55 protein-coding genes and 1 pseudogene (2 of these 56 running past the window's edge) are annotated in these 56015 nt (G+C 64.4%); 21 read left to right on the top strand and 35 right to left on the bottom strand.

The features are described from left to right. The 11 genes and pseudogenes from der to ACFFUC_RS18285 form a co-directional block, all read right to left on the bottom strand. Positions 1-532, bottom strand: the beginning of a protein-coding gene (der, locus tag ACFFUC_RS18335) for a ribosome biogenesis GTPase Der (protein ID WP_377688367.1). Its footprint begins 944 nt before the window's first position; 532 of the gene's 1476 nt are visible here — the first part of the coding sequence; the start codon lies at positions 530-532; the stop codon falls past the left edge of the window. Continuing rightward, positions 532-1854, bottom strand: coding sequence for an outer membrane protein assembly factor BamB family protein (locus tag ACFFUC_RS18330; RefSeq protein ID WP_377688366.1), 1323 nt, complete (start codon positions 1852-1854; stop codon positions 532-534). Before ACFFUC_RS18330 ends, der begins: the two co-directional genes overlap by 1 nt. A 108-nt stretch (positions 1855-1962) precedes the next feature. Then, entirely contained in the window at positions 1963-2748 is a 786-nt protein-coding gene (locus ACFFUC_RS18325) for a tetratricopeptide repeat protein (protein WP_377688365.1), read from the bottom strand. Positions 2749-2891: 143 nt separating this feature from the next. Continuing rightward, positions 2892-3815 (bottom strand): hypothetical protein, encoded by a 924-nt coding sequence (locus ACFFUC_RS18320; protein ID WP_377688364.1) that lies wholly within the window; start codon positions 3813-3815, stop codon positions 2892-2894. Between the two features lie 193 nt (positions 3816-4008). Continuing rightward, complete coding sequence (locus ACFFUC_RS18315; RefSeq protein ID WP_377688363.1) at positions 4009-4608, bottom strand: superoxide dismutase; 600 nt, start codon at positions 4606-4608, stop codon at positions 4009-4011. 274 nt (positions 4609-4882) lie between these two features. Continuing rightward, on the bottom strand, positions 4883-5398 hold the full coding sequence (locus ACFFUC_RS18310; protein ID WP_377688362.1) for a hypothetical protein: 516 nt from the start codon (positions 5396-5398) through the stop codon (positions 4883-4885). A gap of 130 nt (positions 5399-5528) precedes the next feature. Next, the gene (locus ACFFUC_RS18305; RefSeq protein ID WP_377688361.1) at positions 5529-6047 is read right to left on the bottom strand and encodes a sarcosine oxidase subunit gamma; all 519 of its coding nucleotides are present in this window, start codon (positions 6045-6047) and stop codon (positions 5529-5531) included. Continuing rightward, positions 6040-8970, bottom strand: coding sequence for a sarcosine oxidase subunit alpha family protein (locus ACFFUC_RS18300; protein ID WP_377688360.1), 2931 nt, complete (start codon positions 8968-8970; stop codon positions 6040-6042). The genes ACFFUC_RS18305 and ACFFUC_RS18300 overlap by 8 nt, the downstream gene beginning before the upstream one ends. Before the next feature lie 74 nt (positions 8971-9044). Then, positions 9045-9356 (bottom strand): annotated as a pseudogene (locus ACFFUC_RS18295) (sarcosine oxidase subunit delta); the annotation flags it as partial. 357 nt (positions 9357-9713) lie between these two features. Then, on the bottom strand, positions 9714-10004 hold the full coding sequence (locus tag ACFFUC_RS18290) for a hypothetical protein (RefSeq protein WP_377688359.1): 291 nt from the start codon (positions 10002-10004) through the stop codon (positions 9714-9716). Positions 10005-10206: 202 nt separating this feature from the next. After that, on the bottom strand, positions 10207-11475 hold the full coding sequence (locus ACFFUC_RS18285) for a sarcosine oxidase subunit beta family protein (protein ID WP_377688358.1): 1269 nt from the start codon (positions 11473-11475) through the stop codon (positions 10207-10209). Between the two features lie 229 nt (positions 11476-11704). On the opposite strand from ACFFUC_RS18285, the gene ccmI reads away from it, so the two are divergent. The 3 genes from ccmI to ACFFUC_RS18270 are packed head-to-tail and all read left to right on the top strand — an operon-like array spanning position 11705 to position 13586. Further along, positions 11705-12928, top strand: coding sequence for a c-type cytochrome biogenesis protein CcmI (gene ccmI, locus ACFFUC_RS18280; protein ID WP_377688357.1), 1224 nt, complete (start codon positions 11705-11707; stop codon positions 12926-12928). Further along, positions 12928-13401: a Holliday junction resolvase RuvX gene (gene ruvX, locus ACFFUC_RS18275; RefSeq protein ID WP_377688356.1), complete on the top strand. Its 474-nt coding sequence runs from the start codon at positions 12928-12930 to the stop codon at positions 13399-13401. Before ccmI ends, ruvX begins: the two co-directional genes overlap by 1 nt. An 11-nt stretch (positions 13402-13412) precedes the next feature. Next, positions 13413-13586, top strand: coding sequence for a DUF1289 domain-containing protein (locus ACFFUC_RS18270; RefSeq protein WP_377688355.1), 174 nt, complete (start codon positions 13413-13415; stop codon positions 13584-13586). A gap of 99 nt (positions 13587-13685) precedes the next feature. On the opposite strand, the gene ACFFUC_RS18265 is transcribed toward ACFFUC_RS18270, so the two are convergent. From ACFFUC_RS18265 to ACFFUC_RS18255, 3 genes are all read right to left on the bottom strand, one after another. Further along, the gene (locus ACFFUC_RS18265; protein WP_377688354.1) at positions 13686-15878 is read right to left on the bottom strand and encodes an esterase-like activity of phytase family protein; all 2193 of its coding nucleotides are present in this window, start codon (positions 15876-15878) and stop codon (positions 13686-13688) included. A 128-nt stretch (positions 15879-16006) separates the two neighbouring features. Beyond that, positions 16007-16354: a hypothetical protein gene (locus tag ACFFUC_RS18260; RefSeq protein WP_377688353.1), complete on the bottom strand. Its 348-nt coding sequence runs from the start codon at positions 16352-16354 to the stop codon at positions 16007-16009. Then, positions 16354-17259 (bottom strand): DnaJ C-terminal domain-containing protein, encoded by a 906-nt coding sequence (locus ACFFUC_RS18255; RefSeq protein ID WP_377688352.1) that lies wholly within the window; start codon positions 17257-17259, stop codon positions 16354-16356. The genes ACFFUC_RS18260 and ACFFUC_RS18255 overlap by 1 nt, the downstream gene beginning before the upstream one ends. A gap of 195 nt (positions 17260-17454) precedes the next feature. Here ACFFUC_RS18255 and ACFFUC_RS18250 point away from each other — a divergent pair, with 195 nt between their 5' ends. After that, on the top strand, positions 17455-18066 hold the full coding sequence (locus tag ACFFUC_RS18250; protein WP_377688351.1) for a nucleoside/nucleotide kinase family protein: 612 nt from the start codon (positions 17455-17457) through the stop codon (positions 18064-18066). Here the strand turns inward: ACFFUC_RS18250 and mog are convergent. The 6 genes from mog to ACFFUC_RS18220 all read right to left on the bottom strand — a co-directional run bounded on the left by mog (position 18041) and on the right by ACFFUC_RS18220 (position 23073). Continuing rightward, a complete protein-coding gene (mog, locus tag ACFFUC_RS18245) occupies positions 18041-18592 on the bottom strand; it encodes a molybdopterin adenylyltransferase (protein WP_377688350.1) in 552 nt (183 codons plus the stop codon). The two genes, ACFFUC_RS18250 and mog, sit on opposite strands and share 26 nt — an antisense overlap. 112 nt (positions 18593-18704) lie before the next feature. After that, positions 18705-19931: an argininosuccinate synthase gene (locus tag ACFFUC_RS18240; RefSeq protein WP_377688349.1), complete on the bottom strand. Its 1227-nt coding sequence runs from the start codon at positions 19929-19931 to the stop codon at positions 18705-18707. 218 nt (positions 19932-20149) lie between these two features. Beyond that, positions 20150-20641 carry a hypothetical protein gene (locus tag ACFFUC_RS18235; protein WP_377688348.1) on the bottom strand — a complete coding sequence of 164 codons (492 nt, stop codon included), beginning with the start codon at positions 20639-20641 and terminating at the stop codon, positions 20150-20152. Positions 20642-20721: 80 nt separating this feature from the next. Further along, complete coding sequence (locus ACFFUC_RS18230) at positions 20722-21600, bottom strand: hypothetical protein (protein WP_377688347.1); 879 nt, start codon at positions 21598-21600, stop codon at positions 20722-20724. Next, positions 21593-22249: a hypothetical protein gene (locus ACFFUC_RS18225; protein ID WP_377688346.1), complete on the bottom strand. Its 657-nt coding sequence runs from the start codon at positions 22247-22249 to the stop codon at positions 21593-21595. The genes ACFFUC_RS18230 and ACFFUC_RS18225 overlap by 8 nt, the downstream gene beginning before the upstream one ends. A 74-nt stretch (positions 22250-22323) precedes the next feature. Beyond that, positions 22324-23073 (bottom strand): DUF4123 domain-containing protein, encoded by a 750-nt coding sequence (locus ACFFUC_RS18220; protein ID WP_377688345.1) that lies wholly within the window; start codon positions 23071-23073, stop codon positions 22324-22326. 167 nt (positions 23074-23240) lie between these two features. Between ACFFUC_RS18220 and ilvA the strand changes: the two genes are divergently transcribed. After that, the gene (gene ilvA, locus ACFFUC_RS18215) at positions 23241-24476 is read left to right on the top strand and encodes a threonine ammonia-lyase IlvA (RefSeq protein WP_377688344.1); all 1236 of its coding nucleotides are present in this window, start codon (positions 23241-23243) and stop codon (positions 24474-24476) included. Here the strand turns inward: ilvA and ACFFUC_RS18210 are convergent. Then, entirely contained in the window at positions 24439-24828 is a 390-nt protein-coding gene (locus ACFFUC_RS18210; RefSeq protein ID WP_377688343.1) for an Hpt domain-containing protein, read from the bottom strand. The genes ilvA and ACFFUC_RS18210 overlap by 38 nt on opposite strands. A gap of 124 nt (positions 24829-24952) precedes the next feature. Here ACFFUC_RS18210 and ACFFUC_RS18205 point away from each other — a divergent pair, with 124 nt between their 5' ends. Together ACFFUC_RS18205 and ACFFUC_RS18200 are read left to right on the top strand one after the other, a co-directional pair. After that, positions 24953-25306 (top strand): response regulator, encoded by a 354-nt coding sequence (locus tag ACFFUC_RS18205; RefSeq protein WP_377688342.1) that lies wholly within the window; start codon positions 24953-24955, stop codon positions 25304-25306. A 62-nt stretch (positions 25307-25368) separates the two neighbouring features. Further along, complete coding sequence (locus ACFFUC_RS18200) at positions 25369-26223, top strand: PP2C family protein-serine/threonine phosphatase (protein WP_377688341.1); 855 nt, start codon at positions 25369-25371, stop codon at positions 26221-26223. A 32-nt stretch (positions 26224-26255) separates the two neighbouring features. Here the strand turns inward: ACFFUC_RS18200 and ACFFUC_RS18195 are convergent, their stop codons facing one another. From ACFFUC_RS18195 to ACFFUC_RS18180, 4 genes are all read right to left on the bottom strand, one after another. Beyond that, positions 26256-26690 (bottom strand): NUDIX domain-containing protein, encoded by a 435-nt coding sequence (locus tag ACFFUC_RS18195; RefSeq protein WP_377688340.1) that lies wholly within the window; start codon positions 26688-26690, stop codon positions 26256-26258. After that, on the bottom strand, positions 26687-27754 hold the full coding sequence (locus ACFFUC_RS18190; protein ID WP_377688339.1) for an AbrB family protein: 1068 nt from the start codon (positions 27752-27754) through the stop codon (positions 26687-26689). Before ACFFUC_RS18190 ends, ACFFUC_RS18195 begins: the two co-directional genes overlap by 4 nt. Before the next feature lie 171 nt (positions 27755-27925). Then, positions 27926-28693 carry an SDR family oxidoreductase gene (locus tag ACFFUC_RS18185; RefSeq protein WP_377688338.1) on the bottom strand — a complete coding sequence of 256 codons (768 nt, stop codon included), beginning with the start codon at positions 28691-28693 and terminating at the stop codon, positions 27926-27928. 48 nt (positions 28694-28741) lie between these two features. Continuing rightward, the gene (locus ACFFUC_RS18180) at positions 28742-29431 is read right to left on the bottom strand and encodes a GntR family transcriptional regulator (RefSeq protein WP_377688337.1); all 690 of its coding nucleotides are present in this window, start codon (positions 29429-29431) and stop codon (positions 28742-28744) included. Positions 29432-29614: 183 nt separating this feature from the next. Between ACFFUC_RS18180 and ACFFUC_RS18175 the strand changes: the two genes are divergently transcribed. The 5 genes from ACFFUC_RS18175 to kce all read left to right on the top strand — a co-directional run bounded on the left by ACFFUC_RS18175 (position 29615) and on the right by kce (position 36230). Then, a complete protein-coding gene (locus ACFFUC_RS18175; protein ID WP_377688336.1) occupies positions 29615-30883 on the top strand; it encodes an ABC transporter substrate-binding protein in 1269 nt (422 codons plus the stop codon). A gap of 77 nt (positions 30884-30960) precedes the next feature. Continuing rightward, complete coding sequence (locus ACFFUC_RS18170; RefSeq protein WP_377688335.1) at positions 30961-31839, top strand: branched-chain amino acid ABC transporter permease; 879 nt, start codon at positions 30961-30963, stop codon at positions 31837-31839. Positions 31840-31843: 4 nt separating this feature from the next. Continuing rightward, positions 31844-34375, top strand: coding sequence for a branched-chain amino acid ABC transporter ATP-binding protein/permease (locus tag ACFFUC_RS18165; protein WP_377688334.1), 2532 nt, complete (start codon positions 31844-31846; stop codon positions 34373-34375). A gap of 12 nt (positions 34376-34387) precedes the next feature. After that, positions 34388-35305 (top strand): 3-hydroxyacyl-CoA dehydrogenase, encoded by a 918-nt coding sequence (locus ACFFUC_RS18160; RefSeq protein WP_377688333.1) that lies wholly within the window; start codon positions 34388-34390, stop codon positions 35303-35305. Continuing rightward, entirely contained in the window at positions 35298-36230 is a 933-nt protein-coding gene (kce, locus tag ACFFUC_RS18155) for a 3,5-dioxohexanoate:acetyl-CoA acetone transferase (RefSeq protein WP_377688332.1), read from the top strand. The genes ACFFUC_RS18160 and kce overlap by 8 nt, the downstream gene beginning before the upstream one ends. Positions 36231-36313: 83 nt before the next feature. Here kce and ACFFUC_RS18150 read toward each other — a convergent pair whose 3' ends face one another. Further along, positions 36314-37534 (bottom strand): acyl-CoA dehydrogenase, encoded by a 1221-nt coding sequence (locus ACFFUC_RS18150; protein WP_377688331.1) that lies wholly within the window; start codon positions 37532-37534, stop codon positions 36314-36316. A 109-nt stretch (positions 37535-37643) separates the two neighbouring features. Here ACFFUC_RS18150 and ACFFUC_RS18145 point away from each other — a divergent pair, with 109 nt between their 5' ends. Then, positions 37644-38570, top strand: coding sequence for a LysR family transcriptional regulator (locus tag ACFFUC_RS18145; RefSeq protein ID WP_377688330.1), 927 nt, complete (start codon positions 37644-37646; stop codon positions 38568-38570). Positions 38571-38577: 7 nt separating this feature from the next. Here the strand turns inward: ACFFUC_RS18145 and ACFFUC_RS18140 are convergent, their stop codons facing one another. The 7 genes from ACFFUC_RS18140 to ACFFUC_RS18110 form a co-directional block, all read right to left on the bottom strand. Continuing rightward, the gene (locus ACFFUC_RS18140) at positions 38578-39744 is read right to left on the bottom strand and encodes an HPP family protein (RefSeq protein WP_377688329.1); all 1167 of its coding nucleotides are present in this window, start codon (positions 39742-39744) and stop codon (positions 38578-38580) included. A 34-nt stretch (positions 39745-39778) separates the two neighbouring features. After that, positions 39779-40888, bottom strand: coding sequence for a THUMP domain-containing class I SAM-dependent RNA methyltransferase (locus ACFFUC_RS18135; protein WP_377688328.1), 1110 nt, complete (start codon positions 40886-40888; stop codon positions 39779-39781). 49 nt (positions 40889-40937) lie between these two features. Continuing rightward, positions 40938-42116 (bottom strand): M20 aminoacylase family protein, encoded by a 1179-nt coding sequence (locus tag ACFFUC_RS18130; protein ID WP_377688327.1) that lies wholly within the window; start codon positions 42114-42116, stop codon positions 40938-40940. 1 nt (position 42117) lies between these two features. After that, positions 42118-42855: an ABC transporter permease subunit gene (locus ACFFUC_RS18125; RefSeq protein WP_377688687.1), complete on the bottom strand. Its 738-nt coding sequence runs from the start codon at positions 42853-42855 to the stop codon at positions 42118-42120. A gap of 80 nt (positions 42856-42935) precedes the next feature. Continuing rightward, positions 42936-43655: an ABC transporter permease gene (locus ACFFUC_RS18120; protein WP_377688326.1), complete on the bottom strand. Its 720-nt coding sequence runs from the start codon at positions 43653-43655 to the stop codon at positions 42936-42938. Positions 43656-43746: 91 nt separating this feature from the next. Further along, a complete protein-coding gene (locus ACFFUC_RS18115; protein WP_377688325.1) occupies positions 43747-44529 on the bottom strand; it encodes a transporter substrate-binding domain-containing protein in 783 nt (260 codons plus the stop codon). 51 nt (positions 44530-44580) lie between these two features. Further along, positions 44581-45360: an ABC transporter ATP-binding protein gene (locus ACFFUC_RS18110; RefSeq protein WP_377688324.1), complete on the bottom strand. Its 780-nt coding sequence runs from the start codon at positions 45358-45360 to the stop codon at positions 44581-44583. A gap of 316 nt (positions 45361-45676) precedes the next feature. Here ACFFUC_RS18110 and ACFFUC_RS18105 point away from each other — a divergent pair, with 316 nt between their 5' ends. The 7 genes from ACFFUC_RS18105 to ACFFUC_RS18075 all read left to right on the top strand — a co-directional run bounded on the left by ACFFUC_RS18105 (position 45677) and on the right by ACFFUC_RS18075 (position 53919). After that, on the top strand, positions 45677-46345 hold the full coding sequence (locus ACFFUC_RS18105; protein ID WP_377688323.1) for a TetR family transcriptional regulator C-terminal domain-containing protein: 669 nt from the start codon (positions 45677-45679) through the stop codon (positions 46343-46345). Positions 46346-46347: 2 nt separating this feature from the next. Continuing rightward, on the top strand, positions 46348-47556 hold the full coding sequence (locus ACFFUC_RS18100) for a pyridoxal phosphate-dependent aminotransferase (protein ID WP_377688322.1): 1209 nt from the start codon (positions 46348-46350) through the stop codon (positions 47554-47556). 108 nt (positions 47557-47664) lie between these two features. After that, positions 47665-48828 (top strand): acyl-CoA dehydrogenase family protein, encoded by a 1164-nt coding sequence (locus ACFFUC_RS18095; RefSeq protein WP_377688321.1) that lies wholly within the window; start codon positions 47665-47667, stop codon positions 48826-48828. 1 nt (position 48829) lies between these two features. After that, entirely contained in the window at positions 48830-50893 is a 2064-nt protein-coding gene (locus ACFFUC_RS18090) for an acetate--CoA ligase family protein (protein ID WP_377688320.1), read from the top strand. Then, positions 50886-51674, top strand: a complete 789-nt coding sequence (locus tag ACFFUC_RS18085) for an enoyl-CoA hydratase-related protein (RefSeq protein ID WP_377688319.1) — start codon at positions 50886-50888, stop codon at positions 51672-51674. The genes ACFFUC_RS18090 and ACFFUC_RS18085 overlap by 8 nt, the downstream gene beginning before the upstream one ends. Before the next feature lie 104 nt (positions 51675-51778). Then, a complete protein-coding gene (locus tag ACFFUC_RS18080; RefSeq protein WP_377688318.1) occupies positions 51779-53401 on the top strand; it encodes a 5-guanidino-2-oxopentanoate decarboxylase in 1623 nt (540 codons plus the stop codon). Positions 53402-53481: 80 nt separating this feature from the next. Beyond that, complete coding sequence (locus ACFFUC_RS18075) at positions 53482-53919, top strand: c-type cytochrome (protein WP_377688317.1); 438 nt, start codon at positions 53482-53484, stop codon at positions 53917-53919. On the opposite strand, the gene ACFFUC_RS18070 is transcribed toward ACFFUC_RS18075, so the two are convergent. Both ACFFUC_RS18070 and ACFFUC_RS18065 read right to left on the bottom strand, forming a co-directional pair. Next, positions 53912-54340 (bottom strand): c-type cytochrome, encoded by a 429-nt coding sequence (locus ACFFUC_RS18070; protein WP_377688316.1) that lies wholly within the window; start codon positions 54338-54340, stop codon positions 53912-53914. The two genes, ACFFUC_RS18075 and ACFFUC_RS18070, sit on opposite strands and share 8 nt — an antisense overlap. Positions 54341-54445: 105 nt before the next feature. Next, complete coding sequence (locus tag ACFFUC_RS18065; RefSeq protein ID WP_377688315.1) at positions 54446-54823, bottom strand: hypothetical protein; 378 nt, start codon at positions 54821-54823, stop codon at positions 54446-54448. A gap of 195 nt (positions 54824-55018) precedes the next feature. On the opposite strand from ACFFUC_RS18065, the gene ACFFUC_RS18060 reads away from it, so the two are divergent. Further along, on the top strand, positions 55019-56015 hold the 5' portion of the coding sequence (locus ACFFUC_RS18060) for a MurR/RpiR family transcriptional regulator (RefSeq protein ID WP_377688314.1). 107 nt of this gene lie beyond the right edge of the window; only the first 997 of its 1104 coding nucleotides appear in the window; the start codon lies at positions 55019-55021; its stop codon lies beyond the right edge, outside the window.

Below are 56015 nucleotides of genomic sequence, written 5' to 3'. Positions count from 1 at the left end.
CCGTGACCGGAGCCTGCTGGATGTTTTGCGCCTCGAACTGGTCGGCCAAGGGCACGAGGGTGCGGTAAAGATCGTCCATCCCCTCGCCATGTTCGGCCGAGATGCGCAACGGCTCTCCCAGACCGAGGCCGTAAGCTTCGAGCACGCCGGATTCACCGGCGCGCCCCTCGGCCTTGTTGGCGGCAAGGATGACATGTTTGGCGCGGCGACGCAGGATTTCCGCGAAATATTCGTCGGCTGCGGTAATGCCCGCACGGGCGTCGACCACGAAAAGGCAGACATCCGCCTCGTCGACGGCGCGTTCGGTCAGGCGGCGCATGCGGCCCTGAAGGCTGTCGTCCTCGACCATCTCGAGACCGGCGCTATCGACCACGATGAAACGCAGATCGCCAAGACGGCCCTGCCCCTCGCGCAGGTCCCGCGTTACGCCGGGCTGGTCATCGACCAGCGCCAGACGCTTGCCCACGAGGCGGTTGAACAGGGTGGACTTGCCGACATTGGGCCGTCCGACGATGGCGAGAGTGAAGCTCATTAGCGATATGCAACCAATTGACCCGAGCGGGTCACGATATAAAGGGTCTGTCCGGCGACAACCGGCGCAGTGGCCGCCCCGCCGGGGATATTGCCCTGACCGATCAATGCCCCCGATGCCGGGTCAAATATCCTCAGAACACCGTCGCTGGATGCGACGTAAAGCTTGTTGCCGGCCAAGGTCGGTCCGAAATGCGCATAGACCTGCGCCTGTTTCTTGACCTTGGCGGTCGTGAACTCGGGGAGATCCACGCTCCAGACCGTGCCGCCATTCGCGGCATCGAGCCGGACGAGTTGCGATTGGTCATTGATCGCGAAGACCGAGTTACCGGCCGGAACCGGCGGATTTGCGGCTCCGCTACGGGCATTCCACGCTTCTTCGCCGGTCGTCAAGTCGAAAGCGGCCAAGCGTCCGGCAGAGGTTCCCGCGAAAATACGGTTGCCGACGATCACGGGATCGCCCGTCATGTCGCGCAAAAGGCCGATCGCGCGCCCCTTGCGGGTGCCTGCGACCTGCGCCGACCAAAGCTGTGTGCCGGTGCCCGCATCAACGCCGATGAGCTGGCCCGAGGCGAAGGGGAAGACCACCGTGCCGCCCGAAACCGCCGGTGCGGCAGCCCCCATCACGCCCGCCATCGCGGCATTGCCGCCGACCTGCCACAGCACTTTGCCGTCGCTGGCACGCACCGCCCAGCCGGTCGCGTTGCGCGCCACGACATAGACCGCGCCGTTGGCAACCGTCGGGGCGCCGCTGATCACCGCGTCGACGCGCTGGCGCCAGATCACGCCGCCGCTGCGCGCATCGACCGCGATCAGCTCGCCATAGCCGGTGGTGACATAGACCCGCCCGCTCTCGTAGGCGATGCCGCCGCCCGAGACGCTGTCGCCGATCTCGCCGACCGCACGCAGATCCACGCTCCAGACCGGCTGGCCCGAAGTCGTGGTCGCGCTGACGCGGGCGCGGCTGTCGAGCGTATAGACAAGACCGCCGCCGACGATCGGCTCGGCAGTGATGCGGTGACGCTTGCCTGCGGCCTCGCCGATATTGACGGCGAAGACCGGCGACTGGCCCGCGCCGATCGCGACATTGCCCGCCGTATGGGCCGCGCTTCCGCCGAGCTGGGGCCAATCGGCATTGCCGCGCACCGGCGGCAGCGAAAGCGCCGTCGTGGTCGGCCCGCTCGTGCCCTCGACCGCCGGACCATCGGCAGAGATCAGCGCGCGCGGATCAAGCCTTTCGCCGGGCAAGATCAATTCGCGCTTGGCGCAGCCCGCCAGAGCAACGGTCCCCGCCAGAAGGGCAATCAGGGTGATCTTCGTCATCACGGTCTCCTCTCGAGCCTTTGACCGTCTCTCGCGGCCATCAGAGCGTCGGCGTCAGATAATTCGGCGTCAGGTAGTCTGTTGCGACAGCGGGGCGGTTGGCCGCGATCAATTCGCGGCGGGGGCGGTTTGCGGCGCGGGTTCGGACGGGGTTTCGGAAGATTCGGCGACGGGGGCCGCCGCAGGATCGGCCAATGGCGCAGCCGCGGTATCGGCGGGAAGCTGGGCGTCAAGACCCGCGACCGGCTCGGGATCGGCATCAAGCGTCGTCATCATCTCGGCCAGACGGCGGCGCAGCGGTTCGGAGAGGCCGTCCTTTTTCTGGATCTGGCGGATCAGCGTCACCGCATCCTCGCGGCGGTTGGCGGCGATCAGGGCGACGACCTTCTGCTCGAGCGCGAGCAACTCGAAGGGCGCACCCGGTTTCGACAGATCGGTCAAAAGCGCGTCACGCTCGGCCGCGCCCATCGTCGGGCCGGCGGCAATCACGGCTTTGAGCAAGGCGAGATCGCGCAGGACCGGATCTCCGGCACCCGCAGCCTCGGCGGCGGCGCGCAGATCGGCTGCAGCCTTGGCGGGATCGCCCGCTTCGGCCGCAGCGCTGCCCGCCAGAAGGGCGCTCAGGGCCTGACGACCGGTCGAGCCGGCCGGATCGACCGCAGCCAAAGCCGCCGCCGCATCATCCGAGCCCTCTGCCGCGAGAATGGCATCGCCCCAGGCTTCGGCCCTGGCCGCATCCTGCGCGCGGGTATATTCGTACCAGGCGGAGCCGCCGACAATTCCGACGACGCCGAGGACCACGATCCAGCCATAACGCTTCAACCCGACGAACAGCCGGTCACGCCGAAGTTCCGCCGTGACTTCATCAATGAAACTGTCGTTCTGGTTGGCCATGTTGGTCCCTTCCTGCTTTAGCCGTTCTTCTATACGGGCTTGGGGTCTTTTGCCAATCCTGCTCGCATCATGGCTGGCTCAATGTGCAATTTGACTGCACGAAACCGGACGGAAACCGGCAGGACCGGCGCAAGAGGCCGCGCTCACCAGCCCCCCGGGTCCGAGATGTCGATCAGCGTCACCTCGGCCCGCGAACCGCGCGGTCGGGGCTCTCCGTCGAGCAGGCGCAGCGTTGCGGCGCGGATCAGGGTGCGTCCGGTCTCGTCATAGCGCGAGGGCGCGGCGAGATCGCAGAGGGCGGTGAGCGCGCCCTGACCGTTTGCGGAAAGCGCTCCGCGCGGTCCCGAGGCTGCAACCACCAGCGGGACTTGATGCCCGAGCCGAGCGGTTTGGGCGAAAACCTGCGGATCACGGGTAAAGGCCACCAGCGGCACGGCCGGCTGCGCCCCCTCGGGGCGATGATGGTCGGCCGCATGCAGAAAGGCCACAGCAAAGCCGCCCGCCGCAGCCGGGGCCGCATCCGGGGCCGGAGCCGTTTCGGAAACCGCACCGGAGGCCATATCGGGAAGCGGCCGCCCATGTCGCGACAGCGGAACGAACCCCGCATCCGCCATCAGCTCCGCTCCTGCGGCATCGGGGAGAAAGAAGCGCCCCTTGGGGCCGTGCAGCCGCGCCAAGGCCGCAACCGCCGCCTCGGCATGTGCTTCGTCTTCCGGCCCCCGATCATGGCCGAGATCGAGGTCGAGAATCACCACCACATCCGCCCCCAACCGCTCGATCCGGCGCAGCAGCGCCGCGAAATGGCGCAGCTCGACAGGCGTGCGCGCCGCGCAACGCACCGAGACCGCAGCGATGCGCAGGGGTGCATGGCCCACCCATTCCCGCGGCTGGACCCGCCACCGCACGAGCCAAGGCAGAGCCTCGCGCTTTTTCGCCAGCGCATAGGCACCATAGCCAAGCCCCGCGGCAGCCAGTCCGAGCACGATCCCGCGCCAGACAGGGCTGGTGCGCTTGTGGCCTGCGCGCGCGGCGCTCCGGCGCGGCAATCGTGGGTCGGCAGAGACCATTGCAAGCCCTTTGCGTCAGGATTCCGTCGGCGAGCGGGGCGGGACAATCCGCCGCGCATCGCTTTGGCGAACCGCCGGAGCGCGACTTTTGTTCCCCGCGCCGCGTCTTTCGTCCCCGCTCTCCCTACAGGCAAAACAAAAACCTGCCGGATCGCTCCGACAGGTTTCGCATTCATCGGGAAAGGCGCAGCGCTTAGAGGCGCGAGGCGACGTTGTCCCAGTTCACGAGGTTGTTGAGGAAGTTCTCGAGGTACTTCGGACGCGCGTTGCGGAAGTCGATGTAGTAGGAATGCTCCCACACGTCGCAGCCCAGCAGCGCGGTCTGGCCGAAGCACAGCGGGTTCACGCCGTTTTCGGTTTTGGTGATCGCGAGGCTGCCGTCGGCATTCTTCACGAGCCATGCCCAGCCTGCGCCGAACTGGCCGACGCCTGCTTCCGAGAATTTCTTTTTGAATTCGTCGACCGAGCCGAAAGCTTTGGTCAGCGCATCCGCCAGATTGGCCGGGATCTCGCGACCGGTCGGGCCCATCATTTCCCAGAACTGGGCGTGGTTCCAGTGCTGCGAGGCGTTGTTGAAGATGCCGTTCTGCGCGACAGCGGTCTTGTTATAGGTGCCGACGACGATGTCTTCGAGCGACTTGCCTTCCCATTCGGTCCCTGCAACCAGCTCGTTCAGCTTGTCGACATAGGCCTTGTGGTGCTTGTCGTGGTGAAATTCGAGGGTTTCCTTGGACATGCCGCCCGCGGCAAGCGCATCATGGGCATAGGGAAGATCGGGAAGCGTAAAAGCCATTTTAGAGACCCTTTCAATGGATTGGCAGCGCCATGTCTGGCACAGGTCCTGCGCAGGTTAAAGCCCTGGCGGTCGCCGTTCAACGTTGGTGGCAAAGCGAAGTTCCCCGCCTCTCGCGACTTGGCCGAAGACAATGCGGCAAAGGCGGATTCGCGCCGCCCGCAGATTAGCGCGGCACCGGCGCAATGGCTACAGCTGCGGGGAGGTGTGGGTCTTTTGTGGGGGGCAGTCGACAGATCGCGCGGGGTTGTCGCGGGATTGCGGCGGGTCGCCTTTAGCGCTGCGGCCCGCTCGAGGCCTGGCCGCAGACGCCCTCGCCCGTGATCACATTGTCATAGCCCGACGGCGTGACCGTCATCACGGCGGAACTGTCGGATTTGCGCAGGCTGAGGCGGAAATCGATGCGCTCGGCCCATTGGCCCGAGGCATTGCGCACCCCCGCCAGTGCCCAGCCGTAAACCCGCTCGTGCCGCGTATCCGAGACGACCACCGCCTTGATGGGCTTGCCGACGAGAGATTGCAGGATCGGATCGAAAGCCTCGATCCGGCCGTTCTCCTGACGGGTGACCATGACGATCTCGGGAACCCAGCCGCTATAGCCCTTGTCCTCGAAGGCGCAGAGCATCGCGATCGGCGGCGCGGCACGGCGGCGCGCCCCGCCTTGCGGCTCTTGGCCCGCCTGCGCCGCGCTCCCCCGCGATTGTGCGGAAACCGGCGCGGCTGTCGCGATGGCCAGCCCCAAAGAACAAGCCAGAGAGGCGGCAATCAGGGCGATCTGCTGACGTTTCATGCGTACCTCTGGGCTCGGGAAAAAAGTTCTTCTCCAAAGGATAGCCCCCGCACCGACCAAGGCAAAGCCCCCGTCGACCGCCGGTGCGGTTTCGCGCTTTTTTCTTGCGAAACTGCGGCCTTGCTGCCGCTTAGCGCGGATCGAGCTGCGAGCCGGGTTTCGCCGCCGCAGACAGAACGCCCGCGATATAATCGGCAACCGAGCGGAAGCCGATCACACGGTAGCCGCCCGCCACCGCCCAGATCCCGCAAGCCACCTGCCCCAGACGCGTGCGCCGCAAGGCATCCTCGGCAAGGCCCGCGAAATCGGTGGGCGAGAGCTTCGCGAGCACCTGCCCCGCACGCGCGCCGCTCACGTCGAAGACCGCGCGCATGTCCGAGACATCGACAACCAGCGCATGGTCGCCCGCAAGCGCGGCATCAAGCGCGGCCATCACGCCCGCGACCTCGGCGGCAGGCAGAACCAGCAGCAATTCGTCGGGCGACATCCAGCCCAAAGCGCGGGCAGCGTTTTGCGTGATGCGGGTCGGGAACGGCAGATCCACCCCCGCCGCGCCGGCAATCGCCGCGCCCGAAGCCGCCAGATCGGCGCGGATCTGGATCATGCCCAGCCCGCTCACCTCGGAGATGGTTGCAAGCGCCTCAGCCATTGGACCGCGTCCCTTCCTTGTCAAAGAAGACCGGATCGACGATCCGCGCCTTGACCGGCTCTCCGCCGGGGTTGGTGAATTCCAGCACATCGCCCATCCGGTCCGGTCCGCGATGGACCAGCCCCATGGCGATCGGTTTGGACAAAGTCGGCGAGATATAGGTCGAGGTCACGCGGCCCTGCGTGTTGCGCTGGCCGTTGCTGTTCACCCCGTCCGCCACCGCATAGGCCCCGTCGGGGATCATGCGCCCGTCAAGGCTCTCCAGTCCCACCAGCTTCCAGCGGTCGGGCGAGGTCATATGGCTGCGCTCTTGTGCGCGTTTGCCGATATAATCCTCTTTCTTCTTCGAGATCGCCCAGCCGAGGCCCAGATCCTGCGGGATCACGGTGCCGTCGGTCTCGTCGCCGATCATGATGAAGCCCTTTTCGGCGCGCATGACGTGCATCGCCTCGGTGCCATAGGGGGTCACCCCAAGATCGCGGCCAAGCTCGTGCAGTTTTTCCCACAGCTCCAGCCCGCGACCGGCAGGCGTGCCGATCTCGAAGGACAATTCGCCCGAGAAGCTGATGCGGTAGATGCGGACGGGAATGCCGCCCAGCTCGCCCTCGACCCAGCCCATGAAGGGCAGCGCCTCGGGGGACAGATCCATCCCGCCCAGACGTTCCAGCAGCGTGCGCGCTTTCGGGCCGACAACCGCGACCTGCGCCCATTGCTCGGTGACGTTGGCGGTATAGACCTTCCAGTCCCACCATTCGCATTGCAGCCAGTCTTCGAGATGGCCGTGGATGCGGTCCGCGCCGCCCGAGGTGGTGTGGAGAAGCCAGCTATCCTCGGACAGCCGCGCGACCACGCCGTCATCGGTCAGAAAACCGTTTTCGGTGCAGACAAGGCCATAGCGGCATTTGCCGACCGGCAGCGTCGACATCATGCCGGTATAGATCATGTCGAGGAATTTGCCCGCATCCGGCCCCTTCACGATGATCTTGCCAAGCGTCGAGGCGTCAAGCGTGCCCACGCCCCCCCGCACCGCGCGGATTTCGCGCGCCACCGCATCGGCATGGCTTTCGCCCTTGACCGGATAGCAATAGGGCCTGCGCCACAGACCGACCGGCTCCCAATGGACGCCGTGTTCCTCGTGCCAGTCGTGGATCGCGGTTTTGCGCAGCGGGATGAAGATCGCGTCGCGCGCCTCGGCCGCGATCGTGCCAAGGGTCAGCGGCGTATAGGGCGGGCGGAAGGTTGTGGTGCCTGTGCGCGGGATCGGTTGCGACAAAGCCCCCGACAGGATCGCGAGACCGTTGATGTTCGACAGCTTCCCCTGATCGGTCGCCATGCCGAGCGTGGTATAGCGCTTGGTATGTTCGACGCTTTCATAGCCTTCCTGAGCGGCAAGCTGGACGTCGGACACCTTCACGTCGTTCTGGAAATCGAGCCACATCTTGAAGCGCATCTGGCGCGTCGCATGTTCGGGCATCACCCAAACCGGCATGATCGCGGCCTCGTCCGGCGCAGCCGTCAGCCCCGCCACGCGCAGATCCCCTGCCGCCGCCCCCACAGCCGAGGCCATCGCTTTCCCGTCCGCGCCGGTCGGCGGGCGAGCCGGATCGGGCGAGAACATCGCCTGAGCCTCGTCCCAGTTCAGCTTGCCGCCGCAATGCGACCACAGATGCACGACCGGAGACCAGCCGCCCGACATGGCGACGCAATCGGCCTCGACCACCTCGCGAACCTCGCCCGAGCCCATCTGGTCGCAGATCTTGACGGCCTCGACGGCGCGGTAGCCCTTGATGCCCGCAATGGCCGCGCCGGTCAGGACGCGGATGCCGCGCTTGCGCGCTTGGGCCGCCAATGGACCATCGGCCGCGCGGCGCGCATCCAGCACCACCGGCACTTCAAGCCCCGCATCCAGCGCCATCAGCGCGGTGCGGTAGGCGTCGTCGTTATTGGTCACGACCACGATGCGCTTGCCCGGCGCGACGCCGTAAAGGTCGATGAAATCGCGCACCGCACCGGCCAGAATGACGCCCGGCACATCATTGCCGGCGAAGGACAAAGGCCGCTCCAATGCGCCGGTCGCGGTGATCACATGGCCCGCACGGATGCGCCACAGGCGCTGGCGCGGGATGCCCTGATTGGGATCGTGATCAGCCAAAGCCTCGCGGGCCAAAAGATAGCCGTGGTCATAAAGGCCGGTCGCCATCGTGTTGCGGCGAAGCTGGACATTCGGGAGGGCCTGAAGGCTCTCCACCAGTGCCGCGATCTTTTCCGCACCATCCGCGTGATCGGTGGGCGTGCGCCCGCCCCAATGGCCCGATTGTTCCAGAACCGCCACGCTCTTGCCGCTTTGCGCGGCCTCCAGCGCAGCATTCAAACCGGCAATGCCGCCACCCACAACCACCAGATCGACGAAAGCATAGGCCTGTTCGTAGCTGTCGGGATCCTTTTCCGTCGGCGCTTTGCCCAGACCCGCCGAGCGGCGGATGATCGGCTCGAACAGATGTTTCCACGCCGGACGCGGATGGATGAAAGTCTTGTAATAAAAGCCCGCCGGCAGGAAACGGTAGAGCTTGTTGTTGATCGCGCCGATGTCGAAATTCAGGCTCGGCCAGGCGTTCTGGCTGGTGGTGACCATGCCGCCGACCAAGGGCGTGGTGGTGGCGCGCTGGTTCGGCTCGAACCGGCCGCCCTGCCCCAGACCCAAAAGCGCGTTGGGCTCCTCGGCTCCGCTGGAAACGGGGCCGCGCGGGCGGTGATATTTGAAGCTGCGCCCCATCATCAGCTGGCCGTTCGCCAGCAGCGCCGAGGCGAGGCTGTCGCCCAGAACGCCGCGCAGATGGCGACCGTCAAAGCGGAACGGCAGTTGATAGGCACGGTCGATCAGGCGACCGCCCGAGGAAAGGCGGAAAGGTCCGGTAGCGCTCATGCTTGCTGGCTTTCGGCTGAGGTGGAGGTCTGGTCGGAGACGGTTTGGCCCGCGCGGTCAGGCTGCCAGTCAGGCTGCCAATCGGGGCGCGCGGCCTGAATGGCGGCGACGATCTCGGGGGTCGGATGCGGGGTCTGGGCGCGGTAGGTGCCGAAGACCTGCAATGTCGCGGTATCGCGGGCCGCGAGGAACCATTTGCCGCAGCCGTAAGCATGGCGCCAACGCTCGAAATGGACGCCTTTGGGGTTTTTGCGCGCGAACAGATAGGCCTCGAAATCCTGATCGCTCGATCCGGGGCCAAAGCGCTTGAGATGGGCCTCGCCACCGGGTTGCAGCTCGGTTTCCTCGGCGGCCACACCGCAATAGGGACAGGTCAGGGTCAGCATGGCATCACTCCTTTGGCGACGGACCGCGAGCGGACGTCGGCTGCCGGAACCGGTAGGTCGGCACGAAAATCTTGGGCTATGGCGGGGGGCACAAAGGCGGGGGCCGCAATGCGGTGCGGCACAGCGTTGCGCCGAGCGTCGGGCGCGGGCGCGCCGGAGCAGGCCGCAAAGGCGGAAAGAGAACGAAAAGCGCGACGGTTTACGGCAGGCGGAACCCTGTCCCGCCTTGCTCCAAATGACGCTTCGATGACCCGATGCCGAGCATCAAGGGCCGTGGCGAAATGGGTCGTGGTGGTCGGGGGCAGAGCCTGCCCCCGACGCGTCTTCGACGTCACGCAAAAGCGTGCGGCGCAAAGATCAGTTGGTTGCCGGAGCGGTCGAGCCTGCGGCCGGTTCGGTCGTTGCAGGCTCGGTCGTTGCAGGCGTGGTTGCCGGCTCGGTTGCAGCAGGCTCGGTCGTTGCGGGCGTGGTTGCAGCCGGTTCCGAGGAAGCTTCAGGCGCAGCCGGAGTGGTCGCCGCCGGAGTTTCGACAACCGTTTCCGTGGTGGCTTTGGAACCGCTGTACCAGTACCAGCCCAGAGCCAGGACGATGATGACAACAATCCCGATGATGAGACCGCTGTTCGATTTCTTTTGCGGGTCGGCCATGTGAATTCCTCCTTGGTGGAATGACGTTGCAAGAAGAATGTCAGAGTTTGGTAAATTGTTCCATAATCAATGAGATCTTCCTGTCGGCGGGCAGCTTCCTGCCGAGACATATCTGTCGTCAAGCGCGCAATCTTCGCGCTGCGGCAAAGCGCCGCAGGTGGCGAGAAAATGCCGTGTGCCAAAAGGGGATCGGCGGAAAACATCAATGCGCAACCCCGGCCGCGACGCTCTCGTCGATGAAGCGGCCTTCGACGAAACGGTTGAGCCCGAAATCGGCAGCGAGCGGCCCCGGTTGACCCTTGGCAACCAGCTCGGCCATAGCCCAGCCGGAACCCGGGATCGCCTTGAAACCGCCGGTGCCCCAGCCGCAGTTGACGAAGATATTGCCGACCGGCGTGGTCGACAGGATCGGCGAACGGTCGCCGGTCATGTCGACGATCCCGCCCCATTGGCGCAGCATCTTGAGGCGCGAGAGCATGGGGAAAGTCTCGATCAGGGCGCGGACGGTTTCCTCGACATGGTGCCACGAGCCGCGCTGCGTGTAGTTGTTGAACCCGTCGGTGCCGCCGCCGATCACCATCTCGCCCTTGTCCGATTGCGACAGATAGCCGTGGACGGTGTTGGCCATGATGACGACATCGCAGCAGGGCTTGATCGGTTCCGAAACCAAAGCCTGAAGCGCGATCGATTCGATCGGCAGCCGGAAGCCCGCCATTTCCGCCAGATGCGAGGAATGGCCCGCAACCACCATCGCGAGCTTTTCGCATTCGATGCGGCCCTTGCCGGTGTTGACGGCTTTGACCTGCCCGTTCTCGGTCTCGATACCGGTCACTTCGCAGTTCTGGATGATGTCCATGCCCATATCCGAGCACGCCCGCGCATAGCCCCAGGCCACCGCATCATGGCGCGCGGTGCCGCCGCGTTCCTGATAAAGCGCGCCGAGGATCGGGTAGCGCGGCCCGTGGAGGTTGATGATCGGCACCAGTTCCTTGACGCGTTCGGGGGTGATGTACTGCGTCGCGACCCCTTGCAGCATATTGGCATGGGCCGTGCGCTTGTAGCCGCGGATCTCGTGTTCGGTCTGGGCGAGCATCAGCAGGCCGCGCGGGCTGAACATGACGTTATAGTTCAGATCCTGCGAGAGATTTTCGTAGAGTTTCAGCGCCTTGTCGTAGATCGCCGCCGAAGGGTCCTGCAGGTAGTTCGAGCGGATGATCGTGGTGTTGCGGCCGGTATTGCCGCCGCCGAGCCAGCCCTTCTCGATCACGGCGACATCCGTGATCCCGTAGTTCTTGCCGAGATAATAGGCCGTCGCGAGCCCGTGGCCGCCCGCGCCGACGATGATGGCCTTGTAGCGCTTTTTGGGCTGCGGACTGGCCCAGGCACGGCGCCAGCCGGAATGCAGACGCATGGCCTCTCGCGCGATGGCGAAGACGGAATAGCGGCCGGACTTGGTTTGGGCGGTGGGCATGGGAATATCCTTCGGTCCACGGGCGACTCGTATCTGGGTCCAGACTGTCGTTTGACCGCCCTTCCGGCAAGTCGGGCTTGCGACGGGGCGATAGTAATTTTGCGCCAGAGACCGGCGCAGATCTCCCGCATGCACCTGCCCTTCCGTCACACGGTTGTTATGCCGCAGTCCCGCGCCTTTTGCCTGACGGGCAAAACCGCTATCTACAGGCCAGCTTCAGGAGAATACGATGCTCTGGATCATCTGCGCGGCGCTGGCGGCGGTTACTTTTCTTGCGATCTTCGCGCCCTTGATGCGTCGCGGCGCGGGCGACGTCGAACCGGCGGCAGCCTATGATCTTCGGGTCTATCGCGACCAGCTGCGCGAGGTCGAACGCGATCTCGAACGCGGGCTGATCGCCCAGCCCGATGCCGAGCGGCTGCGAATCGACATCGGCCGCAAGGTGATCGAGGCCGACCGCGCCCTCAAGGCCGGCAGCCGGCAAAGCAAAGGCCCCGCCGTGATCTGGGGCTTTGCCGCCCTGGCCGCGACGCTGGCCGGCGCTTTCGCGCTTTACGACCGCATCGGCGCGCCTGCCGTCCCGGATCTGCCGATCGCGGCCCGTGTCGAGGCTGCCGAAAAGCGCTATGCCGAGCGCCCGTCCCAATCCGAGGCCGAGACCGCCGCCCCCAAGACCGAGCAGCCGACGCCCGATGCCGATTATCTCGCGCTGATCAAGCAGCTCCGCACCGCGATGAAGGAGCGTCCCGACGATCCGCAGGGTCTGGCGCTTCTGGCCGAACATGAATCGCGGCTCGGCAATTATCTTGCCGCCAAAGAGGCGCAGGCCCGTCTGGTCGCGATCAAGGGCGATCAGGCGAGCGCCGAAGAGCATGCCCGCCTTGCCGCGTTGATGGTCGAGGCCGCCGGCGGCACCATCACCCGCGAGGCCGAAATCGAACTGGCGGCCGCCCTCAAGCTGGACCCGCGCGATGCCCAGGCGCGCTATATGGCGGGGCTTTTGCAGATCCAGAACGGCCGTCCCGACCGCGCCTTCCCGATTTGGGCCAATCTTCTGGCCGAGACGCCCGCCGATGCGCCGTGGAACGCGCCGATCCGCGCGTTGATCCCCGATCTGGCATGGCTCGCGGGCGAAGCCAATTACACGCCGCCCGAACCCGGCCTGACCGCGCCTATCCCCGGCCCCGATGCCGCCGCGATGGAGGCCGCGCTCGACATGACGCCCGAGGCCCGCGAAGAGATGATCTCGGGCATGGTTGCAGGTCTCGAAGACCGGCTCGCGACTCAGGGCGGCACGCCCGAGGAATGGGCGCGGCTGATCTCGGCTCTCGGGGTTCTGGGTCAGACCGACCGTGCCCGCGCGATCTGGCACGAGGCCCACACCCGCTTCGCCAGCAATGCCCAAGCCCTCGCCACAGTCCGCGAAGCGGCGCAAAAAGCCGGGGTCGAGTGATGATCTTTGAAGCCCCCGAAGATTTCGCCGCCGCCCTTCCGAAATTCGGCGCGATTGCCGGACTGGATCTCGGCACCAAGACCATCGGCGTTGCGGTCAGCGACAGCCTGCGTCAGGTCGCCTCGCCGATCACCGTGATCCGGCGCGAGAAATTCACGCTCGATGCGCAGGCATTGCTCAAGATCGCGGCGGATCGCGATCTGAAGGGCCTCGTTCTGGGTCTGCCGCGCAATATGGACGGCTCCGAAGGGCCGCGCGCGCAATCGACCCGCGCCTTTGCCCGCAACCTCGAACGGCTGACCCCGCTGCCGATCGGCTTTTGGGACGAGCGCCTGTCGACCGTCGCCGCCGAGCGCGCGCTCCTCGAGGCCGATACGTCGCGCAAACGCCGCGCCGAGGTGATCGATCAGGTCGCGGCGGGCTATATCCTGCAGGGCATGCTCGACCGGCTGCGCTTTATCGCCGAAGGCTGAGGCGGCGCACCATGATCTCTCCCTGCGTCAACCTGTGCCGGATCGCGCCCGAAAGCGGGCTGTGTCTGGGCTGCAAACGCAGTCTTTCCGAGATCGCGGACTGGGCGGGGATGAGCGCGGGCGAGCGCGCCGAGATCATGGCTCAGCTCCCCCTGCGCGAGCCGCGCAAGCCTGCGGGGCGCTAGTACAGCAAACACCCGACAAAACGGGATGGGCCGGAGCATCACTGCTCCGGCCCTTGTTTCTGCCCGACCGGTTTGCCCGGTTGCCGTTCTTGTTGCCGTCTATTGTCCGAGCGAAAAGCGCCAGTAGAAGCTTTCGCCCGAGGCATCATCGACGCCGTCGTTGTCGGTCATGACATGGACCGTGCCGTCGGGCGCGATCGCCATGCCCTCGACCTTGTCCTGCACATAGCCGTTCCACTGTTTCAGATCGGGGATCAGGTCGCGCACGACCTCTTTCGTGACCACCGGCAACTCGCCATCCAGCGCCACCGGCTCGAGATCGGCCACCGGCACGCGGGTGATCTGCTTGAGGGCCGCCTTGTCACCGATCAGATTGTCGCGCTCGACCAGATAGGCGTAATCGCCGTGGATCGCGAGTTCCGACAAGCCGACCCAGCCCTCGCCGCCTTCAAGCGGATAGCGCAGACCGGCCCAGGTGCCGCTTGCGGGATCAAGCTGCAACAGCTTGGTCTGGCCCTTGGGATCATCCTCCCATTCGCGCTGGACCGCGACCCAGACCTTGCCGTCATGCAGCGCGATCCCTTCCATGCCGAAGCGGGTCTGGCCCGCCAGAAGCGCCTCGGGCAGCGCGAAGGTCTGCCCGATCGCGCCTTGGGCGTCGACATGCAGCACCTGATGGGGAACCTCTTTCTTGGGGTCCCCCTCGCTCGCGAGCCAGAAGCCGCCCTGCCCGTCGGATGCGATGCCTTCGAGGTCGATCTTTTCGGCCGGTTTGCCGTCGCGGCTGACCACGATCTTGTCTGTGATCTCGGCCGGCACCTTGCTGGTGTCGATGCGGTAGATCGACGGCTCGGCCCCGTAAGCGCTGTCGCTGACCGCCCAAAGCACCGAGGGCGTGGCGGGATCGACGCTCAACCCCGAGATCGCGCCCCAGCCGATCAGCTGGTCGGCGCGCGAAGCCACGGTCGGATAGGTGGCAGGACCGACGCCGGCCTCGTAGAGCATGACATGGGCGCGCGCAGCGCCGTCCTCTCCCAGATCGGTTTCGTTGGCGGTGGCAAAAAGATTGCGGGCCGGAATGGCGACAAGACCTTCGGGGCCGATCCCCGAGGGCAGAAGCTGCAGCAGCTTGGGCTGCGACAGATCCGCGACATCATAGACGCCGACCATGCTCGCGCGCTCGGAGCCCACGAACAGCAGTTTCGCGCCGCCGAATTCGGCGAAGGTCAGGCCCTCGGGCTCGACACCTTTCTTGTTCGAGCGGCCCTCTGGGTAATGGCCCGCGCGGATGATCGCATGTTCGAAATCCGCGCCGGATTCGTAAACGACCGTGCCGTCCTTTTTCCAGATGGTGAAGCCGCGCGAGCCGCCTTTCCAGTCGCCCTCGTTGGCGGTCGCGAAATGGTCGGCGTCAATCCAGACAACCCCGTCGGGCTCGCGCGCGACGCCGTCCTGCTTGCCGGTGAAATCGAGCTTGCCGTCCTTGTCGGTATCAATCCCCGCCAGATCGACGCTACCCGCGCTGAAATGGCTGGCGACCTTGCCGTCCGCGCCGATGACGACGAGGTGGTTGTTTTCCTGAAGCGTCACCACCAGCTCGTTGGCGGCGTTGAAGGCGACATATTCGGGCTCGGGATCCTCGGGGGCGATCTCGGCGAGGCCGGTCAGATCGACATGCTGCTTGGCCGCGCAATCGACCACGCCGTCTTTAAGGGGCAGGATCTCGACGAAACCCGCCGGCATCTGCGGCAGCGCGCCGTCGTTGACCTCTTCGTCACGCTCGTTCTCGATCGCGACGGCAAGGCGCGAGCCGTCGGGCGAGATCGCAACCGAATCGGGCTGCCCGCCGAGGTCGCAATTGGCGAGAATGCTCCGATCCTCCAACGAGACGCTGCGCAGGACGCCCGACGGTTCGGTGAAGCTTTTCGAGGTATTCACGCCGACAAAGGCGGTTTTGCCTGCGACGACTGTCGTGGTCGGCTCGCCGTCCATCGCGATATTGCCGAGCGGCTTAGGAGCCTTGGGGTCGGTGATGTCGACAAGGCCGATCGCGCCAAGCGGGCTGTCGGAATAGATCAGGGTCATGCCGTCGGGCGTGACGGTCATGATCTCGGCCGAAGTTGCGCGTGCTCTGTCCTCGCCCTCGGCCATATTGGCGCTGGTGGCGAAAGTGGCGATTCGGTTGAAGACCGGCGCGGCGGCGGTCTGGGCCGAAGCGGCAAAGGGCGTGCCCATCAGCGGCGCGGCGAGGCTCAGCGCGAGGGCGGAGCTCAGGGTCAGGCGGAAATTCATCAAAGGCCTCAGCGGTTAAGCGATGCCCGCGTGATGAACCGCTGTCGTGACATGGGCGTATCACGCCCGTGACAATTGCGCGACAGAGCGCAGCTTGGGCCGAAGGCCGGACCGGAAGGAGGCGCAGCTCAACCGTGCGAAGGCTCGCGCCCGTCACTGATCGCGCGCCCGAGGCGCTGCCGCGTCTCGGGCGGCTCCTGGGCGATGGCGTCAAGTACGGCGCGCATATCCGCGCGCATGCCGTTGAGCTGGTCGAGCAGCGACATCACCAGCCCCAAAGCCTCGTCGTCGAGCGCATAGCCCTCGGTCAGTTCGACCAGAACGCCGAGACGGGCTATGTCGATATCGCGAAAGACCGGCCCCTGCGTCGAAGTGATCGTCTGGACCACGCCCGCTCGGATATAGCGGTTGAGATCGGGTTCGGTCAGATCCGAAACGACCGTCAGCGTTTCCTCAAAGGTGTAATGGCGGATCATCACGTCCTCCTGTTCGGATCATAGGGGTGATCTTGCCGCCATTGTTCGAAAAAGTTGGCAAGATCGTCGTCGATGGTCGGCGGCATGACGATTTTCAAGACGACATGCTGGTCGCCGCGCTGGCCGTTCGCGCCACGGATGCCGCGCCCCTTGAGGCGGAGCTTGCGGCCCGAGCTGGTGCCGCGCGGCACGGTCAGCATGACGCGGCCCTCGATGGTCGGGACTTCGACCTTGCCGCCCAGAACCGCCTCGTCGATGGTGATCGGAACGGTAATCTCGACATCGTCGCCGATGCGCTTCCAATCGGGATCCTCGGAGACCATCAAGGTCAAAAGCGCATCGCCCGGCCCGCCCCCGCCCATGCCCGGGCTGCCCTTGCCGCGCAGGCGGATGACCTGTCCGTCATAGGCGCCTTCGGGGATTTTCACGTCGAGATTGCTGCCGTCCGGCATGGTGATCCGTGTCGAGCCGCCGCGCGCCGCAGTCATGAAATCAATGTCGAGCGTGAAGCGCTGGTCGCCGCCGCGCATGTCGAAGCTTTGCGCCCGACCGCGCCCGCCTGCCCCGCGCTGGCCGAAGAGATCGGAGAAGACCCCGCTCAGATCGTCGAAGTCGCCATATTGCTGGCGATAGGGGTTGTCGCCGCTTTCGGCATATTCGCGGTAGTAATGGCGCGGCTTTTCCTGACCGGCAGCGTCGATCTCTCCGCGATCGAAACGCGCGCGCTGTTCGGGATCCTTGAGCAGGTCATAGGCGCTTGATGCTGCCTTGAAACGCTCGGTCGCCGCCGGATCCGGATTGAGGTCGGGATGATCGGTTTTCGCGATGCGGCGATAGGCCTTTTTGATTTCGTCCTGAGTTGCAGTCTTGCTCAGGCCCAAGGCTTTATATGGATCGTCGGCCATCCCGGCTGCCCCTTCATTCTTCCCGTCCGCACCATGCGCTTTGTCCAACGCATGGACGGTCGCGCAGTTTCATCCGTCACAGTTCCTTTGCCGAGCCTCTCCAAGGCTTGCAAGGCTTTGCCGTCAAAGCAAGAGTGAATTGCGGGCGGTTGGGGGCGCTGCCCCCGTCCTGCGGACTCCCCCGGGATATTTGGCATGGAAGATTTCGAGGCGCTTTTGGCGCGGATCATGGCGCTTGGCGCGGGGCGCAGGTTGATCGCGGTTGCCGGGCCGCCTGCAGCCGGCAAGTCGCATCTGGCGGCACGGCTGGTTGCGGCACTGCCCGATGCGGCGCTGGTGCCGATGGACGGATTCCACCTCGATAACCAAATCCTTGATGCCTCGGGTCTGCGCGCGGTCAAGGGCGCGCCGGAGACTTTCGATGCGGCGGGCTTTCTGGCGCTGATCGGGCGCATCAAGGCGGGCGGAGCCGTGGTCTATCCCGAATTCGACCGCGACCTCGATCTGGCGATTGCCGGACGCGGGCAGGTTCGGGCCGAGACCCGTCTGGTCGTGGTCGAAGGCAATTATCTTTTGCTCGACGAGGCGCCTTGGTGCGGGCTGGCCGATCTTTGGGATCTGACCATTGCGATCGAAGCCGGCGAGGCGCTGCTTCGGCGCAGGCTCGAAGCGCGCTGGCGTGATCAGGGCTGTGACGCGGCGGGGATCGCCGATCATCTGCGCAATGATCTGGCCAATGCGGCACGCGTCATGGCGGGGTCGCGCCCCGCCGGTGTGACGGTTAATTTTTCGGACGAAACGCCTTGATCTTCGCGGGATCGGTCTCGACCCATGCCGCACCGATCAGGTCGAGGCAATAGGGCACCGCGGCGAAAACCGCATTGAGGCAGGTCGCGATCGCCGAGGGTTTGCCCGGAATGGTGATCATCAGCGTGCTGCCGCGGATCCCCGCCGATTGGCGCGAGAGGATCGCAGTCGGGACTTCGGTCAGGCTGGCGCGGCGCATTTCCTCGCCGAAACCGGGCAGTTCCTTTTCCATGACATCGGCCATGGCCTCGGGGGTCTCGTCGCGGGGCGCGGGGCCGGTGCCGCCGGTGATCAGGATCAGATCGGCGCGGGGCAGTCCGTCCGTTCCGTCGGCCAAAGCGCGCAAGGTCTCCGCGACCGATTGGCGGCCGTCGGGGATGATGCGGCGGGTGATCTCCATCGGCGAGGTAATCGTGGCGCGCAGCCAATCCTCGGCACCGGGGCCGCCCTTGTCTTCGTATTCGCCGCGGCTCGCGCGGTCCGAGACGGTGACGATGGCGATATGGGCGGTGGTCTTCTGGGTCATGGCGGCCTTCCTTGGATCAGCCCGCATCATGACGCCTTCCGCGCCAAATGGAAACGGGCGGAGAGGTTTCCCCCGCCGCCCAAAAATCCCGTCGCAATCCGCGATACGCGGATTACTTAAACTTGGCGTTGCGGTTGCCGATCAGCTTGAGACGCAGGGCGTTCAGCTTGATGAAGCCCGCCGCGTCCTTCTGGTCATATGCGCCCGCATCGTCTTCGAAGGTGACGTGCTTTTCGCTGTAGAGCGAGTGGTCCGACCAGCGGCCGACCGTGTTCACGCTGCCTTTGTAGAGCTTCAGACGGACGGTGCCCGTGACATGCTCCTGGCTTTTGTCGATCAGGGCCTGCAGCATCTCGCGCTCGGGCGAGAACCAGAAACCGTTATAGATCAGCTCGGCATAGCGCGGCATCAGGCTGTCTTTCAGGTGGCCCGCGCCGCTGTCGAGGGTGATCTGCTCGATGCCGCGATGGGCCGCCAGCAGGACCGTGCCGCCGGGGGTCTCGTAGATGCCGCGCGACTTCATGCCGACGAAGCGGTTCTCGACGAAATCGAGACGACCGATGCCGTGCTTGCCGCCCAGCTCGTTGAGCTTGGTCAGGATGGTGGCCGGCGACATCGCCTCGCCGTTGATCGCAACCGCATCGCCGCGCTCGAAGGTGACTTCGATATATTCGGGCGTGTTCGGTGCATCCTCGGGCGAAACCGTGCGCTGGTAGACGTAATCGGGGGCTTCTTCGGCCGGATTTTCCAGCGCCTTGCCCTCGGACGAGGTGTGCAGCAGGTTCGCGTCGACCGAGAACGGCGCTTCGCCGCGCTTGTCCTTGGCGATCGGAATCTGGTTCTGTTCGGCAAATTCGATCAGCTTGGTGCGCGAGGTCAGATCCCATTCACGCCAGGGCGCGATCACTTTGATCGAGGGGTCGAGCGCATAGGCCGACAGTTCGAAACGGACCTGATCGTTGCCCTTGCCGGTCGCGCCATGCGCCACAGCATCGGCACCGGTCGCTTTCGCGATCTCGACCAGACGTTTGGAGATCAGCGGGCGCGCGATCGAGGTGCCCAGCAGGTATTCGCCCTCGTAGACCGCATTGGCGCGGAACATCGGGAAAACGAAATCGCGCACGAATTCTTCGCGCAGATCCTCGATATGGATATCCTCGGGCTTGATGCCCAGAAGCTCGGCCTTTTGGCGGGCCGGCTCGAGCTCTTCACCCTGACCGAGGTCGGCGGTGAAGGTCACGACTTCACAATTATATTCGGTCTGAAGCCATTTCAGAATGATCGAGGTGTCGAGCCCGCCCGAATAGGCAAGGACGACTTTCTTGGGCGCGTCGGACATGCGGCTAATCCTTTGTCGAATTTCGGGACGCAATAGGCCTTTTCCATGCATGTAACAAGGGCCGGTCACTGTTTCGCCCGCGAGAATTCGGGTGAATGTCGCTTGCCTGCCATCACGAAAGGGCGCGCGGGCGGCCGTGCGCCCCTTTGCAGGCGGCACATTGGCCGGCCGCGGATCGCGCGGCCTGCAATGCCCGCCCCCTCGGCCGACCTTGCCCGTCAGCGCACGCGGATCGGCAGATCGGGGAGCGTCAGCGGGCAGGCGCTGCCCTCGACCTCGAGATAGGGGTAAGCGGCAAAGCGCAGGATGTAGTCACCCTTCACGATGTCTTGCGGGTCAGCGATCGTGGTAAAGGCGGGGTAAACCAGAACCGAGCTATAGCTGTCTCCCACCCCCTCGAAGCGCATCTCGACCTTTTTCGCGCTGCCGGTGTGATGGGGATCGATTTGCGGGCCCGTAATATCCTGCCAACGCGAACCGGCGCTTTTGAAAAGGCGGACAAATCCGGCAAGCGGTTTGGGTTCGGTAAAGGCAAAGCGGCGATTGGCGGGCGCTTCGCTATTGGTGACGACCATAACCACCCGATCGCGGTCGAATTCGGCCGGATTATCGTCGCGCATATGGGCGAGATCGGATTGCGGCGAATACCAAAGCGCGAAGGTCACGCCATTGCAACTGGCCTGATAAGCTTTGGTCAGCCCTGTAATCATGACGCCCTCTCCGGTTTGGCTTTGCCCTAAAGCAGGTGATGTCGCCGCAATCATGGCGCTCAATAGGATGACAATCTTCTTCATAGAATCTCCAATCCGGTGACTCTGATGCCGTTCTTGCCGAAAATGGCAACGACGGCATAGGCTATCGTCAGACAGTAACGCAAAGGCTGCGCCGTTTTGGTCGTCATGCTGCCCATCAATTGGCCATTGGCACCGACATTTTCGGTCGTTCCGTCATAGAATTCATAGATACAGCCGTTCCGATCCAGGCCGCTGTCGGTATATTCGTCCTTCAATCCAAGCAGATGTCCATATTCATGCGGTTCGAGCGTATCCGGCCCGCCCGATTTTGTCGCGCTCCGGCTGTCGTCGATATTGAACTTGCCGGTATAGGACGAGGGTAGCACATAAGAGCGGTTGCTGGTGATGCCTTTATAGTCGGTCGCCGTCGAGCTCAGCGGCACGTTGATGAAATCAATCGTATAATGCGGCGAGGAATCCGTCAGGATCGCGTTGAACTCGACATTATAGGTCCGCTCGCCGCATTTGCTGTCGGTGATTTTCAGCTTGTAGGGCCGCGCGTTCCAGGCTGCCCGGATGGCTGCGGGGATCCTCGCAATCGCCGTCTGCAGATCGGCGTCGCTCATCGTCACGGTATCGGGGTAGCGCGCTGTATCAGAGGTTTTGTTTTGCGATTTCATGCGGGTAGTGACCGCTATCCGCTTGGTCGCGGACTGGCTGTCGATAATGATCTCGGCCTTGAATTTGGTGTCTTTCTCGCCGTTTCGCGTCACGCCGTCAAAGCGAAGCTGGCTGATCTTGCCGCTCGGCCCATGATCCCCGTCCTCGCGATAAACGCAGTCACAGCAGGCGGCTTTCGCCGAGGTCGACTTCTTCCTCAGCTCGGTCAAACCATCGGCAGGAAGATCAAAATCGGCTGACGGTTGCTTACCCATTCAAATCCCCGTTTGTTTTCAATTGCCGGTCGAGGCGATGCATCGCGTAATCAATCACCGCTCCGGCGCCACCCTGTCTGGCTTTCTCGGCAACCCATGGGTAAAGCGGATCCTTCCAAAACCCCGTCCCGAGCCAATAGGCCAAGGCAACCGAAAGGGTCAGGCCTTCCGCATCCCCGAACCCCAAACCCGCTGCCGCCATTTGCGCCTGACGCAAATAAAGAGCGCGCTGATCGGGATGGAGATCATAGCTCCGCTCCGCGTGCGAGGCCGTCAATTCGGCCAGCATCTTCTCGGATGAAAATCCGCGGGATCCGGGCAGAATATGATCGCGGAAATACGAAAGATCACGCCTGTAAAGCACCATGCGCGGCCCGATAAACCGCGCTCCGATAGTGATAAAGCGCTCCCGCAGGCGCTCGATCCGGTCATCGGCCCCTTCGGGCGTGCGTTCCAGTTCGGCACGCAAAAATTGATAGCGCATGTCTTGGTGGAAATGCGAGCCGAGAAAACTCATCACGAACATCACATAAGCGACGTCCTCGACGAAATGCAGCTGCCATTCATCGCAGACCGTTACTGCATGGCGAATGAAGACTTCGCGATGGGCCTGCCCCAATCCGCGAAAACGGATCGGATCAAGCCGCATCAACATCGAATCGTAGCTGTCGTAATTGGCCTCGAAACGGATCTCGTCCAGAACTGCGGCCGAAAGGATCAAACTCATGAATAGGAACTCGACAGATGCCAAAAGCGATGGGGATGGTCCGGCTCCGGACTATGCCAAATGATCTGCATATCGCCGACAAGGGCTTGATAAAGCGCGTCTTCGCGCCGGGCACGACGAGCGACATTCAAAACCGCGCGGTCCCAAAAGCGAAGATAAAGCACCTGCCCCTTTTCATCGCGCATTTGCGTGAACTTCCGAAAATGCCGCCAGACATCGTCAAAGCCGGCGGAGGTCCGGATGAACATCCCCGAAAACCGCCCCCACAAATGCCAACAGGCATCGGATTGGGTGAAAAGGCTTCGGGTGAGTTTGTTGTCCTCGTCCAGCCGCACCAACCACGGAGCGACATTTTTCAGCGTCTCGAAAGCCGCGCCCTTGAACAGGCAGCGATGCTCCAACCTGCTATCCTCGAGAAGTTCCGGCAGATTGACCGTTTTGGCGGCATCGAGGATGGCGAAGGTCGCAAGACGTGGCGCCCTTTCTCCCAGGCCCCCCTTTCCCGTCGCTGCGCCGGCGGCAGTCTTGCGCGACGGGTGCGACTGCCCGAACAAGGCATCGCGCAGCTCCTCTGGTACGGATTTTCGCGGTGAAATGCCGAGCTGCGCATCGAGCGGCATAGCCCCGTCAATCGCATTCGCCCGCAACACCAGGCCGCGCGTCGCCGCTCCCGAAGGCACGCCGTCACCCAGCCCCGACGCGCCGGTCCATGGATCCTCTGTGACGCTACTGTGCATGAAACCCATGTCGGTTTAATCTGATATGTCTGAGTGGTACCAATTTTAGTTAACTCTGCAAGCCCCATCTTGTTGCCGAAAGCCATGCTGATCCGCCATGCCGGAGCCGGTTTTGCAGCGCTGGAGGGGTGCGATCGCCTCTTGTCAAGGCAGGCGAATAGGCTCATTTCCCTTGCATGGAAAAATTCATCGACTCCGTCCGCCAAGCAGAGATCGCCCTGCGCGACCTTTTCGAGCCGACACCGCTTCAAAAGAACGACCATCTTTCGGCGAAATACGGAGCCGAGATTTGGCTGAAACGCGAAGATCTGACGCCGGTGCGCAGCTACAAGCTGCGCGGCGCGTTCAACGCGATGCGCAAATTCGGCGCGCACAATGCCCATTTCGTCTGCGCGAGCGCGGGCAATCACGCCCAAGGCGTGGCCTTCGCCTGCCGCCACTTCGGCGCGAAGGGCACGATTTTCATGCCGGTGACCACACCGCAGCAGAAGATCGCCAAAACGCGTATGTTCGGCGGCGACGCGATCGAGATCGTTCTGACCGGCGATTATTTCGACCAGACTTTGGCCGCAGCGCAGGAGTTTTCTGCGAACCAAGGGGCCACTTTCCTGTCGCCCTTCGATGATGCCGACGTCATCGAGGGCCAAGCGACGGTGGCGCTCGAGTTTCTCGACCAGCTCGGCGGCACGCCGGATATGGTCGTGCTTCCGGTCGGTGGTGGCGGGCTTTCGGCCGGCGTCGCCAAGCTTCTGGCCGAGCAGTCCCCTACAACCGCGATCACCTTTGCCGAGCCTTCGGGCGGCGCCAGCCTGCGGGCGGCGCTGATTGCCGGAGAGCCGGTCTCGCTTCCCAGCGTCGACAATTTTGTCGATGGCGCCGCCGTCGCGCGCATCGGCAACCTGCCCTTCAAGGAGCTGGGCCGTTTCAGCCCAGAGCAGGTTCTGACCGCACCCGAAGACCGCATCAGCGGCACGATGATCGAGATGCTCAACGTCGAAGGGATCGTGCTTGAACCAGCCGGCGCAATGGCGATCGATATCCTGCAGGACATGGGCGATATTCGCGGCAAGCGCATCATTTGCGTCTGCTCCGGCGGCAATTTCGACTTCGAGCGCCTGCCCGAAGTCAAAGAGCGCGCACAGCGGTATTCCGGTCTCAAGCGCTATTTCGTGCTGCGGCTGCCGCAACGCCCGGGTGCGCTCAAGGATTTCTTGCAGCTTCTTGGCCCCGACGACGATGTGGCGCGGTTCGAATATCTCAAGAAATCGGCCCGCAACTTCGGGACGGTTCTGATCGGGATCGAGACCTCCTCACCCGCCAATCTGACGCTGCTGTGCGCCAAGCTGGACGAACACGGCTTCGGCTATAACGACATCACCCATGACCAGACACTGGCCGAATTCCTGATTTGATTTTCGACGCCGCATCCGGGGATTGGCCCGCCTGACTGCCTGCCAGTGCACGCATGAAGACCTGTTTGGTATGGGCATAAATGTCCAGAACCCTTTCGAGGCGGACCTCGTTGGCCCGCCCCGAAATCGTCAGCGCCTCGAACTCCTCGCAGACCGCGGCGAGCGCGCGAAAACCGAGATTGCGCGAACAGCCCCTGAGGAAGTGGAGATCCGTTTCCATCAGCGCGGGATCATTGCTCGTGAGGCGGAAAGCAATGGTTTCGATCTCGTCGAGAAACAGCTCGAGAATGAGGCGAAATTCGGCCTCGCCCAACTCCCCGCGCATTTCCCGCACCCGATCCCAGTCGATCATTCCGCATCCGATTCTCTGTGTTCGACCCAGCTTTAACGCGCCCGCGTTATCATCGGGTTAACAGGGAAATTGCGCGGCAAGCGCCCTTAACCCCGCATTCATCCGCGGGCGCTAATGATCAATCATGGTCCCTGCGAATCGCCCGTTCTCCGCCTTTGCCAAAGCCGCCAGCGGCCGGCTGATCCTGTTGGTCGATCACAGCAGCGCGCAACGCCGCATGCTGGCGGTCCAACTTGTGCGCGAGGGCTACCGCGTGGCCGAGGCGAGTTCCCTCCCCGAAGCCATGCTTTTGCAGGAGCAAAATGCGCCCGACATCATCATCTCGGACTGGGTCCTGCCCGAGGGTTCGGGGCTCGATTTTTGCCGCGCGGTCCGTTCGGCGCGGCGCGAAACCTATAGCTACTTCATTCTGCTCACGACGAAATCGGCCAAGATCGACATTGCGGCCGGCCTTTCGGCGGGGCGGACGAATTTCTGACCAAGCCGATCTCGCGGGCCGAGCTGCTCGCGCGGCTTTCGGTTGCCGAGCGTATCCTCGGGATGGAGGAAAAGCTGCGCGCCACCAACAACCATCTGCAAAGCGTAGTCGACCAGCTTCGTGACGCGCAGGCGGCGATGGACCGCGATCTGTGCGACGCCCGTGCGCTCCAGCAACGGCTCCTGCGCGAGCGCAGCGGGCAGTTCGGCGATTTCCACATCTCCCTTTTGTTGCGGCCGGCGGGCCATATCGGGGGTGATATGGTGGGCTTCTTTCCGATCAACGGGCAACGGATCGGGATCTATGCGCTTGACGTTTCGGGGCATGGCGTGACGGCGGCTTTGCTGACCGCGCGCCTCGCCGCGCAACTCTCGGATTCGACCGATCAGAATATCGCGCTGAAGACGACGGATCTGGGGCTTTACGATGCGCGCAGCCCGCGCGAGCTGCTGCATGTCCTCAACGCGCAGATGCTCGACGAGCTGCGCACCGATGCCTATTACACGATGGTTTACGCCGATCTCGACTTGGTTGGCGGAGAATTGCGGCTGGTTCAGGCCGGCCATCCCCATCCTGTGATCCAGCGCGCCACGGGCGAGATCGAATGGATCGGCGCGGGCGGGCTTCCTGTCGGCGTAATGAAGGACGCGGTCTTCGAGGAACTGGTGCCGCAACTTGGGCCGGGGGACCGGATGCTGATCGCCTCTGACGGGATCACAGAATGCGAAACCCCGCAGGGCGAAGCCCTGGGGGACGATGGGCTGGCCGGATTTCTGCGCGGCAATACCCGCCTCGAGGGTGGCGCTTTGCTCGAAGCACTATCGCTGCATTTGACGGAATTTACCGGCGGCAAACACGTCGACGACATGTCCGCCGTCCTGATCGAACGCACGGCCCGCCCAGAGGTCGCGCCATGAGGGCCGGACGGTTTCCCGCGCGGCGAAAGGGATCAGCGGAGAAAACGCTCCACCATCGCCCGCGCGCCGGGATCGGGGAGCAAAGCGGCAACGCGGTCGAGCGGCACCCATTGCGCGCTATGGCCCTCTTCGATCGGCGGGCCGAGGCGTTGGATCGGGCGCGCGACCCAATAGGTGCAGAGCTTCTCCGCCCAAAGATCATAATCGGCCATATAGCAAAACCGCCGTGTCTGCCCGAGAAAGCGCGGCTGGCCGATGCTCCACCCCGTCTCCTCCTTGACCTCGCGGTGGAGCGCATGCAGCGGGGCCTCCCCCGGATCAATGCCGCCGCCCGGCAGCTGGAATTCGGGCTCGGGCGCCTGCTGGAAGGTCAAAAGCGCCGCATTGTCGCGCAGCAAAAGCGCATAAGCACCGGGCCGCCGTGTATAGCGTTGGTCGGGACGGATCGTGCCGTATCGCGGGATCATGGCTGCGCTTTCCTTTCGGTTTCGGATGCGGGGCTTGCGTCCGGCGCTCGCGGGGGCCGGCCCCAATCGAGCCAGCGCGCGATGATCGGCGCGCCCAGAATGACGGTGACGATCCGCACGAGATGGTGGGTGACGACAAAGGGCAGATCCGCGCCGACGATCAGCGCCAGAACCGCCATCTCTCCCTGCCCGCCCGGTGCGAAGGACAGCAGGGCCTCGACATCGGGGGCAAGGCCCAACAGAATGACCAGCTCGGCGAAAACCAGCGAGATTACCGCCAAAATAAGACAAAAGGCCACGCCGGCCAAAACGTCGACCTTGAGCTCGCGTGCCGTCACGCCGGAGTATTTCGCGCCGACCGAGCAGCCGATGAAGAATTGCGCCGCCATGATCGCCAATGCGGGCGGGCGATGGGTGATCAATCCGGCCAGCGACAGCGCTGCGGTGAAAACCATCGGCCCGATGATCGAGGCGCCGAAAAGCCGCAAACGCTTCGCGATCTGCCAGCCGCCAATCGCGGCGACCACCATCAACAAAAGCTCCGGCACGGGGATCTCGGCCACCGAGGCCCCAAGCGATCCGTCCAGCGAGCGCCCGTAGAATTGACTGATCAGGAAGGGCAAAACGGTGACGATCACCAGAATGCGGGTGGCGTGGACAAGGGACAATGCGCGGATATCGGCCCCCGCCTCTTCGCCGAAAACCACCATGTCCTGAAAGCCGCCCGGCATGGCGCAATAGAAAGCGGTCGGCCCGTCGAAGCCGCAGATGCGCCGGAAGAACGGATAGCCGACGAGGCCGATCACGAGAATGAAGACCGGCACCAGCGCCGCCGACAAGACCATATCCGGCAGCCGCGCGATCAGATCGGGAGTGATCGAGGCTCCGACAGCGACGCCCAGAATGGTGCGCATGACCGTGCCGATCAAGCCGACCGGCCCCATGCGCCCCCCCGCAAGTCCGACAGCCAGGCAGGCAAAAAGCGGGCCGAGCAGCAATGGCAGCGGCAATCCAAGAAGCAAGAAGCCTGCCGCGCCTGCTGCTCCGGCCGCGAAAGTCCGCATTTGCGCCGCTGTCATGATCCGCCGGTTGCCTCGCAGGTTCCTTGCCGCGAAAATGTCGCCCTGCGGCAGAAGTGACAAGGCCAATCACGCGCGTCGCGCCATTTCGCGTGGTCGCGCGGGATGGGCGCGCGGATGCGGAGCGCCCCTCGGGCCGCTCCGCGCTTTCGTATCTCAGGCCAGCATGCGCGTGTCGCCGCAAACCGAGATCGCCTGCCCCGAAATAGTCGCCCCGCGCGGGCTGGCGAGGAACAGGATCTGATCGGCAATCTGCTGGGGCGTCACATAGTGGCGGATCGAGGTAAAGGAAAATGCCTCCTCCTCGATGTCGAGAACCGGACGGCCCTGCACCTGCGCCTTGGCCTCGAGCACGCGGCGCTGGCGGTCGCCCGCAACCAACCCCGGCAAGATCGCATTGACGCGGATATCGTCGGGGCCAAGCTCGATCGAGAGCGATTTCGTCAGCCCGATCACCCCCCATTTCGCCGCCGCATAGGGGCTGCGCATCTTGAATCCGACGCGGCCCGCAACCGAAGACAGGTTGATGATCGAGGCGTTTTCGCTTTTGCGCAGCAAAGGCACGGCGCGGTTGCAGGTCACGAACTGGCTGGTGAGACAAATGCCAACCGTCTGCTCCCATGCGGCAAGATCGACATCCTCGACCCTGGCGGTCGGCCCCGCGATCCCCGCATTGTTGACCAGACAATCGATGCCCCCCAGCCATTCGGCCGCCTGATCGATAAAGCCGCGCAACGCCTCGGCGTCACCTACATCGACGCGGGCCTGAAACACGCCCTCGGGAAGGGTCGAAAGGCCCTCGGTGTCGATATCGCAGGTCGCGACGCGGGCGCCTTCGGCCAGAAAGGCCTCGACAATGGCGCGACCGATTCCGTTCGCGCCGGCTGTAATGATGACGCGATGGCCCTGAAGTTGAAGATCCATTTTTCCTCCGAAATGGGGTCTTGAGCGAAAATCTCCGGCCGCGACGGCTCAGTCGCGCAGCACGTCGCGCGACAGGATGAAATCGGCGGCCGAGGTGATGTCGGCGTCCATCGCCGCAGCAGCCCCCTCGATGTCGCGGCGCGCAATGGCGTCGACCAAAAGCGCGTGATGATGGACTGAGGTCGCATTGCGGCTGCGGCGCGAGGCATGGCCGAGGTCGAGATTGATCACCGGCCCCGCCTTGAGCCACATGTTCTCGATCAACTCGCGCAGCGTCGGCGATCCGGCGGCGTCATAAATGTGGAAATGCAGCGCCTTGTTGGCGCGCACCGCGTCGCGGCTGTCCTCGCTCGCCAGCGATTGCTGGAAGGCGCGTTCGAGCGCGCGCAACTCATCGAGCTCGGCCACGCTCATGCGTTGGGCGGCAAGGCGGGTGGCACGGGTCTCGTTATGGACGCGGGTCTCGGCCAGATCGCGAAAGCCTGCGCGCGTCATCAGCGGAACGGCCACGGCACGGTTGGGACGCACCTCGAGCGCGCCGCTTGCGACCAGACGGCTGACCGCCTCGCGCACCGGCATCACCGAAACGCCAAGCTGGTCGGCCAGATCGCGCATCGACATCCTTTCGTCGGGCAGCAGATGTCCCGAGAGCAGCATCTCGGCCAGAATGCCGTAGACCTGATTCGTCAACGATGGCGAGCGTTCGGGTTTGAGCGGGCTGGTATCGTCGTTTTTCATGTGCGGATCTCTGCCCGATTTTCCTGTATCTCGCCCCACCTTGCTTAGTGTGATCACAGTTAGCAAGCGTTAAGCTTCATAAAAACATTGACAGAGCATCAATCAAATTCAACTGTGATCTCAGATCGCAACGAGGGGAGACGTTGCGGACATTCTGACCTGACTGTGGAGGATAAAGGTCTGATGAAGAACACAACCACTTTCGGCCGGTCCAATTTCGACCGTCGCGGCTTTCTGAAAGCAGGCGGCGTCGCCGCGATCGGTACCCTTGCGGCACCCGCGCTTTTGCGCGCACAGGACGGCCCGATCCTGCTCGGCCACTTGACGCCGCGCACCGGTTTTCTGGGTCCGATGGGCGAATATGCGATCATGGCGATCGATATGGCGACCGAAGAGATCAACGCGGCAGGCGGCATCAACGGCCGTCAGGTCCAGTTCATCAAAGAGGATTCGGTCAACCCGCAGACCGCCTCGACCAAGGCCGAGCGCATGATCGAGCGCGACAAGGTCGTGGGCATCATCGGCGAGATTTCCTCGGCCTCGGCGCTGACGATTTCGCAGGTGGCCGAACGCGGCAAACGCATCTTCATCAACACCGGCTCGAACTCGGACACGCTGCGCGGCTCGGATTGCAAGCGCCACATGTTCCACGTCGAATCGCAAAACGTGATGTATGTGAACGCCGAGGGCAGCCACTTCCTGAAAGAGGGCTTGGTCGAGGGCAAGAACTGGTACGTTCTGACCGCCGATTACGCTTTCGGCCACGACCTGCTCAATGCGGCCAAAGGCTTCCTCGGACGTCACGGCGGCAACCTGATCGGCGACGATCTGGTTCCGACCGATGCGACCGATTTCTCGTCGCTTCTGCTCAATATCCGCCAGGCCAAGCCCGATCTGGTCGCGCTGAACCTTGCCGGCACGCAGATCACCAGCTTCTTCAAGCAATACGGCGAATTCGGTCTGGAATTCCCGATCGGCGGCTTCGGCTTCGACACGATCTCCGCTTGGGCTGCGGGTGCCGAGAACTTCCACGGGACGTGGCCCTCGGTCTGGCACCACCGCGTCGAGACCGAGAAATCGCAGGATTTCGTCAAACGCTTCGTCGCGAAATACGGCAAACCGCCGGAGAACCAGGCCTATAGCGATTATATGGCCGTCATGATCATGGCGCAGGCGATCCGCGAGACCCAAGGCACGGATGCCGCCGAGATCATCACCTATTTCGAGAATCCCGAGACGAAATTCGACATGATGAAGACCCGCGAGGGCTACTTCCACCCCGAGACCCACCAGCTTTTGCAGGAAATCTACGCGATCACCGCGCTTCCCGCAGATCAGGTCCAGAACGAGTGGGACATCTTCACCACCAGCGGCCCGCTTCCGGGTGCGGATCAACCGCTCGAGTCGCTGATTGCCGATGCGGTCGGCGGGACTTGCTCTTTCGCGAGCTGATTCCCGCGCGGATCGCCTGACCCGAAGGGCGCGGCCCGGTCGCGCCCCCACTCCCTGCCATAAGAGGACGTTCGGCAATGAACCTCTTTCTGTTTCTGTCGCAGCTCCTGAACGGGCTGCTTGACGGGTTCTATTACCTGTTGATCGCGATCGGCCTGTCGCTGATCTTTTCGCTCGGCGGCATCGTGAACCTCGCCCATGGCGCCTTCTTTGCGGTCGGTGCCTATCTCGCGATCGTGCTGACGCCCTACATCGGCTTTTTCGGCGCGGTTCTGGTCGTGCCGCTGATCGTGGCCTGCATGGGCATGATCGTCGAGCGCTTGCTCTTCACCCGTTTCTACCGTGTCGATCCGCTTTATTCGCTGCTTTTGACCTTCGGCCTCGCCATGGTGATCGAGCAGGCGATCCGCTGGACCTTCGGCTCGGCCCCCCTCGCCTATTCCATGCCCGAGGCCCTGCGCGGTCAGGTCTTTCTGGGCGAGTTCGTCTATTCGCGCTACCGCATTTTCCTGATCTGCGTCGCGATCGCGGCCCTTGCGAGCCTTTGGTTCCTTTTGAACCGCACTGCTTTCGGGCGCATCGTGCGCGCGGGCATCCAGAACCCCGACATCCTCGCCTCGCTCGGGATCTCGCTGCGCCCCTATCTTTCGGCGGTGGCGGGGATCGCGATCGGGCTTGCGGGCCTTGCGGGCGTCCTGATGGCCCCGATCAACCCCGTCCACCCCGTGATGGGGGCCGAGGTGCTGACGGCGGCCTTCGTCGTTGTGGTCATCGGCGGCTTGGGTTCCTTCTGGGGCGTCGTTCTGGCCGCAATGCTGGTTGGCCTCGTCAAAGGCTTCATGGTCGCGATCGGCCTGCCTTCGTGGTCGCTCGCCGCGATCTATCTTCTCATGTTCGTCGTTCTTCTGGTCCGTCCGCGCGGCCTGATGGGCGAGCGCATCCTGCGGTTCGAGTGATCCCATGGCTGATATGTCTTCCAAAATCCCGAAAATCCATCCGGTTCTGATCGCCGCGCTCGGCGTGCTTGTGCTGCCTTTCGCGCTAGGCGCTTTGGGACTGACCTCGAGCTCTGCCGTCGAAGTCGTGATCTTCGCGCTGGCGTGTATGGGGCTCAACCTGCTCGCGGGCTATACGGGCCTTGTCTCCTTCGGGCATGGCGCGTGGTTCGGCTGCGGCGCCTATGCGGCGGCGCTGACCGCGCTGGCGCTGCCCGGCCATGCCTTTGCCCTGCCGCTTCTGGCCGCTTTGCTGGTGACCGCTCTGGCCGCCACCGCCTTCGGCTGGCTGATGTTGCGCCGTCGCGGGGTCTATTTCTCGTTGATGACGCTGGCGCTTTCGGCGCTCGGCTTTACCGTCGCTTTCCGCTGGACCTCACTGACCGGCGGCGAGAACGGGCTGGGCGGTGTCGAGCGGCCGGTACTGTTCGGCTTCGATCTCAACGACAACATGACTTTCTACTGGGTCGTGGCCGCGATTGCACTGGTCGTGATCGCAGTGCTCTGGCGCTTCGTGCGCTCGCCGCTTGGTCGCGTCCTCGAGGCGATCCGCGAGAACGAGACCCGCGCCACCGCGCTCGGCTATCCGGTCGCGCGCTACAAGCTGGCGGCTTTCGTGGCCTCGGCCACGGTCACGGGCCTTGCCGGTGCGCTGCTGATGTACAAGAACCGCATGACCTCGGCCGAGCCGATGTCGGTGATCTTCTCGGGCGAGCTGCTCGCCATGGCGGTGATCGGCGGCATGCGCGGTTTTCTCGGGCCGGCTTTGGGTGCGGTCTTCTATATCCTCTTCCGCGAATATCTGTCGATCTATACCGAAAACTGGCTCTTGTGGTTCGGTCTCGTCTTCATGGGCTTCGTGCTCTTCGCCCGCGACGGTCTGATCGGGATCGGCCGCCAGATCTTGGCGAAATTCTTCCCCGGCCCCGACCTTTCGGCAGCCATGTCGGACCGCCGGACCGAAGAACGCCCGCTGCCCGAGATGCTGCGCGCCAAGGGCGATGCCGCGGGCGAGGTTCTGTCGGCCAAGGGTCTGATCAAGCGCTTCGGTGCCTTCAAGGCGGTCGACGGCGTGACCATCGACGTCAAGGACCGCACGCTTCATGCGCTGATCGGCCCGAATGGCGCAGGCAAGACCACCGCGTTCAACCTTCTTTCGGGGATGTTCCCGCCATCCGAGGGGTCGGTCGCGCTGATGGGCCGTTCGGTGGCCGGTCTGCGCGCCGACCAGATCGCTGAAATGGGCATGGGCCGGTCCTTCCAGATCACCAGCCTCTTCCCCGATCTCTCGGTCGCGGAAAACCTGCGCCTTGCCATTCAGGCCGGTGATCCCGCCCGCATGAACCCCTGGACCAATGCCGAAGGGATCACGCGCATCAACGACAAAGCGCGCGAGATCATCCTCTGGGTCGGTCTGGCGGGGATGGAGAACGCAAAGGCGAACTCGCTGTCCTATGGCGGGCAACGCCTGCTGGATCTGGGTCTGGCGCTGGCCAACCATCCGCGCATCCTGCTGGCGGACGAGCCTTTGGCGGGCCTCTCGGTGGCCGAGCGCGAACGTGTCGGCAATCTGATCAAACAGGTCTCGGCCGATGTGCCGGTCCTGCTGGTCGAACACGATATCGACCGGGTCTTCAGCCTTGCCGACCATGTCACCGTGATGAACGAGGGCAAGGTTTTGCTGGACGGCACCGTCGAGGATGCCCGCAACTCCGATCAGGTCCGCGAGATCTATATCGGTTCGGGCACGGCGGCGGTCGCGGCCACCGCGCGTCACGGCGAGGTCGGGCCGACGATCTGCAGCTTCGACAAGGTCAATGTCCATTACGGCAAAAGCCACATCCTTCATGATGTGAGCCTCGACATCCGCAAGGGCGAGATCCTCGCGCTTCTGGGCCGTAACGGCGCGGGCAAATCGACGCTGCTGAAATCGCTGATCGGGATTGCGCCGGTCTCCAGCGGCTCGATCAAGCTCGAGGGCAAGGAACTCGCGGGCCTTGATGCGGCGGCCATCGCGCAGGCCGGTATCGGCTATGTGCCGCAGGGCCGCGGGCTTTTCGCGGGCATGACCGTGCGCGAGAACCTTGAACTCGGGCGTCTGAAACGGCGCACCGGCGCGGGCCAGCATTGGTCGAACGAGCAAATCCTCGACTTCTTCCCCCGCCTCGGCGAGCGGATGGAGACCGAGGCCGACCGTCTCTCGGGCGGCGAGCAGCAAATGGCCGCCGTGGCGCGCGCGCTGTCGGGCGACACAAAGGTCCTGCTTCTCGACGAGCCTTTCGAGGGTCTGGCCCCCGCAGTGGTCGAGCAGCTTTTCCACAGCTTCAACCGCCTGCGCGAGGTCCTGTCGATCGTGATCGTCGATCACAATCTCGATCTGGCGCTGGCGCTGTCGGACCGCACGGTTGCGCTCGAACGCGGTCGGGTCTTCCATGAGGGGCCGTCAGACGCGCTGGCAACCGATCTCGATTTGCGTCGCAAAGTACTTTGGCTTTGAGGAAATAAAGACATGACAACAATTGCCATTATCGGCGCGGGTCTCATCGGCCGCTCATGGGCCTATGTCTTCGCCCGCGCGGGGCTGACGGTGCAGGTCTGGGACCAGAACCCCGAAGTCATCGCCCGCCTGCCCCAAGACCTCGCCGAGATGATCGCGGATGTCGGCGGCGATGCCGCGATTGCAGGTCGCATCCACGGCAAGGCGACGATGGCCGAGGCGCTGAAGGGCGCGGGTTTCGTGCAGGAAAGCGGCCCCGAGATCGCCGACATCAAAAAGGCGCTTTACATCGAGATCGACCGTCTGGCCGAACCCGATGCGGTGTTGGCCTCGTCGAGTTCCGCGCTGATGCCCTCGGTCTTCACGGCCGATCTTCCCGGCCGCGCGCGCTGCCTTGTCGCCCATCCGGTCAACCCGCCCCATGTCGTCCCGATCGTCGAATTGTGCCCCGCCGATTATACCGACCCCAAAGCGATGGATTTCGCCGAGGCGCTGTTCCGGCAGGTCGGCCAAGTCCCCGCGCGGCTTACCCGCGAGATCGACGGCTTCATTCTGAACCGCCTTCAGGCCGTTCTTTTGGCGGAATCTTTGCGGCTGGTTGCCGAAGGCGTAGTCAGTGTCCAAGGGCTCGACGACACGATCCGCCACGGGCTCGGCCGCCGTTGGGCCTTCATGGGTCCGCTGGAAACCATCACGCTCAACGCCCCGGGCGGCGTGCCCGATTACATGCGCCGCTACGGTCCCGTCATGGCGCGGCTGACCGATGATGCGGCGCGCGGCGAAGCCTTTACCGAAAGCGTGGCGCAAACCATCGCGGCCGCCTTCCCCAACCTCGATGTCGCCGCCCGCCAGCGCTGGCGCGACCGTGAACTCGCCGCTTTGGACACCCATCTGCGCGACAGATCTGAAAGGAACGAAATCAATGGCTAAGGCCCGCAAGACCATCATCACCTGCGCCGTCACCGGTGCGATCCACACGCCGTCGATGTCGGAATATCTGCCGGTCTCGGCCTCGGAAATCGCCGAAGCGGCGATTGGTGCCGCCGAAGCGGGCGCGGCCATCGTCCACCTGCATGCACGCGATCCGCAGGACGGCCGCCCCGACCAAACGCCTGAGGCTTTCGAGCCCTTCCTGCGCGTGATCAAGCAGCGTTCCGATTGCGTCGTCAACATCACCACCGGCGGCGCGCCGACCATGACCATCGAGGAGCGCGTCCGCCCCGCCGCCCATTGGAAACCCGAGGTCGCCTCGCTGAACATGGGCACGATGAACTTCGGCCTGTTCCCGATGCTCGCGCGGTTCGACGGCAAGCTGAAGCACCAGTGGGAAAAGGATTACCTCGGCAACCGCAACATCGTCTTCCGCAACACCTTCGGCGATATCGAGCATATCCTGACGACACTTGGCGCGAACGGCACGCGGTTCGAGTTCGAATGCTACGATACCGCCCATCTTTATAACCTGAAGTATTTCTTCGATGCGGGCATCGTCAAAGGGCCGCTGTTCATCCAGACGGTCTTCGGCCTGATGGGGGGGATCGGCGCGCATCCCGAAGATGTCATGCATATGAAGCGCACCGCAGACCGGCTTTTCGGCGACAATTACCGCTGGTCGGTGCTGGGCGCGGGCAAAAACCAGATGCCGATCGCGGCCATGTCGGCAGCGATGGGCGGTCATATCCGCGTGGGTCTTGAGGATTCGCTCTGGATCGGGCCGGGCCAGCTTGCCAAGACCAATGCCGAACAGGTCACCCGTGCGCGCCAGATCATCGAGGCTCTGGGCCTCGAGGTCGCCTCGCCCGATGAAGCGCGCGAAATCCTCGCGCTGAAAGGCCCCGATCAGGTCGCTTTCTGAGGCTGACGGATCCGCCATCCCTGCGGAAAACTCGCCCCCGCCACGCAGCCGTGACGGGGGCCTTTTCTTGCGCGAAAGGCGGCTTAGGCGAAGGCCTGAAGCCCCGTGATCGCGCGGCCGAGGATCAGCGCATGGACGTCATGCGTGCCCTCGTAGGTGTTCACGGTTTCGAGGTTCACCATATGGCGCATGATCTGGAATTCTTCCGAAATCCCGTTGCCGCCATGCATGTCGCGCGATTGGCGCGCGATGTGCAAAGCCTTGCCGCAGTTGTTGCGCTTGATGATCGAGATCATCTCGGGCGCGGCATTGCCCGCATCCATCAGCCGCCCGACCTGAAGCGCCGCCTGAAGGCCAAGCGTGATCTCGGTCATCATATCGGCAAGCTTGAGCTGGAAAAGCTGCGTCTGGGCCAACGGCTTGTTGAACTGTTTGCGGTCAAGCCCGTATTGGCGCGCGGCGTGGAAACAGAATTCCGCCGCCCCCATCGCGCCCCAGGCAATCCCGTAACGCGCACGGTTGAGACAGCCGAACGGACCTTTCAGCCCCTCGACATAGGGCAAAAGCGCGTCCTCGCCGACTTCGACATTCTCCAGCACGATCTCGCCGGTGATCGAGGCGCGCAGGCTCAGCTTGCCCTGAATTTTCGGCGCGGACAGCCCCTTGGTGCCCTTGTCGAGAACAAAGCCGCGGATCTTGCCGCCATGGGCCTCGGACTTGGCCCAGACCACGAAAACATCGGCGATCGGCGCGTTCGAGATCCACATTTTCGCACCATTGAGGACATAACCGCCCTCGGACTTTTTCGCCGTGGTGCGCATCCCGCCCGGATCGGAGCCGGCATCGGGCTCGGTCAGGCCGAAACAGCCGATCCATTCGCCCGAAGCGAGTTTCGGCAGATATTTGCGGCGCTGCTCTTCGCTGCCATAGGCATAGATCGGATACATCACCAGCGAACTTTGCACCGACATCATGCTGCGATAGCCCGAATCGACACGCTCGACCTCGCGGGCGACCAGACCGTAGCTGACGTAATTCGCGCCAAGCCCGCCGTATTCCTCGGGGATGGTGACGCCCAAAAGCCCCATCTCGCCCATTTCGGCAAAAATCGCGGGATCGGTTTTTTCCTCGCGATAAGCCTCGATCACGCGCGGCTGGAGCTTGTCTTGCGCATAGGCCCGCGCCGCATCGCGCAGCATCCGCTCGTCCTCGCTTAAAAGACCGGACAGATCCAACGGATCCTCCCAGTTGAAACGAGCAAGCTCGGGGCGTTCCTTGGCTTTAAGCGGAGCAGGTTGCGTCATGGTCATCCCATCGGCTGAATATGCGGTTTGGGTCTAATCTAACCCATCTTGTTCTTGCCTTGAAATGAGAATGCATCCTTAGTTCATGCGCAACCCTCATGAGCGGATGATGATGGCCAAGGCTTACACGCCCACCCTGTCGGAGCTTCAGGCCTTTGTCGCCTGCGGGAAAGCCCTGTCGACGACCGATGCGGCAAAGGATCTGGGTCTGACGCAAAGCGCGGTCAGCCGCGCGGTGATCTCGCTCGAAAGCCGCATGGGGGTGGCGCTGTTTCACCGCACACGTCAGCGCCTGAGCCTGTCCGATACCGGCCGCGCCTTTTTGCCCGATGCGCAGGCGATCCTGAGCGATCTCGACCGCTCGGTGCTGCGCGCCATGGCCTTCGGCTCCAATCAGGTGATCCGGCTGGCCTGCCTGCCGACGCTCGCCGAGCGCTGGTTGGTCCCCAAACTGGCGGGTTTTGCCAAGATCGCGCCGCATGTGACCTTCGATCTGTCGTCGCGCCTCGACATGCCCGACTTTGCGACCAGCCGCCTCGACATGGCGATCCACCATGTCGATCAGGCCCCCGCCGGCGCGCAGGTCGTGCCGCTGATGGCCGAATATCTGATCGCGGTGGCCAGCCCCGCCCTTGCCCGCCAGATCCGTTTCGATACCGAGGCGCAGCAGATCGACGAGGAAAACCGCCTGCTCACCCGTTATCCGCTGCTGCAGCAGGAGACCCGCCCGCATCTGTGGCTCGATTGGTTCGGCTTGACCGAGATCGACCCCGTGACCTTCAGCCGCGGCGCGCGTTTCGCCCATTTCGGCATGGTGGTGACGGCGGCGAAAGCGGGGATGGGCGTGGGGCTGGTCCCCGAAATTCTGGTCGAGGAGGAGTTGCGCCAAGGCACCCTCGCCCGTGCCAGCGACCGGCGGCTGCGCGGCTCGACCTATGCGCTGGTCACGCCCGCCAAGCGCGAGACGGAAAGCGGCCCCGAGGCCGAATTCCGCGACTGGCTGCTCACCGAGGCGCAGCGCTACGGCGAGGCTTGAGGCGGCGCTAGGCCCTGCGCACCAGCTCTTCTTCCAGCCGCGCGACCAGATCGGTGCGGGTGACGATACCGACGACGCGGCCCTGTTCGAGGATCGGAACCGCCTCGCGCAGGCCTTCGGCAAGCAGCGGCAAAAGCGCGGTCGCGGGGCTGTCTGCGGCAAGGCGGGGCCCGTCCGAGCGCATGATCTCGCGCGCATAGACATGGCCCGCGACCGGATCGCGCCCCATCGCCTGCCGCAAAGCCGCGCGAAAACCGCCGGTATCGCGCCGCGCCTGCTCGACCGCGAAACGGATCAGATGGATCTGGAAAATCATGCCGCGAAACTGCCCGTCATCCTCGGTCACCGGCAGCGCGGTATAGCCCAGCCGCGCGAAAAGATCGGCGACCTGATCAAGCGAGGTCAGCGGCCGCACCGTCACCGGATCGCGCGTCATGACCTCGCCGCAGGTCAGATTGCCCAGACGCAGGTTGGCCGCGCGGTCTTCGGCCGCCGCGATCAGGCGGGCAAGATCCTCGACCCCGATGTTCTGGGTCTGGCGGAAATCGGCCAGAAGATCGCCCAGTTCCTCGCGCGTCAGGCCAAGCGGATCGCGTTGGGGTTCCTCGTCCATTTCAGGCACATGCGGGGTGTCGGCCTGCCGGAACGGATAGCGCCGCCCCGTCGCGCGCGCATAGGGAACCGCCAGCAGCGACAAAATCGCCGTGCCCAGCATCACCGGCGAGAGCACGAAAAGAAAGCCGCTTTGGCTGACCTCGGCAGGGCTGAGCGCCGCAATCAGCGCCACCGCGCCCCCCGGCGGATGAAGCGCGCGGCACAGATGCATCAGCAAAACCGCACCGCCCATCGCGCAGGCAAGCCGCAGCATCGGATCGGGGATCCAGAGCACCGCCGCCACGCCCGCAACCGCCGCGACCCCGTTGCCGACAATCGCGGACCAGGGCTGAGCCAAGGGGCTGTTCGGAACCGCGAACATCAAGAACGCGCTCGCCCCGAAAGGCGCGAGCATATGAAGGCCAAGCCCCGCCCCGAGCGGTGTGAAGGCGATCAGTGCCTCGAGCAAAAGCACCGCAAGGAAGGCCCCGAAGGCCGCACGCGCGATCTCGGTGCCGCGCGCGGCTCCCATCGCCGGACCAAGCTGCCTGAGGCTGAAGCGCGGGGCGGGCTGGGTCATGGCATGTCCTTTTGATCGGAGGTTTCCGGCCGTCTCAGGCCAGAGGTTTGGTCAGGTAGAGCCGCACTTTCAGCCCGCCATGCGCGACATAGGGGCCGACTTCAAGCGGCAGGCCCGTGGCCTTGGCCAACGAGGCTTCGCTGGTCACGATCGCGACACGCCAGCCGGAAAACCGCTCGCGCAGGACCTGACCCAAAGCACCGTGGAGCGCGAAAAGCGGCTTTTTATTGCCGATCCGCGCGCCATAGGGCGGGTTGATGATGACCAGCCCGTTCGGGCCTTCGGGCGGGGTGATGTCGCTGATCGAGCGATTCTCGAAGACCACCAGATCGCCCACACCCGCGCGTTCAGCGTTCTTTTTGGAGGACTGCACCGCACCCGCGTCGCGGTCGCTGCCGTAAAAGCGGAAAGCGGGCGCGGGATTTCGGGCACCCCGACGCAGAGCCTCGAAGGCTTTGGCATCGAAGGTCGCGAAATCCTCGAAGGCGAAACGGCGCGAGCGGCCCGGTTGCAGGCCAAGCGCGATCTCGGCCGCTTCGATCGGGAAGGTTCCCGAGCCGCACATCGGGTCCATCACCGGCTCGTGGCCGTCGAAACCGGCCTCGCGCAGGAACATCGCGGCCATCGTTTCACGCATCGGCGCTTTGCCGACGGCTTCCTTATGGCCGCGTTTGTGCAGGGATTCGCCGGTGGAATCGAGCGAGATGGTGCAAAGGTCATCCTCGATCCGCACCTTCACGACCAAGGTCGCGGCGGGATCAAGGGTTGCGCCCAATTCCTCGACCAGCGCCTTCTCGACACGCTGGGTCGCGGCACCCGCGTGATAGATCTTGGAATGTTTGGTCGTCGTTTCGACACGCAGCGGGACGTCCTTGCGCAGGAAATCCGCCCAGGGGAACTTGCGCGAGCGTTTGTCGAGCTGCGCCAGATGGAGCGCGCGGAAAGAGCCGATCCGCACCAGCACCCGCGTTGCACCACGCAGCTCGAGATTGGCGCGCCAAACATCGGGCCAGCCACCGCGGAAGGTAATGCCGCCGTCACCCGCGGCGGCATCAAAGCCCGCCTCGCGGGTTTCGGCCAGAAGCGGGGCCTCGAGCCCCGGCGTGGCGACCAGATAGATGTCGAATTGCGCGTCTTTTTCCATTCGGCCCAGATAGACCGAATGCGGCGCTTGGGCCAGATAAAAGGCGCGTCTAGGCAGCGTCGCGCGACAGGTAACGCTCGGCGAGATTGACCCAATAGGCCGCGCCCAAGGCCAGCGCCTCGTCGTTGAAGTCGAATTTCGGATTGTGCAGCCCCGGATCATCCGGCCCTTTGGCGGTCCCGAGAAAGAAATAGCTGCCGGGCTTTTCGACAAGGAAATAGCCGAAATCCTCGCTGCCCATCATCGGGCGCGCGAAATCGACGGTCAGCGCCTCGCCCCACATCTCGCGCGAGAGGTCGCGGGCAAAGGCGGTCTCGGCGGCATGGTTGATCGTCGCATCATAGCTGCGCTGGTAATCGACCTTGGCGGTCAGCCCGAAGCTTTCGGCCTGCGCGGTCGCGATCCGTTTGATGCGCCGCTCGATCTCGTCGCGCACCTCGGGGCTGAAGCTGCGGATGCCGACGACGATTTCCGCGCTAGACGGGATGATGTTGCTGACGGTGCCGCCGTGGAAAGCCGCGACCGTGACAACCGCCGGATCCAGCGCGGCGATATTGCGCGAGACGATGCTTTGCAGCGCCGTGACGATCGCGGCCCCCGCCACGATCGGATCGGCGGTCAGCTCTGGCGTCGAGCCGTGGCCGCCGTTGCCCTGCACCGTGATGAAACACTCGTCCACCGCCGCCATGATCGGCCCGTCGCGGAAGGTGAACTGGCCAAGCGGCAGGCTCGGGTCGTTGTGCATGCCGAAAACCGCATCGACGGGGAAACGCTCGAAGACGCCCTCTTCGACCATGATCTTCGCACCGCCCCAGTTTTCCTCGGCGGGCTGGAAGATCAGATGGATGGTGCCGTCGAAATTCCTGCGCTCGGCCAGAGTCCGCGCGGCCGCCAGAAGTGTCGCGGTATGGCCGTCATGGCCGCAGGCATGCATCAGGCCGGCGGTCTTGCTGGCATAAGGCGCGCCGGTTTCCTCGATGATCGGCAGCGCATCCATATCGGCGCGCAGCCCGATGGCGCGATTGCCCGAGCCCGCGCGCAGGGTGGCGATCACGCCGGTTTTCGCCAGACCGCGCGTCACCTCGTAGCCGTAGCTTTCAAGCGCCGCCGCCACGACATCCGAGGTGCGCGCCTCTTCGAGGCCAAGCTCGGGATGGGCGTGGAAATCGCGGCGCATCGCGATGAACTCGTCCAATGCAACGATGTCTTTCGGGGTGATCAGGGTCATGTCAAAGGCCTCGGGTCGGAATGCGGTTCTCGAAGAAACGGAAGATCACCACAAGGATCACCGTCAGCAGGAAATAGATCAGCGCCAGCAGCAAAAGCGGCTCGTAGGTCAGAAGCGTGTTCGAGCGAACCCGCGACATCACGCCGTAAAGATCGACGACGGTGATCGTCGCGACAAGCGGCGTCGACTTCAGTTGCAGCACGGTTTCGCCGTTCAGCGTCGGCAATGCGCGGTGGAGCGCGCGCGGCAGCCAGATTCGCCAGAACAGCTTGAACCGTCCCATACCGAAAGCACGCCCCGCCTGCAATTCGCCCGAAGGAACGCCCGCGAAAGCGCCGCGCATGACCTCGGCCTCGTAGGCGGCGAAAGAGATCGTCAGCGCAGCGACCCCGTAGGGCCATGCCTCGCGCAGATAGGGCCAAAGGAAAGAGCCGCGCAGGCCGGGGATCATCGGGAAAAGCGAACCCAAGCCGTAATAAAGCAGCCAAAGCTGGAGAAGAAGCGGCGTGCCGCGGATCACGGTGCAGAAGGTCTTGGCGGGCGCGGCCAGCCACCACGGCCCCGTCACCTGCACCAGCCCCAAGGGCAGCGCGATCAGGAAACCAAGCACCACGCTGGAGGCGAGCATGGCCAAAGTGACCCAAAGTCCCTTCCAGATCAGGCCCTGATACTCGGGCAGCCAGTACCATTGCCCGTAACGCGCCGCCATTGCCACGATCAGGAAGGCGATGGCGATCATGACGATGCGGTGGGGCTTCAGCCAACGCTCTCGGGGCTCGGATTCAGGGGGCGTGGCGGTGCGGATGCCGGACAGATCGCTCATGCGCGTGCCTCCGCGATGCCGCGACGCGCGCGCCGCTCGATCTGGCGGATGATAACGCTCGAGACCAGCGTCAGCGCCAGATAAAGCGCACCCGCCGCAAGGAAGAAGAGCAGGTAATGCTTGGTCGCCCCCGCCGCCTGACGCGTGACCAGCGTCAGCTCGCTAAAGCCCACCACCGCCAGAAGCGCGGTATCTTTGGTCGCGATCAGCCACAGGTTCGCAAGGCCAGGAATGGCAAAGGGCAGCATGGCGGGCAAGGTCACGCGGCGCAGCACTTTGGCGGGCGACATGCCATAGGCGCGCGCGGCCTCGATCTGGCCGGGTGCAATGGATTTGATCGCACCGCGGATGACCTCGGTCGCGTAAGCGCCCTGCACGATGCCGATGACGAAAATCCCTGCCGCGAGACCCGAGATGTCGACCGGCCCGCGTCCCATCGCCGCCATGAGCTGGTTGAGCAGATCGGTGCCCGCATAATAGAGGATCAGGATCAGCACCAGCTCGGGGACCGCGCGGACCACGGTGGTATAGACCTCCATCAGGTCGCGGATGACCGGCCCGCCGTAAAGCTTGCCCATCGCGCCGCCGATCCCGAGGCACAGCCCCAATGCATAGCCGCCGACCGCGATCTGGATCGTGCGCAGGAAGCCGGTCAGAAGCACACCGCCCCAACCCGGAGGTGAGAGGGCCAAGAGCCCCCAATCGATTACTGCCATCCTGACCTCCCGCGCATTATCCGGTCTTGGGGCGCGCCGGACCTGCCGCCGCGCCAGTCGTCATGCGAAGCGTCCCGCCCCGCCGCTCCGCTCAATCGCCGAAAATGTCGAAATCGAAGTATTTCGCGTTGAATTCGGCATATTTGCCGTTCTCGCGAATGCCTTTGATCGCGGCGTTCAGCTTGTCCTTGAGCTCGGTGTCGGATTTGCGCAGACCGATGCCCGCACCATCCGCCAGAACGTCCTGATCATCGACAACCGTGCCCTTCATGTCGCAGCAGGCTTTGCCCGCTTCCGAATTCAGAAACTCCTTCATCGCGATATCATCAGCCTCGATCGCGTCGATCCGACCCGCGACGAGATCGTTGTTGGCCTCGTCCTGCGTCTGGTATTCGCGCAGCGTCGCACCAGCGGGAACGAAGTGCTTTTGTGCATAGAACAGGTGGCGCGTGCCGACCTGCGCGCCCAGGATCTTGTCGGAAAGCCCCTCGGGGGTGGCCTCGAAATCCAGATCCTTGAGACCGATCACCGCCGATTTCGACTTGTAGTAGGAATCGGTGAAATCGATCGTCTTGAGTCGGTCGTTGGTGATCGACATCGAGGTGATGATCATGTCGATCTTGCCGGCGTTGAGCGCCGGAATGATCCCGTCCCACGACAGGGGCGTGATCACGCAGTCCAGCTTGGCTTCTTCGCAGACGGCTTTTGCGAAATCGACCTCCCAGCCGGTCCAGTTTCCGGCGGCATCGGGGACGGTGAAGGGCGGATAGGGCTCGGCCGAGATCCCGACCTTGAGCGGCTGGGCGGCGGCGGGCGCAATGCCGGCCAGCCCAGCAATCGCGGCAACAGACAGAGTAGCGAGCAGTTTTTTCATGATCTTCCCTGTTGGTTTTATCGTTTCGCTATCGGCACTTGGTGGTGAAATCTAATGGCTCGACTGGATGAAGCGCTTGAGCCGTTCCGAGCGCGGGGCATCGAAAATCTGTTCGGGCGTGCCCTGTTCCTCGATGACGCCGCCGTGGAAAAAGACGATGCGGTCGGCAACATTGCGGGCGAATTTCATCTCGTGGGTGACAAGGATCATGGTGCGGTTTTCGCGCGCGAGGTCGCCGATCACGCCCAGAACCTCGCCCACCAACTCGGGATCGAGCGCCGAGGTCGGCTCGTCGAACAGCATCACCTCGGGATCGACGGCGACGGCGCGGGCAATCGCCGCGCGCTGCTGTTGGCCGCCCGACAGGAACGCCGGATAGGCGTCGCGCTTTTCGTAAAGACCCACGCGTCTAAGCAGGGTTTCCGCCGTGGCGATCGCCTGATCCTTGGGAATGCCCAGAACATGGACCGGCGCCTCGATCACGTTTTGCAAGACGGTGCGGTGCTGCCAGAGGTTGAAGCTTTGAAAGACCATCGCCAGACGGGCGCGGATGCGTTCGACCTGTTTGCGGTCCGCAGGCACCTGCCCGCCGCGCCGGTCGGATTTCATGGCGATCGTCTCGCCATGGACGGTGATGCGGCCCGCGCTTGGCGTCTCGAGCAGGTTGATGCAGCGCAGGAAGGTCGATTTCCCCGAGCCCGAGCCGCCGATAATCGCGATCACCTCGCCCTTGCGCGCCTCGAGCGAGACGCCCTTGAGCACCTCGAGCGCGCCGAAGCGCTTGTGCAGATCCGTGACTTCAATCGCATTCGCGCCATCATCCAACGGCAATCCCCCCATCGTTGCCCGCGCCACGCAGAGCAAGCTCCGCACGCCGGCCGTTCCGATCCTCTCCCTGCCGGTCTGCGGCTCCTCTTCCGCGCGCCGGTAGGTGGTTTCCCGCATTCTCGCGAATCAGCGTTTCGCGGAATTCCGTGTTCAGAATATCCGATCCGCGAGAAAACTATACTCTTGAATAATTATTATTCAGTTGCATAGTTTCTCTTTGAGACCTTGAAAATCACATGAGATTTCAAGGGAAAACAAGGGGTGCCCGATGATTCGCCCCAAGCGGATCGGGCAAAAACCAAGCGGAGAACGGGCAGGAATGGCGACGACCTTCCGACGCATGCAGGATTTCGACCGCCGTGCCGAACTGGTGCGCGCGACGCTGGACTGCATTGCCGACAAAGGCATCCAGGGCACGACCGTGCGTGCCGTCGCGACCTATGCCGGTGTCAGCAACGGGCTGATCCGCCACCATTTCGCCTCCAAGGAAAACATGATCCTCGCGGCTTACCGCGAGACGGTCGAGATGATCACCGCGCCGGGCCGCGCCGTGATCGAGGCGGTCGAACTGCCCCCGCACGAGCGCCTCGCGCGGTTCATCCGCGTCAGCATCGGCGGCTCGGTCGCCGATCCGCGGGTTTTCTCGCTTTGGGCGACCTTCATCGCGCAGGTCAATGTCGATCCCGAAATGGCGCGCATCCATGACGAAGGCCACCTGCCCTATCGCGACGCGCTCGAGCCGATGATCGCCGCGATCATGGCGGCCGAAAACCGCGCGCTCGGCGATCTGCGCCGCAACCGCCTTGCCATTGCCCTCAACGCGCTCATCGACGGGCTCTGGCTGGAGGGCTGTCTGTTCAAGGACGACCACACCTCCGACGACTATGTCGCGCTCGGCCTAGAAACCGCCGAGGCGCTTTTGGGCGTCACCCTGCCGCGCGATTTCGCGCCGCTCGACGCTCCGCCACCCTCTGCCGCAAAGGATTGACCATGCGCTATGCCTCCATGACCGAACGGCTGGCCGATCTCGGCTCCAACAAATGGGAGCTGCATGCCGAGGGCCGCGCCCTGGCCCGCGCCGGAAAGCCCGTGATCGAGCTGACCATCGGCGAGCCCGACATTGCACCCGACGAGACGCTGCTTGATGTCTGCAACGACGCGATGCGCGCCGGTCGCACGCGCTATTCCAACGGTCGCGGCGAGCCGGCGGTGCTCGACGCTTTGGCCGCGAAATACAGCGCCCGCAGCGGTCGCACGATCACCACCGACAATGTTTTGTGCTTCCCCGGCACCCAGACCGCGCTGTTTTCGGTCTTCATGGCGGTGGTCGAGGCGGGCGACGAGGTGCTGGTTCCCGATCCTTATTACGCGACCTATGAAAGCGTGATCCGCGCCCCCGGCGCGACGGTCGTGCCGGTACCTTTGCGCAAGGAAAACCGCTTCCACCTTGCCGCTGCCGATCTTGAAGCCGCGATCACGCCGCGCACGCGCGCGCTGCTGCTCAATTCGCCGCACAACCCCTCGGGGGCGGTGCTGGGCCTCGACGAGATCCGCGCCATCGGCGAGATCTGCCGCAAACATGACCTGTGGCTGATCTCGGACGAGGTTTACGAGCATCTGATCTTCGACGGCGGCTTTGCCTCGCCGCTCGATCTGCCGGAACTGGCCGAGCGCACGGTGGTGGTCTCGTCGATCTCGAAATCCCATGCCGCGCCGGGGTTCCGCTCGGGCTGGGCGATCGGGCCGGCCGAATTCTGCGCGCGGCTTTTGCCGATCTCGGAATCGATGCTGTTCGGCGGCCAGCCCTTTATCGCCGACATGACCGCCCATGCGCTTGCCCACGACCTGCCGACCTCGCGCATCATGCGCGAGCAATACGGCCGCCGCGCCGCGCTTGTGGCCGACCGTCTGGGCCGTGTCGCGGGGCTCGAGCCGATCCCGCCCGAAGCGGGCATGTTCATTCTGGTCGATGTCGCGGCAACGCGGCTGAGCGGCGAGGCTTTCGCGCGCAGCCTGCTCGACAATGTGCTGGTCTCGGTCATGCCGGGTTCGTCCTTCGGGGCCGAGGCCGAAAGCCTGATCCGCCTCAGCCTGACCGTACCCGACGAGACCTTGCTTGAAGCCTGCGAGCGGATCGCGGCCCATACCGGCGAACTGATGTCGAAACAGGGCCTCGACGCCCTTCGCGCGCTCGTCTGAGGCGGCACCAATCCGAAAAGGTCGCGGGCGGAAGGAGGAGCCGGCCGCGATCCAAGCCAAAGGAACGCAAAACACCGGCGCAAGCGCGCCATCCGGGAGGAGTTTGGAATGCATTTCGGCCTGAGCGAAGAACAGGAGATGATCGTCAAGACGGTCCGCGAATTCGTCGAAAACGAGATCTACCCCCATGAGGCCGAGGTCGAGCGCCTTGGCCATGTCCCCCTTGAGCTGGGCGAAGAGATCAAGCGCAAGGTCATTGATCTGGGCTTTTACGCCTCGAACTTTCCCGAAGAAGCCGGCGGCCCCGGCCTGTCGCATGTCGATTTCGCTTTGGTCGAGCGCGAGCTGGGCCGCGGCTCGATGGCACTGACGCATTTCTTCGGCCGTCCGCAGAATATCCTGATGGCCTGCGAGGGCGAACAGATCGCGCGCTACCGCGACCCCGCCGTGCGCGGCGAGCTGATGGATGCTTTGGCCATGACCGAGCCCGATGCCGGATCGGATGTGCGCGGCATGAAGACCACAGCGCGGCGCGAGGGTGGCGATTGGGTCCTGAACGGCACCAAACATTTCATCTCGGGTGCGGAGCACGCCGATTTCGTTATCGTTTTCGTAGCGACGGGCGAGGAAACCGCCGGAAACGGCATGGTGAAAAAGCAGATCACCACCTTCCTTGTCGATCGCGGCACGCCGGGCTTTACCATCCGCGACGGCTACAAATCCGTCAGCCATCGCGGTTACAAAAACATGATCCTCGAATTCGAGGATTGCCGCCTGCCCGATGCGCAGGTTCTGGGCAAGGTTGGCGGCGGGTTCGAGGTGATGAACGACTGGCTTTACGCCACCCGCATCACGGTCGCGACCATGGCGGTCGGGCGCGCGCGCCGCGTCTTCGACATGATGCTGGACTATGCCGCGCAAAGGAAACAATTCGGCCAGCCGATCGGCCGCTTCCAAGGTGTTGGCTTCCAGATCGCTGATTCCATTACCGAAATCGACGCGGCCGATTGGCTGACCTTGGCCGCCGCCTGGCGTCTGGACCAAGGGCTGCCCGCCAACCGCGAGATCGCCTCGGCCAAGGTTTACGCCTCGGAAATGCTGGCCCGCGTCACCGACCGCGCCATTCAGGTTTACGGCGGCATGGGGCTGATGGACGATTTCCCGATCGAGCGTTTCTGGCGCGATGCCCGCGTCGAGCGGATCTGGGACGGCACCTCGGAAATCCAGCGCCATATCATCTCGCGCGATCTGCTGCGACCTTTGGGGGCCTAAGATGAAAGACCTCCAAATGCGCGACCTCTCGCGGCTCCTGCGGCCGAAATCCATCGCGGTGATCGGCGGCGGCTGGTCGGTCGCGGTGATCAAGCAATCCCTGCGCATGGGTTTTGCCGGCGAGATCTGGCCCGTCCACCCGACCCGCGACGAGGTTGCGGGCCTGCCCGCCTTCCGCTCGGTCAACGACCTGCCGAGTGCGCCCGATGTCACCTTCATCGGCGTGAACCGTGACGCCACGATCGAGGTCGTGCGCGATCTCGCGGCGCGCGGCGCGGGCGGGGCGGTCTGTTTCGCCTCGGGCTTTGCCGAGGTGGCCGACGGGGCCGAGCGCACCGAGGCCCTGCTGCGCAATGCCGGCACCATGCCGGTGCTGGGGCCCAATTGCTACGGCTTCATCAACTATCTCGACGGCGCGCTTTTGTGGCCCGACCAGCACGGCGGCACGCGCGTCGAAAGCGGTGTCGCGATCATCGCGCAAAGCTCGAACATCGCGATCAACCTGTCGATGCAGCAGCGCGGCCTGCCTTTGGCCTATGTGCTGACGGCCGGCAATCAGGCGCAAACCGGCCTTTCGGGGCTGGCGGATGCGGTGCTTGACGACCCGCGCGTCACCGCTTTGGGTCTCCATATCGAGGGCTTCGACGATCTCGAAAAGCTGCAGGCGGTCTTTGCCAAGGCGCGCGCGCGGCGCATTCCGGTGGTGGCGATCAAGGTCGGCACCTCGGCCGCGGCGCAGGCGATGACCATGTCGCATACCGCCTCGCTTTCGGGGGCGGATGCGCTGGCGGATGCGTTTTTCGCGCGGGTGGGCGTGGCCCGCGCCCGCTCGCTCGACGAATTCGTCGAGACGCTGAAACTGCTGCATGTCCTCGGCCCCTCGCCCGATGCGACGCTTGGGTCGATGAGCTGCTCGGGCGGCGAGGCGTCCCTCGTGGGCGATCTCGCCGAGGCCAACGGCATGGATCTGCGCCCGCTGACCGACAGCGATGCGATCCGCGTCAAAGCCACGCTGTCGGATATGGTCACGATCTCGAACCCGCTCGATTACCACACGTTCATCTGGGGCGACGCGGCCAAGATGCAGGCGACCTACAGCGCCTTTCTGGCCAGCGGCTACGGGCTGTCCATGCTGGTGATCGACATCCCGCGCGCGGACCGCTGCGAGGATAACGGCAGCTATGCCGCGGTCGAGGCGGCGCTGGCGGCGGGCAAGGCCTCGGGCCAACGGTTCGCGCTGGTGTCCAGCCTGCCCGAGAACATGCCCGAGGCCCTGACCGCCAAGATCATGGAAGCGGGGATCGCCCCCTTGATGGGCCTTGAAAGCGCGATCCGCGCCGCGCGTCACGCCGCCGATATCGGCGCGGCATGGGCTCGCCCCGAACCCGCGCCGTTGTCCCTGCCCGAAACCGGTGAGGCCCTGCCCGCTTTGGACGAATGGCGCTCCAAAGAGGCCCTTCGCGCCATCGGCATCCCGACGCCCAAGGGGGTTTTGGCCGACGACGCGACCGAGGCATGGAAAAAGGCCGAAGAGATCGGCTTTCCCGTCGTGCTCAAGGGCGTGGGCGAGCATCTGCTCCACAAGACCGAAATGGGCGCGGTCGCGGTCAATCTGAAAACCCCCGAGGATGTCGCGGCTGCCGCCTTCCGCATGAGCGGCCTCGATTGCCGCTTCCTGATCGAGGAAATGGCGCAGGATATCGTGGCCGAGCTGATTGTGGGCCTGTCGCGCGATCCGCTGTTCGGGCTGTTTCTGACCATCGGTGCGGGCGGGATTTTCGTGGAAATCATGCAGGATTCCCGCGCGCTTTTGCTGCCCGCCTCGCGCGGAGATATCCGCGCAGCCCTGATGTCGCTGCGCATCGCCCCGATCCTCGAAGGCTATCGCGGCAAGCCCGGCGGCGATATCGAAGCCGCCGTCGATGCCATCGCGCGCTTGGCCGATCATGCCGTCAAAAGCGGCGACAAGATCGAGGAGTTGGACATCAACCCCTTGATGATCCTGCCCAAAGGCGTTCTCGCCGTCGACGCGCTTTTGCGCCCCAGAAAGGTGAACCATGTCTGAAATCGTCAAGACCCGCCGCGACGGAGCCGTGCTCGAGATCACCTTCGACCGGCCCAAGGCCAATGCGATCGGCCAACCCTCCAGCCGCGAATTGGGCGAGGTTTTCGCCGCTTTCCGCGATGATCCCGCGCTGCGCGTCGCGATCTTCACCGGTGGCGGCGACAAGTTCTTCTCGGCGGGTTGGGATCTCAACGAGGCGGCCGATGCCGGCGGCTCGGGCTATGTCGCCGATTACGGCGTCGGCGGCGTCTACGGCTTTTCCGAGCTGGAGGGCCTCAACAAACCCGTCATCTGCGCGGTGAACGGCTATGCGATCGGCGCGGGTTTCGAGATCCTGCTTTCGGCCGATTTCGTCATCGCCGCCGAAAACGCGCAATGCTGGCTGCCCGAGACGACCCTTGGCGTTCTGCCTGATGTCGGCTCGTTCGTTTTGCCGAAAATGCTGCCCAAAGTCGTCGCGAACGAGGTCCTTTACGGCGGCAAAACCCTTGAGCCCGCCGATCTTCTGCGCTGGGGCCTGGCCAATCAGGTCGTGCCCAAAGGCGGCGCGATGGAGGCCGCGCGCGATCTTGCGCGGCGCATCCTGCGTTCGGCCCCTCTCTCGGTCGAGGCCGCCAAGGAGACCGTGCGTCTGGCCGAAAAGAACACCCTGCGCGAAAGCTATGCCGCGATGCGGGCGGGCGGCTTTCCGGCCTTCCAGCGCCTGATGGAAAGCGAGGACGCCCTCGAAGGGCCGCGCGCCGCAGTCGAAAAGCGCGATCCGGTCTGGAAGGGACGCTAGTCCCCAGCCCGACGACAAGGCCCCGCAGCCTGCGCCCAAACCCGCCGATCCGGTCTGCCCCCAAGGGCTGGCCGCCCCCTTTTGCACCCTGAAAGGCCCGCCCCGTGACAATTGCCGTGACAACTGCCGCCAAAACCCTTGCCAGCTATCTGATCGAAAGCCTTGCCGCTTACGGGGTCGATACCGTCTTCGGCATTCCGGGCGTCCATACGGTCGAGCTGTACCGCAGCCTGCCCGACAGCGGCATCCGCCATGTCACGCCCCGCCACGAACAGGGCGCGGGATTTATGGCGGACGGCTATGCGCGGGCCTCGGGGCGGGTCGGCGTGTGTTTTACCATCACCGGCCCCGGCCTGACCAATATCGCGACGGCCATGGCGCAGGCCTATGGCGATTCCGTTCCGATGCTGGTGATTTCGTCGGTCAATGCGCGCGGGCGGATGGGTTCGGGTGCGGGCTGGCTGCACGAGCTGCCCAACCAGCAGGCCTTCGCGCGCGAGGTCTCGGCCTTCAGCCAGACCATCCTCACGCCCGAGGATCTGCCGGTCGCCCTTGCCCGCGCCTTCGCGATTTTCGCCTCCGCCCGCCCGCGCCCCGTCCATATCGAGATCCCGATGGATGTCATGGCGCTCGATGCAGGCGCGCTGGCTGCCGTCAAACCGCAGGCAATCCCCGCCCCGCCGATGGCCGCGCCCGAGGCTTTGGCGCAGGCCGCGACCCTGCTCGGGAAGGCGCGCCGCCCGCTCATCCTTGCAGGCGGCGGCGCGATTGCTGCGGGGTCCGAGCTGACCGCGCTTGCCGAAAAGCTGTCCGCGCCTGTTGTTTCCACCGTGAACGGACGCGGGCTTTTGCCGCAAGACCACCCCCTCAACCTCAGCGCCAGCCCCTCGATCGAGGCGGTGCGCGAGCTGATGAAAGCCGCCGATTGCATCCTCGCGGTCGGGACCGAATGCGGGCCGACCGATTACGACATGTATGTCACCGGCTATCCAAAGCTTGCCGCGCGCTTCATCCGCCTCGATATAGACCCCGAACAGGCGATGCGGGGTTTCATGCCCGATCTTGCGCTGATCGGCGCGGCACAGCCGAGCCTTGCCGCGCTTTTGCCCCTGATCGCCCCCGCCGCGCCGCGCGATCACGGCGCCTTGCCCGCGCTGCGCAGTCGCATCCGCGCCGAATTGCCCGCGATCCTGCAGGCCGGTTGCGCCGTGGTCGAAGAAATCCGCGACACGCTGCCCGACCTGCCGATTGTCGGGGACTCGACCCAAGCCGTCTATGGCGCGAACCTCGATTACGCGGCCCCCGCGCCACGGCTGTATTTCGGCTCGGCCACGGGTTTCGGCACGCTCGGCTACGCTTTGCCCGCAGCAATCGGGGCGACATTGGCGACGGGGCGGCCCGCGCTTGCGCTTTGCGGCGATGGCGGGCTGCAATTCACGCTGCCCGAACTCGCGGTTGCGCGCGAATTGAACCTGCCGCTCATCGTGCTGATCTGGAACAATTCCGGCTACCGCGAAATCAAGACCTCGATGATCGACATGGGCGTGGAGCCGATCGGCGTCGATATCTTCACGCCCGACTTCGCCGCTCTGGCCGAGGGCTTCGGCTGTGCCGTGATCCGCGCGGAAAAACGCTCCGACCTGCCGGCGCTTTTGCGCGCGGCTGTGGCGCGCGGCGGCCCGAGCGTGATCGAGATCACCGAAGATGTGGTCGTGGAAAACGCCTGAAGCCCCGCCCGAAGGCGCGCGGGATTGACAGGACGGCGCGGGCGGTAGAGGGCTGGCCGCGCATAAGAGGGAGACCGGCCATGTCGCGCAAACCGGCACTGTTCGCGGCGCTTGCCGCGCTGGTTTCGGCCCTTCTCGCGGCCGGATATGTCCTGCGCGATGCCCCCCGCATCCGGCAGGGCGCAGCGCTTTATCAAAGCCATTGCGCCTCCTGTCACGGCGCGGACCTCGAGGGGCAGCCCGATTGGCAGATCCCCGACGACAACGGCATTCTGCCCGCCCCGCCCCATGATGCGAGCGGGCATACATGGCATCACGGGGATGCCATGCTGCGCGATTACATCCGCCTTGGCGGACAGGCCGTGCTGGACGATCTGGGGGCCAACTCGCGCTCGGGGATGCCCGCTTTCGGGGAAACCCTGAGCGCGGAGGAGATCGACGCGATCCTCGCCTTCATCAAATCGGGCTGGCCCGCCGATCTGCGCCGCCATCAGGCCAAGGCAAGCCGGCCTAATTGATGCCGTTCTCGCGCTGGAGCATGCGGATATAGGCGATGATCGCCGAAAGATCGGCATCCGAGACTCCCTCGACCGGAGGCATGTCGCCGAAGGGCCAGTGGTGGGCGCGAACGCCCTGACGCGCGGCCATGACAAAGGCCATATCGCCGTGATGGCCCGGCTCGTAGACCGGATGGACCAGAGGCGGGGCGACCCCCATCCGGCCCGCCGCATCCGTGCCGTGGCAGGACGCGCAATTGGCCTCGAAGGCGGTTTTGCCGGCCAAGGCCGCGGCGTCGAGATCGGCGGGAACCGCAACCTCGACCATCCTTGCGCCCTCTTGCGGCGTCCGGGCATTGGCACTTTCGTCCGCACGCTGGGTCACATACCAGATTGCCGCGGCAGAGGCGGCAAGACCGCCGATAACAAGCAGTTTCTTCATCATATCACCTTAGGGTCCCGCACAGGATCGACGCCTTGCGGGATATGGAAAGGGAGAGCGGACAGACTGTCCCCAAAGGCGCCTGCCCTGCAGCTTGTGCCCTGTTCAGGCGATCCCTCTCCGGGGCGGAGGCAGCACCGGCCCCTCGCCGCGTCCTTCGGGCAAGGCCGCAAGGCAGGGCGGCAGCAAGACCCGCGCGAGGCACGCAGGCGCACCGGAATGCGGGGGCGGCAGCGGCTCCATCCCGCCTGCGCAAAGCGTGGCGCAGGCAAGCCCGTGGCCGCCGCCTTCGCCCTGCTGCGGTACGGCCCGCGCACCGCCTGTTCCCTCGGGCACCCCCGTATGCAGGCCCGATGCGTCGCGGCCCGCCACGGCGCAGCACGCATGCGCCGCCGCGCCCTCGCCACCGGCAAGGACCTCGGGCAGCATCGCGCCCGCACGGGGCGCCCAGAGCAGCAGGGTCGCAACCACCAGGAGGCTCACCAGCGCTTGCAGCAGCGAACCCGTCGCATCACGTCGGGGCTGTGATCGGAGCAATGCCGAAAGAGGGCTGGCCGGAGGCGCGGATATCGTCATCTGGCGGAACCTAGCCGCGCAGGCAGCCGACCGCAACGCCCCGCCCCGACAGGCGGCCAAGGCCCCCCGCGCCGGTCTCGCACCCGTTCAGCCAATTGTGATTTGACCCCGCCACAACCTGCGGGCAAGCAAAGTCCCGCCGAGAGAGAGACGTTCTTTTCCAACAGTGTTGACGTTTTTCCCTCGACATATGCAATCCACACATTCCGGCACCAAACCGATCGGCGCGGTTCGTGTCACGATTATCTGCCAGGCGGAGTAAAAGCCCTGACCCAGCCAGCGAAACAGCAAAGCGCAGCGGATCTGACGCATTTTCTCGACCGGGGCCTCTCGGGCGAGGATCTGGGCTGGTCGCGGTCGGGCCGGATGATCGCCTCCTATCTGCGCGACAACTGGCACAACCTTGCCTTCGAGACCGGCGCCTCGATCGCCTCGGCGCTGGAAGTCAGCGAGATGACGGTGATCCGCTTCATCCGCCAGATCGGCTTTGCCAATCTCAAGGACTTCAAAGAGGCGCTCAAGACCGCCGAGGCCCCCGATGCCTCCATGCCCGCGCTGGTCATTTCCGGTCAGGCGAAGCTGCCCCATCTGGCCAATCAGGCGATGGACGACCGGCTTCAGGCAGAGATCCAGGCCATTGCGGAGGCCTACCGGCTGACCACTTTGCCGCGCTGGACGATCTGCACCAACCAGCTTGCCGAATGCGAATTCGTCAGCGTCATCGGCTTTCACGCGGCCAAGGGGCTCGGGCTCGATTTCGCGACGCGGCTGCAATATGTGCGCCCGCAGGTCCGCGGCTTTTACGACCAATCGGCGCTTTGCACCGAGATCCTCGATCTCGCGGGGCGCAGCCATTGCCTCGTGCTCATCGATACTTTCCCCTATTCGCGCAAAAGCATCCTGCTGGCGCAACAGGCGCGCCAGAACGGCACGCCGCTGATCGTCATTTCCGACAATCTGACCAATTGGGGCTATGACTACACCGAGATGGTGCTTCAGGCGGCGACCAGTCTGCCCGACGGCCAAAGCTCTGCTGCCTCTCTGGCGGTCGTGCTGTCGCTGCTGACCTCCAGCACCGCGCGCAAGATCGGTGCAGCCG

This window comes from Paracoccus cavernae (assembly GCF_042430175.1).
Lineage (GTDB): Bacteria > Pseudomonadota > Alphaproteobacteria > Rhodobacterales > Rhodobacteraceae > Paracoccus > Paracoccus cavernae.
Note: the sequence above shows the minus strand (reverse complement) of the source record. Positions and strands in the feature narration are given on the sequence as shown.

Coding starts and splice junctions, on each gene's coding strand:
- ACFFUC_RS18330 (WP_377688366.1), bottom strand. CDS start 1,854: ATGACGAAGATCACCCTGATTGCCCTTCTGGCGGGGACCGTTGCTCTG.
- ACFFUC_RS18325 (WP_377688365.1), bottom strand. CDS start 2,748: ATGGCCAACCAGAACGACAGTTTCATTGATGAAGTCACGGCGGAACTT.
- ACFFUC_RS18320 (WP_377688364.1), bottom strand. CDS start 3,815: ATGGTCTCTGCCGACCCACGATTGCCGCGCCGGAGCGCCGCGCGCGCA.
- ACFFUC_RS18315 (WP_377688363.1), bottom strand. CDS start 4,608: ATGGCTTTTACGCTTCCCGATCTTCCCTATGCCCATGATGCGCTTGCC.
- ACFFUC_RS18310 (WP_377688362.1), bottom strand. CDS start 5,398: ATGAAACGTCAGCAGATCGCCCTGATTGCCGCCTCTCTGGCTTGTTCT.
- ACFFUC_RS18305 (WP_377688361.1), bottom strand. CDS start 6,047: ATGGCTGAGGCGCTTGCAACCATCTCCGAGGTGAGCGGGCTGGGCATG.
- ACFFUC_RS18300 (WP_377688360.1), bottom strand. CDS start 8,970: ATGAGCGCTACCGGACCTTTCCGCCTTTCCTCGGGCGGTCGCCTGATC.
- ACFFUC_RS18290 (WP_377688359.1), bottom strand. CDS start 10,004: ATGGCCGACCCGCAAAAGAAATCGAACAGCGGTCTCATCATCGGGATT.
- ACFFUC_RS18285 (WP_377688358.1), bottom strand. CDS start 11,475: ATGCCCACCGCCCAAACCAAGTCCGGCCGCTATTCCGTCTTCGCCATC.
- ccmI (WP_377688357.1), top strand. CDS start 11,705: ATGCTCTGGATCATCTGCGCGGCGCTGGCGGCGGTTACTTTTCTTGCG.
- ruvX (WP_377688356.1), top strand. CDS start 12,928: ATGATCTTTGAAGCCCCCGAAGATTTCGCCGCCGCCCTTCCGAAATTC.
- ACFFUC_RS18270 (WP_377688355.1), top strand. CDS start 13,413: ATGATCTCTCCCTGCGTCAACCTGTGCCGGATCGCGCCCGAAAGCGGG.
- ACFFUC_RS18265 (WP_377688354.1), bottom strand. CDS start 15,878: ATGAATTTCCGCCTGACCCTGAGCTCCGCCCTCGCGCTGAGCCTCGCC.
- ACFFUC_RS18260 (WP_377688353.1), bottom strand. CDS start 16,354: ATGATCCGCCATTACACCTTTGAGGAAACGCTGACGGTCGTTTCGGAT.
- ACFFUC_RS18255 (WP_377688352.1), bottom strand. CDS start 17,259: ATGGCCGACGATCCATATAAAGCCTTGGGCCTGAGCAAGACTGCAACT.
- ACFFUC_RS18250 (WP_377688351.1), top strand. CDS start 17,455: ATGGAAGATTTCGAGGCGCTTTTGGCGCGGATCATGGCGCTTGGCGCG.
- mog (WP_377688350.1), bottom strand. CDS start 18,592: ATGACCCAGAAGACCACCGCCCATATCGCCATCGTCACCGTCTCGGAC.
- ACFFUC_RS18240 (WP_377688349.1), bottom strand. CDS start 19,931: ATGTCCGACGCGCCCAAGAAAGTCGTCCTTGCCTATTCGGGCGGGCTC.
- ACFFUC_RS18235 (WP_377688348.1), bottom strand. CDS start 20,641: ATGATTACAGGGCTGACCAAAGCTTATCAGGCCAGTTGCAATGGCGTG.
- ACFFUC_RS18230 (WP_377688347.1), bottom strand. CDS start 21,600: ATGGGTAAGCAACCGTCAGCCGATTTTGATCTTCCTGCCGATGGTTTG.
- ACFFUC_RS18225 (WP_377688346.1), bottom strand. CDS start 22,249: ATGCGGCTTGATCCGATCCGTTTTCGCGGATTGGGGCAGGCCCATCGC.
- ACFFUC_RS18220 (WP_377688345.1), bottom strand. CDS start 23,073: ATGGGTTTCATGCACAGTAGCGTCACAGAGGATCCATGGACCGGCGCG.
- ilvA (WP_377688344.1), top strand. CDS start 23,241: ATGGAAAAATTCATCGACTCCGTCCGCCAAGCAGAGATCGCCCTGCGC.
- ACFFUC_RS18210 (WP_377688343.1), bottom strand. CDS start 24,828: ATGATCGACTGGGATCGGGTGCGGGAAATGCGCGGGGAGTTGGGCGAG.
- ACFFUC_RS18205 (WP_377688342.1), top strand. CDS start 24,953: ATGGTCCCTGCGAATCGCCCGTTCTCCGCCTTTGCCAAAGCCGCCAGC.
- ACFFUC_RS18200 (WP_377688341.1), top strand. CDS start 25,369: ATGGAGGAAAAGCTGCGCGCCACCAACAACCATCTGCAAAGCGTAGTC.
- ACFFUC_RS18195 (WP_377688340.1), bottom strand. CDS start 26,690: ATGATCCCGCGATACGGCACGATCCGTCCCGACCAACGCTATACACGG.
- ACFFUC_RS18190 (WP_377688339.1), bottom strand. CDS start 27,754: ATGCGGACTTTCGCGGCCGGAGCAGCAGGCGCGGCAGGCTTCTTGCTT.
- ACFFUC_RS18185 (WP_377688338.1), bottom strand. CDS start 28,693: ATGGATCTTCAACTTCAGGGCCATCGCGTCATCATTACAGCCGGCGCG.
- ACFFUC_RS18180 (WP_377688337.1), bottom strand. CDS start 29,431: ATGAAAAACGACGATACCAGCCCGCTCAAACCCGAACGCTCGCCATCG.
- ACFFUC_RS18175 (WP_377688336.1), top strand. CDS start 29,615: ATGAAGAACACAACCACTTTCGGCCGGTCCAATTTCGACCGTCGCGGC.
- ACFFUC_RS18170 (WP_377688335.1), top strand. CDS start 30,961: ATGAACCTCTTTCTGTTTCTGTCGCAGCTCCTGAACGGGCTGCTTGAC.
- ACFFUC_RS18165 (WP_377688334.1), top strand. CDS start 31,844: ATGGCTGATATGTCTTCCAAAATCCCGAAAATCCATCCGGTTCTGATC.
- ACFFUC_RS18160 (WP_377688333.1), top strand. CDS start 34,388: ATGACAACAATTGCCATTATCGGCGCGGGTCTCATCGGCCGCTCATGG.
- kce (WP_377688332.1), top strand. CDS start 35,298: ATGGCTAAGGCCCGCAAGACCATCATCACCTGCGCCGTCACCGGTGCG.
- ACFFUC_RS18150 (WP_377688331.1), bottom strand. CDS start 37,534: ATGACGCAACCTGCTCCGCTTAAAGCCAAGGAACGCCCCGAGCTTGCT.
- ACFFUC_RS18145 (WP_377688330.1), top strand. CDS start 37,644: ATGATGGCCAAGGCTTACACGCCCACCCTGTCGGAGCTTCAGGCCTTT.
- ACFFUC_RS18140 (WP_377688329.1), bottom strand. CDS start 39,744: ATGACCCAGCCCGCCCCGCGCTTCAGCCTCAGGCAGCTTGGTCCGGCG.
- ACFFUC_RS18135 (WP_377688328.1), bottom strand. CDS start 40,888: ATGGAAAAAGACGCGCAATTCGACATCTATCTGGTCGCCACGCCGGGG.
- ACFFUC_RS18130 (WP_377688327.1), bottom strand. CDS start 42,116: ATGACCCTGATCACCCCGAAAGACATCGTTGCATTGGACGAGTTCATC.
- ACFFUC_RS18125 (WP_377688687.1), bottom strand. CDS start 42,855: ATGATCGCCATCGCCTTCCTGATCGTGGCAATGGCGGCGCGTTACGGG.
- ACFFUC_RS18120 (WP_377688326.1), bottom strand. CDS start 43,655: ATGGCAGTAATCGATTGGGGGCTCTTGGCCCTCTCACCTCCGGGTTGG.
- ACFFUC_RS18115 (WP_377688325.1), bottom strand. CDS start 44,529: ATGAAAAAACTGCTCGCTACTCTGTCTGTTGCCGCGATTGCTGGGCTG.
- ACFFUC_RS18105 (WP_377688323.1), top strand. CDS start 45,677: ATGGCGACGACCTTCCGACGCATGCAGGATTTCGACCGCCGTGCCGAA.
- ACFFUC_RS18100 (WP_377688322.1), top strand. CDS start 46,348: ATGCGCTATGCCTCCATGACCGAACGGCTGGCCGATCTCGGCTCCAAC.
- ACFFUC_RS18095 (WP_377688321.1), top strand. CDS start 47,665: ATGCATTTCGGCCTGAGCGAAGAACAGGAGATGATCGTCAAGACGGTC.
- ACFFUC_RS18090 (WP_377688320.1), top strand. CDS start 48,830: ATGAAAGACCTCCAAATGCGCGACCTCTCGCGGCTCCTGCGGCCGAAA.
- ACFFUC_RS18085 (WP_377688319.1), top strand. CDS start 50,886: ATGTCTGAAATCGTCAAGACCCGCCGCGACGGAGCCGTGCTCGAGATC.
- ACFFUC_RS18075 (WP_377688317.1), top strand. CDS start 53,482: ATGTCGCGCAAACCGGCACTGTTCGCGGCGCTTGCCGCGCTGGTTTCG.
- ACFFUC_RS18070 (WP_377688316.1), bottom strand. CDS start 54,340: ATGAAGAAACTGCTTGTTATCGGCGGTCTTGCCGCCTCTGCCGCGGCA.